This window comes from Janthinobacterium sp. GW823-FHT06H09, assembly GCF_058794735.1.
The window spans coordinates 1-55742 of sequence record NZ_JBXAHC010000018.1 but is presented as its reverse complement, the minus strand read 5'-3'; the positions used below and the strand labels follow the sequence as shown (position 1 = coordinate 55742).

The window sequence follows — 55742 nt, the reverse complement described above, 5'->3', positions numbered from 1 at the left end:
GTGCGGCACGCTCATTGCGAACGCAGCCAGCTGCGGTAGTTGGTATAGCGCTGATGCAGGTATTTGAGCTTCAGCAGGTCGTCGTACAGGGGGCCGTACAGCTTGCGCCCCTTCGTGCGTTCGCCGATCAGCTTTTCGATGCGGTTCAGGCGCGCCAGGGTTTCACGTTCGCTGACGCCGTCGAGGCCCAGGTCGAATTCGGCCGACAGCACGCCCACGGGATCGTCGCGGTCCAGGTCCAGGCGGTTGAATTCATCGTTGGACAGGTCGAACAGGCGGCGCAGCCAGCCCAATCTGTCGCTGCGGTAGGCGGCGTTTTCCGGCAGCGCGAAAAACGGCGCGTCCGGGTCCGGCTGCAGCTTGTTATGCAGGACGAAGGGCAGCACCTGGCGCAAGTCTTCCAGCGCCACCTCGCCATTGCCGCGGAAATACGCCATGGCCTTGGCGTAGATCATGAGCGCCATCAGGGTGCGCACGGAGATGCCGTTCAGGGTCTGGCAACCGAGGTCCTTCAGGCGGTCGCGCCCATTGTCGGCCGCCTGCGCGGCGCCCCGGTCAGCACCGGCCAAACGGGCCGTATCCTTGGTCATGTATTCGAACTGGCCGCCGGCCGTCTCGAACAGCTCGAACTGGCTGGCAAAAAATTCCAGGCGGCGGCGCACGGCGTCGGGTATGCCCACCTGGCGGATCGCCTCGCCGATCTGATCGACCTCGCCTTCCGTGAAGATGATATCGGGCGGCACCAGCTCTTCGGGACGCACGTTTTCTTCCACGCGCAGCAGCAGCTCGTTCAGGAAGCGCGGGTTGAAGGCCAGCGCCTGCACCGTCACGTCGACCCGGTCGCGCAGCGCCTCGATCACCTGGTAGGTGCCGCCGCCCTGGTCGTCGTTGGCCGTCAGATACCAGGCCGCTTCCGGGCACTCGTAAATATGGTTCAGCACTTCCGCGTAATTGTCGCCCATGACGGTGAGCAGCGCGCTTTGCGTGCGCGTGGGGATACGGTTGTATTCATCGACGATTTTCACGCGCATGCCCAGCCAGGCGCGCCAGGCGATGCGGATATCGTCCATGCTTTGCGCGTTGACCAGGTCGGCCGGCAGCGGATTGCCCAGCAAATCGGCCACCGTCATCTGCGGGTGGCCATGCTGCATCGCGCGCTTGACTTCTTTGACGGTAGAACCGGCCAGCACGCCCATCAGCAGCGCGCTGGCCGTCTTGCCCCGTCCCGGACCGCCCACAAACAGGCATTTGCGGCGCGTGGCGAACGTCAGCAGCGGCAGCAAAATAAAACTCGAATAGCTTTGCGCCGACGGCAAATTCAATGTACGGCGGCTGTCGCCCACGGAATACGTCTGCGACGGGCCGTCGTTGTACTCGATGTCGTAGTGGGGGCTGATGATGGCATGGTTGACGATCCAGAAATACGCCTGGCGCAGCTTTTCATCGAAAGGCCGCGCTTGCGCCTCGCCTTCCGCGCCCAGCGCGATGGGGCCCTGGTACAAATCCGCCACGTCGAACTGCCGCGCGGCGGGCGCGGCCTTGGGCTTGGTGGGGGCTTGGGACAAGCGCTGGAACAAATTGAATGCAGACATAGAAATCATCAAAAAGGCATCGAATCAACCCCTAAAGCCAAGGACCGGGGTCGGACCCTCAGGGTCCGACCCCAGCATTTCGCTGGGGTTACGGAAATGAAATTATTGCATATCAAGTGCCATCGGCCTTGTTCAAATCAACAACGGTTTCCTCCAGCTTGCGCCAGCGCCACCAGCCCAGCGCCACGCAGGCCAGCAGCAAGGCCAGCAAGCCCGCCACTTCATGGCGGATTTCATACAGCGACGCGCCCATCTGGTTGAGCGCAACAAAGCCCTGGATGCCAGCCGTGGACGGCAGCAGCCAGCGCAGCCATTGCAGCACGACGGGCATGGACGAGACGGGCCAGGTCAGGCCCGCGAGGAACAGCACCGGCATCGAGGTGGCGATCATCAGCTGCGTGCCCCGTTCGCGCGTGCGGAACAGCATGCCCAGCAGCATGCCGAACGCCGCCTCCGCCAGCGAAAACAGCACCAGCAGCAAGAGCATGCCGCCGAAGTTGCCGCCACGCGGGTAATCCTGGAACCAGAAGACAAAGCCAAAGAAATAGCAGCAGTTGAGGAAGGCCACGCAGGCAAACGCCAGCAGCATGCCCATATACCCACCCGCCGTGCGCCGGCCGGCCACGGGGAAGGTCTTGCGCTGGTACCAAGTGCCGAACAGCATGGTCATGCCGATCAGCAAGGTCTGCTGCACGATCAAGGTCGCCACGCCTGGCACGACATACGCGCCATAGCCTTCCTTGACGTTAAACAGGGGCACGGCGTCAAACGCGATGGGCGAGCGTTGCTGGTTAGCCTGCACGGTCGATGGCGTGCCCGCCCCCAGGCGTTTGAGTTCGATACCGGCCGACACCGTGCCCACCACTTCGGCCAGGCCGTTCAAGGCCACCTTGTTGAGCATCAAGTACAGGCCATTGCCCGCCACCTGCGCATGGGCGGCGCGGCCGGCCAGCACGTCCGTCTGCAAACCGTCGGGAAGGATCAGCACGCCCATGACCTTGTCGCGCCACAGCAAATCCTGCGCGACGGACAAGTCCGGCGTGACGGCCACGACTTGCAGCGAGGGGTGAGCCATGGCGAAGCGCGTGAGCTGGCGCGACATGGCGCTGCGGTCCTGGTCGACGACGGCCACGGGCACGCGCTGGACGATTTCCGTCGAGTATGGCAGCGGATAAAAGAAGGAATAGATGATGCCGCCGATAAACAGCAAGGTCAGCGCCCCCTTGTCCGTCAGCATGGCGCGCCAGGTGGCGATAAAAGCCGGCCAGATCATGCGCGCCCCCAGGCCGCAGGCATATTCGCGCGGCGCGCCAGCAGGAATACGCCCACGGCGCCGCAGCCGATGGCAAAGCCGGCCAAGATCAGCATTTCCTGCACGCCATAGCGCCACGGTGCGCCGGCCAGCCAGTATTTCGTTTGCAATTGCAGATAATGCGTGAGCGGCAAGGCTTCCGCCCAGGCGCGCGCCGGTGCCGGCATGGCCATCAGGGGAAAGGCCTGGCCTGCGAACGCGAAGGCCGGTGCGGTAATAAATGCCGCGCCCGACAGGGCCAGGCGCAGGGACAGGGTGGCGCCGATCAGCAAGGTGGCCATGCCGCAATACGCGAGCACCAGCAGCAGCATGCTCAGCAGCAAGGCCGGCAAGCTGCCCGCCACGGCCCAGCCACGCGCCAGGCTGAAGAACAGCAGATACAGCAGCGCCAGCGCGCAGTAGGCGATCACGGGAAACAGCAGCTTGGCGCCGACGGCACGCAGCCAGCTGCCCTTGGCCGAGGCCAGCCATTGCGGCACCGTGCCGTCGCGCAACTCGCGTCCGATGGACGTGACGACGGCAACGACGATGAAGATCTGCAGCATGGCCGGCATCAGGGCCAACGTTAAAAATGCTTCATAGCTGATGTTCTCGTTATATAAACTGTTCAGTGTCGTGCGGATCGGTTCGAACTGGGCCGCCGCCTGCACGCCCGACATGCCCTTTTTTGCGCGCGCCGTCATCTCGATGCCGGCCGACAAGGTCGTGCTGACCGTGCGCACGTCGCGCAGCAAGGCGCCCGCATGCGAGGAAAACTGCGCGTTGTACAGCCATTGCACGGTGGCTTGCCTGCCGCCCAGCAGTTTCTGTTCGAAATCGTTCGGGATCAGCAGGTAGCCGAACGCCGTACGCTCGCGCAAGCGATGCTGGGCTTCGTCGCTGGACGCCACTTTCGCCGCCACCGCGATGCCGGGCGAAGCGTCGAGCCAGCGCGTGAGCTGGCGCGACAAGGTCGAGTTGTCGTTATCGATGACGACGATGGGCAAGTCGCGCGCGATGCCGGCGGAAAACACCAGCCACAGCATGCCGCACAACACGACGGGAATCCAGCTGAGCATGCCGAAGTCCCAGAAATCGCCGCGCAGCCGCGCCCACTCGCGCGCCAGCGCAGAAACCGGCCCCTTATCCGCTTCGTTCATCGCGTATCAGAGCGGTGGAAACACGACCGACATGCCCGGACGCAAGCCCTCGACCTTGATGGCGGGGCGCAGCCGGATTTCAAACGTGCGCAAGTCCGTGCCGCCCGGGCGCGCCGCGCGCCACGTGGCGAAATCGGGCAGCACGGCCACGGAACTGACCTTGAAGCTCACTTGCTGCTTCAAGGCCGGCACATTGGCCGTATGCGTGCTGCCCATGGCAAACGCGGCCATTTCATCTTCGCGCACCTGCAGCACGGCCCACGCGTCATCGAGGTTCACCAGCGTGATCACGGGGAAGCCTTGCGGCGCCAGTTCACCGGGCTGTATCTGGATCTTGCTGACCTGCCCGGCCACGGGCGCGGCGATCTTCGTTTCCGCCAGGGCGACCTGCGCTTCCGTCAGCACGGCGCCCACCTGGCGCGCCTGGGCGGCGGCGGCCGTCTTGTCTTCCGGACGGGCGCCCTTTTGCGCCATGTCATATTGCGCGCGGGCCGCTTGCGCCAGCTGGTCGGCGGCGCGCCATTGCGCTTGCGCCTCGTCGCGTTTCTGCTGCGCGATCACGCCTTGCTCGTACATATTGTTGACGCGGGTGTACGTGGTCTTGGCGATGGTGGCGCCCGTTTGCGCCCGCTCCCAGTTGGCTTTCGCGGCGGCGATTTCTTCCGGACGCGCACCCGCTTGCGCCTTTTGCGCCACGGCATCGGCTGCCTGCGTGGCGGCCGTCGCTTGCGCGATCTTCGCGTCCACTTCCGGACTCGTCAGCTGGAACAGCAATTCCCCTTTCGGCACCGTCTGGCCAAGCTTAACGTACAGCTCGCCCACCCTGCCCGGCACTTTCGACGAGACATTGACTTCCTGCGCATCCATCTGTCCCTGCAAAGGCAGGCGCTGCGGCTGGAACGCCTGGTACAAGCCCCAGCCCACGAAGCCGAGGACGAGGATGGCGGCGACTATGGCCAATGGTTTTTTGGAGGTGCTCATTATTATTTGTCCACAGGTAATTGGATATCGGCCGCGGCGGCCAGGCTGCCCAGGCGCTGCGTCTCGCCCGTCGCTTCCAGCAATTGCGCCAGGCCCATCACATAGTTATAGGCAGTCTGCGCGCGCTGGGTCTCGACCTTGGCCAGGTTCAGGCGCGCGTCGACCACTTCCAGCGACGTCACTTGTCCTTGCTGGAAGGCGACCGTTTGCAAACGGATATTTTCGCGCGCCAGCTCCACCGACGACGCCGTGGACAGGTACTGGATGCGGGCGTTTTCCAGCGCGCGCCAATTCTTTTCGATCAGGGTGGGAATGTCGCGCTCGGCCTGGCGCGCCACCACTTCCACGCGTTCCTGGTCCAGCTTGGCGGCGGCGATCATCTTGCCCGTGTTGATGCGGTGCACGAGCGGCACGGCCACGACGAGGCCGATGGCCCAGTTCGACCGCACGAGTTTTTCGTTGCCGCGATTCAAGTTGTAGTTACCGATGGCAAAGACGGTGGGCGCATATTCCTTGCCGTGCAGCTTCAAGGCTTGCTCGGCTTGCACGCGCTTGCTGTCGATCTTTTTCCAGTTCGCATTTTCGCGCATGCCCGTGCTGATGAACGATTGCAAGGTACCCACCGGCAGGCTGTTGACGAACAGGGGCGTGCTGGGCCGCACTTGCGTGTTGACGGCGAGCAAACGGTCGAGCGCCACCTGGGCGATTTCCTCATCGCTGCGCGCCTGCGCCTCGTCGCTGCGGGCGCTGTCCAGGGCCACGTCGGCACGCAGGCGTTCCGCGCGCGAAATCAGGCCGCCCTTTTCCAGCTTGGCCGCGTCGCGCTGGTGCTGCGTCACGCCGGCCGTCACTTCGGCCCGCACGGCCACCACCCGCTTCGCCAGCAATAATTGAAAATAGCGCTGCGCCACCAGGGTCGCCAGCTGTTCTTCCGCTTCCGTACGCTCCGCCTGCGCGGCCAGGGTCAGGCTCGAAGCGAGGCCCTTGACGGCGTCCAGGCGCCCGCCCGTGTAGATGGGCCACATGCCCAGCAAGCCGAACGAGGTCAGGTCCGTCACCACTTCGCGGCTCAGGGAATTGGGAATCTGTGGCTTGGGCAAGCCGGGAATCGATGGCAGCACGGACTCGATGCCGCCCACCACGCCGGACAAGCCGCTCGTATCGATGTTCAAGTCCGTCGACAGGCGGCCACGAAACGCCGTCAAGTCCACGGAAGGGCCGTCGATATTCGACAGCGCCTCTGCCTTGAGGGTTTTTGCGCGCACGTCGAGCGCGGCGCCCTGCACGGCGCCCGAAGCGGCTGCCGCTTGCTGCAGCGCTTCGCTGAATGTCAGAGGTTCCGCCAGGGCCGGCATGGCCGCGCCCAGCGCGCTCGCCAGCAATAATGATAAATGTCCTTGCAATCTGCCCATGTAGCGTCCAGTCAATGAATGAGGGGAAAGCACGGGGTTGCCATGTTTATACTTTCACAATAGCAATTATATCCACGGATGTCCATTCCAGCCTGCACTATTGGTTACGCAAGCTGACAGACAAAAACGGGCGCCTCATGCGGGGCGCCCGTTTTTGTCAGACTACACGGCGAGCGGCTTACTTCTTCGTCTTCTTGCCGCCCTTTTCCTTTTCCTTTTCAAACACGGCAAAGAACTCGGACGCCATGCTGCGGATGGCGCGGCCGATATTCGCGTAGTCGTATTCGTTCAGGTTGGCCAGCGAGACGCGGCCGGACGGATGCGTGGTGCCGAAGCCGCGGCCCGGCAGCAGGATGACGCCCGTTTCCTCGGCCAGGCGGAACAGCGCTTCGTTCGGCTTGAGTTTTTTCAGCAGCCACTGCGAAAACTCCACGCCATGCATCTGCGCGGCCAAGGATTCCATGTCCAGCAGATGGTAGTAGCGCACGGAATTGGCGTCGTGCACCATCGGCAAGCCCAGTTCGCGGTACAGCGCTTCCTTGCGGCGCAGCACGATGCGTTTCATCGACTGCTTGTACTTTTGCTCTTCATCCATCAGCGAGAACAAGGAGAACAGGGTCATCTGCGCCTGCACGGGCGTGGACAGGCCGGCCGTGTGGTTCAGCGCCACCGTGCGGCTGTCGGCCACCAGGCGGTCGATGAATTTCAGCTGGCGCGGTTCCGTCGTGATGGAGTGATAGCGCGCATCGAGCTGCTTCTTGATGGTTTCAGGCAACTTCGCAATCTTGTCGTCGAGCACATTGTTTTCATGCGTGGCCACCACACCCATGCGCCAGCCCGTCGCGCCGAAGTATTTCGAGAACGAATATACGAGGATGGTGTTGAACGGGCAGATGGCGAACAGCGAGACGAAATTGTCGGCGAACGTGCCGTACACGTCATCGGTCAAAATGATCAGGTCCGGGCGCTTCTTGATGATCTTGGCGATGTATTCCAGGGTCTCGTCGTCGATCTTGACGGATGGCGGATTGCTGGGGTTGACGAGGAAGAAAGCCTTCACTTTCGGGTCGAGCAGCTTGTCCAGCTCCTTCTTGGTGAATTGCCAGTTGTTCGATTGCGGCGCATCGATGTGCACGGTGTTCAGCTTGTAATCGTTCAGCTGCGGAATCTCGATGTAGGGCGTGAAGATCGGCATGCCCAGGGCGATCGTGTCGCCTTCCTGGATGATGTGGTTCGATTTCAGGCTGGCGAACAGATACGTCATGGCCGCCGTGCCGCCTTCGACCGCGTACATGTCGAAGTTGCCGACGAATGGATGGTCGCCGATCATTTCGCGGTGGATATACTGGCCGACGATTTTCTCGGACAGGCGCAGCATGCGGTCCGGCACGGGATAGTTGCAGCCGAGGATGGCTTCGCACATCTCATAGATGAAGTCGCCCGCGCTCAGGCCCAGCTGGTCGCGCACGTACGACACGGCCGCCTCGATGAAATGCGCGCCCGGGTTGCCTTCGTGCTTGCGCACGAAGATTTCAAAGCGCGCCTCGATGCCCTCGCGCGTGGGAAAGCCGCCCACGTCGTCCATGTACACATACGAGCGCTCCGCTTCCGTCATGGCGAACTGGCCGAACTGGAAGAAGCCGTGGCGTGGCGTGGTCGCCAGGAAATTCGGGTTGCCGCGGCCCGCATTGAGCATCAGGCGGTTGCTTTGCTTGGCCGTCTGGATCAGCGCATCCTTCAATTCGAAGGGGCTCAACAGGGCGAGTTTGCTTGGGTTACTGAAATCCATTTTTGCTACTCCTTATCAGACTGATAATTTTGAGGGTTCTTGCAAAGGTGCTTGCACATACATGCAGACTCAGACGAAGGCCACAATCAGCGGCCCCAGCAAGGTCAGGAAAACGTTGGCCAGGGCATATGTGATGGCAAACGGTACGGTGGGAATCGAGTTTTGTGCCGCGTTCAGCACTTCGCCGAACGCGGGATTGGCGCTGCGCGAGCCGGACAAGGCGCCCGCAAACACGGCCACGTTGTCATAGCGCAAGACGTAACGGCCGATCAGCATGGTCAGTATCATCGGCAGGATGGTCACCACGACGCCCACGCCGAACAGGGTCAGGCCGTGTTCGCGCACGGTTTGCACGGCTTGCAGGCCGGACGTGAGGCCGACGACGGCAACGAAGCCGGCCAGGCCCAGATCCTTGAGGATTTGCACGGCGCCGCTGGGCATGTAGCCGAAGGTCTGGCGCTTGGCGCGGAACCAGCCGAACACGAGACCCGACAGCAGCACGCCGCCGCCGCTGCCCAGTGTCAGCGGAATCGAACCGATGCGCGCCACCAGCAAGCCCACCAGCAGGCCGACGACGAGGCCGGCGCCCATGTAGACGAAATCCGTCTTGGCGCTCGGCACGATCATGTAGCCCACTTCGGCCGCCACGCGCTTGACGTCCTGCTCGGCGCCATAGATGGTCACCACGTCGCCCGTCTGCACGACGGTTTCCGGCTGCATGGGCAGGATCTTGCCCATGCGGCTCAGCTGCACGACAAAGATGCCGTGACGCACGCCCGGCGCCGTCGCGCTGCGGATTTCACCCACCGTCTTGTTGTGGTAAGCCTTGTTGGTCAGCACCATGTCGCGGCGCTGCATCACCAGTTCCATGCCTTCGACGGCCAGCAATTCCTTGCCCAGCTGGGAAGACACGCTGAGCATGGCTTCGCGGCGGCCCACCAGCAGCACGATATCGTCGGCGGCCAGCACCAGGTCCGGGCTGACGTCGATGATCTGGCCATTGCGTTTCACGCGCTCGATGGTGATGGCCGTGTTCGGATGAGCGCTTTCGATCTCTTCCACGGTGCGGCCGGCACCGGGACCCACGTCGTAGATGCGGCCGATCAAGTCGGGCGCGGCCGGCGTCTGGCCAGGTCCCAGCACCTGCACGCCCGCCTGCAGCGCCGTTTCCGCCTTGATCGCATCTTCGCGGATGGTGCGACCCATGAGTTTCGGCAAGATATTGACGCAGACGATGATGGCGCCAAACGAGCCGAACACATAGGTCACGGCATAGCCGACAGCCACGTTGCCCTGCAGGCGCGCCACCTCGTCGGCCGCCAGGCCCAGCTTGGTGATCGCGTCGCCCGCCGTGCCGATGATGGCCGACTGCGTCAAGCCGCCCGCCGCCACGCCGGCCGCCAGGCCCTTGTCCAGGCCGAACACCTTGGCCATGATGACCACCGTCAGCAGCGCCGTCACGGCCAGCACGACGGCCAGGATGATTTCGCGCACGGACTGACGCCCCAGCGAATTGAAGAATTGCGGTCCGCTTTCATAACCGACCGCGTAAATGAACAGGGCAAACAGCACCGACTTGACGCCGGGATCGATGGCCACGCCTACCTGGCTGACGAGGACCGCCACCAGCAGTGAACCGGCGACCCCGCCCAGCTGAAACGAGCCGAACTTGATCTTGCCGATGTAGTAGCCCACTGCCAGGGAGAGAAACAAGGCAATTTCGGGCGACTTCTTGAATAACTCATGCAACCATTCCATGCGGACCGCCTTTCGTGTTGAAGGAATTCTTTACTGCCTGTGCTCTTGCAAGCTGCTCATGCATGAACGGACCCGGCCAGGGCCACGATGAGCGGCCCCAGCAGAGGCAGCACCACGTTCGAGATGGCATAGGTAATCGTGTAGCCCAGCAAGGGCGTGGAATTGCCGGCCGCGTTCTGCACGGCCGACAAGGCTGGCGTGCTGCACTGCTGGCCGGCGATGGCGCCCAAGAGCACAGGCGCTTCCAGCTTGAGGAAAAAGTGGCCCACCAGCAACGACAGCGAGGCGGGGATGACGGCGATCAAGACGCCCATCAGCGGCAGCGACAAGCCGTACTGGCGCACCAGCTCGATTGCCTGCGGTCCCGACGCCAGGCCCACGCAGGCAATGAAGGTGGCCAGGCCGATATCCTTCATCATGTCGAGCGCGCTGGGGTGGATGCCCGGCATGCCAGGTTTTCGCGCCTGGTACCAGCCGAATACGAGCCCCGTCAGCAAGGCCCCGCCGCCCGTGCCCAGCGAAAACGGAATGCCGCCCAGCCTGGCGGTAAAGCCGCCGATATACACACCGAGCACGATGCCGATGCTGGCGTAGACGATATTGCTGCGGTCGCCCGTGGGCACGCGCTTGCCGATGGCGGCCAGCGCCGTGTTCAGTTCGCGTCCTTCCGTCGTGCCGTACAGGCGCAGCACGTCGTCGCGCTGCAGGGCCAGGTCGGGCAAGGGCGGCATGCTGTGCTCGCCGCGGATGACGGCCGCCACATGCACGCCGGTGGGCAAGGCCAGCTGGCGCAAGGGCTGGCCGACCAGCGCGGCTTGCTGCAGCACCACTTCGACGGCGGAGACGGCCATGTTCAAGCCCGTCGTGTCGGCAAATTCCTCGCCCAGGATGGCTTCGGCCGCCACCAGTGCGGGACGGTGGCCGATCACCAGCACTTCGTCGTTATTGCGCAGGCGCAGTGCCGGCTCCAACGGCAAGACCTTGCCATGCCGGCGCACGCGCGTGATGCTGGCGCGGCCCGCAAAAATATGCTGCAAGGCATCGAGGCGGCGTCCCGCTCCCCGGCTCATGCGGTAAGCGCGGCCGACCATTTCCGGCGTCGCCTGCAAATCGTCGGCGCCCGCCTGCGCGCCGCCCATTTTTTCCCATAATTTGTCCGCTTCCTCGCGCAGATTGACGCGCAACAACAGCGGAAAAATCTGGCTGGTGACGATGACGATGGCGATCAGGCCAAAGATATACGTGATGGAATACGCGGTGACCACATTGGCTTGCAGCTCGGCGATGCGGGCCGCCGGCAGCGCCAGCTTCGAGATCGCGTCCGTGGCCGTGCCGACGACGGCCGATTCCGTCGCCGCGCCCGCCATCATGCCGGCCGCCGTGCCCTGGTCCAGGCCCAGGAAACGCGTGGCCAGCAGCACCAGCGCCAGCACCACCACCACTTCGATCAGGCACAGTATGCCCAAGCGCAAACCCTTGGCATTCAGGTTGGCAAAGAACTGGGGACCGCCCGCGTAGCCGAGGGCAAAGATAAACAGCATGAAGAAAACGTTTTTCACGCTGGCGTCCAGGGTAATGCCCAGCTGGCCGATCAGCAGCGCGGCGATCAGGGTGCCGCACACGCCGCCGAGCTGGATCGGGCCGAAGCGTATCTGCCCTACCGCGTAGCCCAGCGCCAGCGCCAGGAACAGGGCCAATTCCGGCACCTGGTGCAATACCGACGCGATCGAATCGAGCATGGGCAAACCTTCGAAAAGATAACGGATGGTTACAAGGGAGCACAGCGTTCGGTGGCTGGCGGCGGCTTGCCGTTGAACGGGCGCACGGGTCCGCACGACAGCCGCCATGGCGGCTATCGCTGGGAAAGTATTGCAAAGTGTTGCAAGATGGAATGATGTTCGGCGAAAATTTTATAAGTGTCAACAGGTGTTCTGTTGAACTCGCTTTGCGTTTCCTCAAACATCCTGCGCACGATTGAAGCAGTCGTTTGACATAGCTCAACTAAACCATTAGTAATGATTTTGACGATACCAAAGTGCCTTGCGCGCCAGCGGCGTCTCCTCCGGCAGGTCAGGATTGACGAGCTCCAGCACGTAACGCCGGGACAGATTCAGGCCCTGCGCGAGACGGCCGAAATGGCGCTGGAACAGCTACGCAAAGCTGCCATCGGCCAGCATGGTTTCCAGTCCCAGTTCAATGTGGCGCGCCAGTTCCGGCCTGTGCTTGCCGACAAAAAAATACAGTGCGGCCGGGTAGCGGATGACCAGGTGGGTGTCTAGCGCCAGCGGCAATTGCGCGTGGCTGGCCAGCTCGCTTTGGGCCTCGATCACGGAGCGGGGAAAGTAGTCGATGCGCCCCGCCGCCAGCTGCTGGAACAGGCCTTCGTAGGTGCTCGAGGTATCGAGGCGCAAGCCGTTCGCCTGCAGGATGGCGCAGTCGGGCCAGTCGCGCATCTGGCCGGCAGACAGCCGCGCCAGGGCGGCGACGCTGCGCACGCCGCGCAGCAGCTGCGTCTGGCGGGCATGGATCAGGGCCACGCGCCAGCCGATCAGGCCGCGGTCGATCGGTATGCGCACCGGCAGCAATTGCGTTTCGCGCGCCCGGCTCGTCATGGCCCAGACGACATCGACGCTGCCTGACGCCATGGCGATTTCCTGCATGGCGCGCGTCTGCACCATGCGCAGTGCGGAGCGGCGCAAGGCATATGCCTGGCCCGACCGCGACAGCGCCATTTGCAGCAAGGCCGTCACATAACCTTGCTGCGGATCATCGAGCGCCTGGTGGCGCGGATACACGAGCTGCAGCGGCGACGACGTGCCGGCGGCGACAGCGCCCAACGGCCACAGGGCGGCAAGCTTGAGCAGGGGGCGGCGCTGCATGGCCCCTCCTTTCCAGCGCTTTCATCAGCGTTCTTATCAGAATGACAGTATCGCGCAGCGGGGCACGCTTGTCGACTGGATTATGGAAACTGTGTACAAAACAACAGCAATTCAGGCGGGAGTGGAGCGGTGCAAATTAATCCAGATCAATAAAACCGCAAATAGAAAATAAATCTTGCGTGCTGCTCTGGACGGCATGCGCGCCCCTCGCCTACGCTGTTTTTTTATCTGAAAAACAAGAGGACCACATGCAGACAGCGCGCTTGAATATTATTGGAATGGATCACGAAGGCTGCGCCGACAGATTGACGGGCGCACTTGAGGCCGTCACAGGCGTGGCCACCGTCTGCGTCTCGCTGGCGCGCCACGGCGCCACGGTGCAATTCGACGAACGCCTGGCCACGCAGGAACGTTTGCTGACCGCCGTCAACGACGCCGGCTTCATGGGCGAGGCGTCCGATGAAGAACAATTGCCATCGTGCAGCGGCGCCTGCGGCCACTGCCGCCACTGAGCGCCCGCCTCCCCTTTTCCGCTCAGCCTCCCCGCGCGCCCCGGTCGCGCAAATGCGCCAGCACGCGACGCGGTCCCAGCGACTGCAGGTCGAACGGCGGCAATTCGATGGCATCGAGCGTATTCTTGAACAGCAAGCCCAGCTCCGTATCGCCTTCCAGGCTCAAACGGCGGCTGAAGAACAAGGTGTCCGGATCTTCCTGGCGCCGCGCCAGCAGCATCAAGTCATGCACGCTGGCGGCGATGCACAGGTCCGGCACGTCGACATAGCGTTCGGCCACGAACACCGTGCCCTGCCACTCAAAATCGAAGGCGATACCGGCGTCCAGCAAGCGCAAGCGCAGGCTGCGCCCCTCCAGGCTGCAGCGCACGTCGTCGGGCAATTGCGGCGCCAGCAAGCGGTTCAAGCCTTGCACGAACAGCCAGGAGGCGGGATACGGCGGCAGCTTGGACAGCAATTCGGCCAGCGGTTCGGGCAGCCGGTACGACACGGCGGGCTTGCTCATGGCAGGCTTGGCCGGGACCGGGACCGGCAATCTTTCCAGTTGATCTTGCATATTCTTCCTTTCGATGCGTTCAATGGGCGGCGTGCTGTTCCATGCCGGGCTGGCCGTGCCAATAGCCGTCGCAGGCGCCGGCCGGCTGGCAGGCCGCCAGCTGGGCCTGGGCGCCGATGCCGCTGACCTGCCCCCGGCGGGCGCGGTCGAAGATGGCGATCACCTGTTCCGTATGCATGGCTTGCGGACTGATGCGCGCCACCGACACGCCCATGTCGCGCATGGCGTCGAGTTCGCGCACCAGGTTGTAGACGAGCGCCGACTGCGTCTGCGTGCCATTGAGTACGAGGAAGGGCACTTCGTCGCGCGTGCGCAGCAGCAGCCCGTCCGGCTCTTCCAGGCAGCTGTAGCCGCAGTCGTCCTTCGGCAGGTTGCGGTTGCGCGCCGTGAAGCAGCGCGCGGAAAACGCCAGCGGCATGCGTCCGTAGGCAAACACTTCCGTCTCCAGCCCTTCCGGTTTCTGGCGCTGCATCTCGGCCAGCGCCGTCTGTCCCATTTCCAGCGGCATCACCCAGCGCCGCGCACCGAGGCGCGCCATCAGTTGCAGGCTGGGGCCATTGAACAGGTTCAAATGGGGGCCGGCGACGAAGGATGCGCCCTTTTCCATGCAATGCACGGCGCCCATGTCGTTGGCCTCGACGCCGTAGCGGCCATTGCCCGTGATGCGGCGCAGGGTGGCCAGTTCGGCGCCCGCCTCGATCAGCGCCTGCGTCGACAGCACCACTTCCTTGCCGGCGGCGGCCAGCATGTCGGCGATATCGAGCCAGTCGGCCAGGCGCAGCTCATGCCGGCGCGAACAGACGGTTTCGCCCAGGTACACGATATCGACGGCGGTGCCGGCGATCTGCTGGTAAAACTCGAAGACGGTGGCGCGCGGCCAGTAGTACAGCAAGGGACCCAAAGAGAGTTTTAGCATGCCTTTTCCAATATTTTTTTAAGTGACAAAACCGTAGCGAGCGGCTCGCGGCGGGGCCGAGAAGCGCAACCGTGCTCCAGCACGGTGAGCATCGCAGGCCGCGCCCCGGGACGCGCAGCAGGTTTTGCTATTTCCAGGAGCGGTGATAGGCGCCAAGCGTGTGCTGCTGGCCTTCAGCCAGCTTGTCCATGGCCGCCATCCAGCCCGGCTTGACGGCGTAGCGCGTATTGCCTTCGCGGCAGGCGTCGATCGCTTCGCGCCACACGCGCGTCACCTGCGCCACATACGCAGGGCTGCGCTGGCGCCCTTCGATCTTCACGGCGCGCACGCCCATGGCGATCAGCTGCGGCAGCAGCGCCAGCGTGTTCAGGCTGGCCGGCTCCTCGATGGCGTAATACTCTTCGTCGTTGACTTCGAAACGCCCCTTGCACAGGGTCGGATAGCTGGCGTTTTCGCCCGGTGCGTAGCGGTCGATCAGCACGCCGTTCAGGCGCGATTCGAGGCCGTTCGGCGTTTCCAGCCAGCGCACGGATTTCGCCGGCGAGCACACGCCGTGCGTGTTCGGCGCCTCGCCCGTCGCATACGACGACAGCGCGCAGCGCCCTTCGACCATCACGCACAGGCTGCCAAAGCCGAAGACCTCGATCTCGACGTCCGTCTTGCTGATCAGTTGCTCGACCTGCGCCATCGACAGCACGCGCGGCAGCACGGCGCGGGCGATGCCGAAGTGTTCCTGGTAAAAATTGATCGCTTCGTAGTTGGTGGCCGAGCCTTGCACGGACAGGTGCAGGCGCAGCTGCGGGTGATGCTCGCTTGCATACGCCATCAAGCCCGGATCGGCCACGATCATGGCGTCGATGCCGGCTTGCGCGGCGCGGTCGATGGCGCTGCGCCACACGGCCCAGTTGTGCGGCTGCGGATAGGTATTCAGCGCCAGCAGCACCTTGCGTCCATATTGGTGGGCGTAGCGCACGCCCTCGGCGATGGCCTTTTCGTCGAAATTGAGGCCGGCGAAATTGCGTGCATTGGTGGCATCGCGAAAACCCAGGTACACGGTGTCGGCGCCATTGTCGACGGCCGCTTTCAAGGCGGGCAGGCTGCCGGCGGGGCAGACCAGTTCCAGCGGTCCGGCCACGCGGGTGGCGGTAGTTGATTCAAGCATCATGATATTCACAGTCCTGTATCGGCTCAGGGTGCAGACTATAGCCCCGCCCATACCGCCCAGTCCTTGACACAGGTGAAGGAATGCATGCATGGCTGGCGCGCGTTCAACTTGCTTGACCTGGCTGTAAAATGCCCCACTTTTTCCCTATCCGATTGCCCGCCATGACCCGCAAACCGCTGCTGATTTTCCTGCTCACCCTGTTCCTCACCGCGCTGCAGGTGCAGTGGGCCGGCCCGCCCGATGGCTATGATGCAGGGACCCTCTCCGTGCTGTCGCCGGAAGTGCTGGGCGCGTATCCGGGCGTGCTGCTGCTGTTCCTGCTGGCCGTGTTCGCGCGCCGCAAGATGCCGCTGCTGCGTCAGGCCGCCATCTGCACGGGCCTGCTGGCCGTCTACTGGCTGCTGGCGAACTACGTCACCTTCGACGCGCGCGTGGCCAGCTGGAGCACCTACACGCCGCTGGAAATATGGACGCACGTTCTGCCCGCCTCCGTCGCCAGCGTGGCCGCCTGCGGCGCCGCGTTCTTTTGCGCGAGCTGGCTGATCCTGCGCGAAACGCGCTGGAACAAAAGCGGCTGACGTGGATTTTTCACCTGCATCAAGGATTCGTCACGCAACTGCACGCGCCCTTTGACGCCACTATATTTAGTGATTAATCTCCATAAAAACACCGCATGTTGTGTTTATTGGAGGTTTCATGACGACAAATGCAGTTTCCCCCACACGCGGCCAGGTCGATGTCGCCGCATCCATCAATGAATACCTGGACCGGCGCGACTGGCGTGTCAACGCCAACGCCAACCAGGGTTACTCGCTGGGCGGCCTGATACTCAATGTATCGGGCAAGGTCATCGCCAACTACTGGCTGGACCAGGTGTATCCGCCGGAAGTGGGCGCGGCGCACCGCGAAGCGGCGCTGCACATCCACGACCTCGACATGCTGGCCGGCTATTGCGCCGGCTGGTCGCTGCGCACCCTGCTGCATGAAGGCTTGAACGGCGTGCCGGGCAAGATCGAATCGGGCCCGCCCAAGCACATGTCGAGCGCCATCGGCCAGATCGTCAATTTTCTCGGCACCCTGCAAAACGAGTGGGCCGGCGCGCAGGCGTTCAGCTCCTTCGATACCTATATGGCGCCCTACATCCGCAAGGACAGCCTGCGCTATGAAGACGTGCGCCAGTACATGCAGGAGCTGATCTTCAACCTCAACGTGCCATCGCGCTGGGGCACGCAGACGCCGTTCACCAACCTCACTTTCGACTGGGTCTGCCCGGACGACCTGCGCGAGCAGATTCCCGTCATCGCCGGCCGGGAAATGGACTTCAGCTATGGCGAGCTGCAGGCGGAGATGGACATGATCAACCGCGCCTACATCGAGATCATGATGGCGGGCGACGCCAAGGGCAGGGTCTTCACCTTCCCCATCCCCACCTATAACATCACCGAGGATTTCGACTGGCATAGCGAAAACGCGGAACGCCTGTTCGAAATGACGGCCCGCTACGGCCTGCCCTACTTCCAGAACTTCATCAATTCGGAACTCAAGCCGAACATGATCCGCTCCATGTGCTGCCGCTTGCAGCTGGACTTGCGCGAACTGCTGAAAAGGGGCAATGGCCTGTTCGGTTCCGCCGAGCAGACGGGCTCCCTGGGCGTGGTGACGATCAACTGCGCACGCCTGGGCCACCTGTGGCGCGGCGACGAAGCGGCCTTGATGGCGGACCTGGACCGCCTGCTGGAACTGGGCAAGACCAGCCTGGAAATCAAGCGCCGCACCATCGAGGAACTGATGCAGCAAGGCCTGTTCCCCTACACGAAACGCTACCTGGGCACCCTGCGCAACCACTTTTCCACCCTGGGCGTGAACGGCATCAACGAGATGATCCGCAATTTCAGCGGCGACGCCTGGGACATCACGTCCGCCGAGGGCCATGCGCTGGCGATCCGCCTGCTCGACCACGTGCGCGCCCGCATGGTGGCCTTCCAGGAAGAGACGGGCCATATGTACAACCTGGAAGCGACGCCGGCCGAAGGCACGACGTACCGCTTCGCCCGCGAAGACCGCAAGCGCTATCCCGCCATCCTGCAGGCCGGCACCGTCGACAATCCGTATTACACGAACTCGTCGCAGCTGCCCGTCGGCCACACGGACGACCCGTTCGAAGCGCTGGAATTGCAGGACGCGCTGCAGCGCAAATACACGGGCGGCACGGTGCTGCATTTGTACATGACGGAAGCGCTGTCGGACGCGAACGCCTGCCGCGAGCTGGTCAAACGCGCCCTGAGCCGCTTCTCGCTGCCCTACATCACCGTCACGCCCACGTTTTCCATCTGCCCGCGCCACGGCTACCTGGCCGGGAAACATGAATTCTGCCCCACCTGCGACGCGGAGCTGATCGCCCGCAAGCAGGCCCACATTGCTCCATCACTTGAGGAAACGCCATGAATGCACGTCCCGACTTCACTCCCGCCATCACCCTGCTCGACAGCGAACGCCAGCGCTGCGAAATCTGGACGCGCGTGATGGGCTATCACCGCCCCGTCGCCTCGTTCAACATCGGCAAGCAGGGCGAATTCCACGAGCGCCAGTATTTTACGGAAGCGAGCGCCCGGGTTGGCCAGCCGGCCTGCCATGGCTGAGTTGAAAGTGGGCGGCCTGACGCCCTTTTCCGCCACCGACTACCCGGGCAAGCTGGCTGCCGTGGTGTTCGTGCAGGGCTGCCCCTGGCGTTGCGGCTATTGCCACAATCCGCATTTGCAGGCGCGCACGCCCGAAGGCGCCATGCCGTGGCAGGACGTACTGACCTGGCTGCGGCGCCGCGTGGGCCTCGTCGACGCCGTCGTCTTCAGCGGCGGCGAGGCATGCATGGACCCGGCGCTGGCGCGCGCCATGCTGGACGTCAGGGCGCTGGGTTTCGGCATCGGCCTGCACACGGCCTGCATCTATCCGCAGCGCCTGCAGGAAGTGCTGCCCCTGGTCGACTGGGTCGGCTTCGACATCAAGGCGCCGTTTGCCGACTATCGTCATGTGACCCGCGTGGCCGGCAGCGGCGACCCGGCGCGCGCCTGCCTGGACGCCATCCTCGCCAGCGGCGTCGCCTACGAATGCCGCACCACCACCCACCCGGACCTGCTGCCGGACGCACAGCTGCTGTCCCTGGCCGCCGCCCTGGCCGCGAAAGGCGTCGATAACTACGTGCTGCAGCAGTTCCGCGCCGAAGGCTGCGCGGACGCGGCGCTGTCCGGCCGCCCCCTGTACGGCTATCCGGCGGCGGCTACTGTGGCGCAAATCGGCGCCATGTTTCCCCGTTTTACATTCCGTAATCATGGCAGTTGATCGTGCAGCCACATAATTATTGAAAGTCCCGCAAAATTCCCCGTTCTGCAACGCTGAAATGTCTTGCGTGCTGTAATGTATCAACTGTGCCGCGCACCATGCGCAGCCCGTCAGATTCCTCACACCGCATTACAGATAAGCGTCATCCATGAACGATTTCACCGCAGTCAGCCCAGGCATCCCTTCCACCCACGCCGACATCCTGTACGGCCCGCCGCGACCGGATCTGCTGCGCGAGGAAGTGCTGGCCGACCTGCTGGAAGCGACGGCGCGCCGCTGCCCGCAGCACATCGCCCTGATCGACGGCGCGCGCCGCATCACGTATGCCGAACTTGATGCGCAGGCGGGCCTGGCGGCGTCGCGCCTGGTGGCGGCCGGCGTCAAGCCCGGCGACATCGTGGGCCTGTGGCTGCCGCGCGGCGCCCCTCTGCTGCTGATGCAGGCGGCCATCGCCAAGGCGGGCGCCGCCTGGCTGCCCGTCGATGAAGACACGCCCGTCGAACGCCTGCAGGTGTGCCTCGACGACGCCAATGGCGCTGGCGTCATCAGCTGCGCGCAGTTCGCGCCGCGCCTGGAGCAGGCTGGCGTCCAGCGTCCCGTGTGGACGGCGGAAAGCCTGCTGGCCCCCGCCGCGCCGGGCGAACTGCTGCCCGCGCGCGGCACAGTCTTGCCCGAACACCCGGCATACGTGATCTACACGTCCGGCTCCACGGGCAAGCCCAAGGGCATATTGATCAATCAGCGCAGCATCTGCCACTTCCTGCGCAGCGAAAACGCCGTGCTGGAAGTGACGCAAAGCGACACCGTCTACCAGGGCTTTTCCGTTGCCTTCGACATGTCGTTCGAGGAAATCTGGATCGCCTACCTGGTGGGCGCCACCCTGTGGCTGGGTCCCAAGGAGATCTCGGGCGACCCGGAAGCCTTGCCGCGCGCGCTGGTCGCCAACCACGTCACCGTTCTCCATGCCGTGCCTACCCTGCTGGCCCTCTTCGCCGAGGAAGTACCGAGCCTGCGCCTGATCAACCTGGGCGGCGAGATGTGCCCCGAGTCCCTGGTCGAGCGCTGGTCGCGCCCGGGCCGCGCCATGTTCAACACCTATGGTCCCACGGAAGCGACCGTTTCGTGCAGCCTGGCGCGGCTGCGCCCCGGCGAACCCGTCACCATCGGCACGCCGCTGCCCAACTACGGCTTGCTGGTGCTGCAGGTGGCCGAGCACGGAGAAAACCGCCCATTGACATTGCTGGCGCGCGGCGAAACGGGGGAACTGTGCATCATCGGCCCCGGCCTGGCCGAGGGCTACCTGGGCCGGCCCGATCTGACGGTGGAAAAATTCCTGCCCAACCCGTGGGCGAGCAGCGACGATGACGCGCGCCTGTACCGCACGGGCGACCTGGCCCGCATCGATGCGGACGGCCAGGTGCTGTGCCTGGGCCGCGCAGATGACCAGGTGAAGATACGCGGCTTCCGCGTGGAGCTGGGCGAGATCGAAACCGTGCTGGCGCAGCAGCCGGGCGTGGGCACGGTGGCCGTCCTGTTGCGCAAGGATGACGGCATCGACCAGCTGGTGGCCTACATCGTCGGCAGCGACGAGGCGCCCGGCGACGCCCTGGCGGCGAAAACCCTGCGCGCGGCCCTGAACCTGCACCTGCCGCCCTACATGGTGCCGGGCCGCTTTGAATTGCTGCCGCTGATGCCGCGCCTGACCTCGGGAAAAATCGACAGAAAAGCCTTGAAAGCCATGCCCCTGTCTGCCCCGCCGGCCGGCGAGGCGGGGATCTCGGACGTGCCGGAAACGCCGGCCGAAGCGGCCCTGTTCGCGGCCCTGGCCAAGCTGTTCCCGGGCCAGGCCATCTTGCGCCAGCTGGACTTCTTCAGCGACCTCGGCGGCCACTCCTTCCTGGCCGCCCGCCTGGCGTCCGCCCTGCGCGCCGATCCGGCCTACGCCCACATGACGGTACGCGACATTTACCAGAACCGGCAGATCGGCAAGATCGCCGCCGTGCTGAACGAAGCGCCCGCGCTGGCCACGCCGGAAGCGGATTGGACGCCGCCATCGGCCTGGAAGCGCTGGATCTGCGGCGCGGCCCAGGCGGCGGCCGTGCCGGGCCTCGTCACCCTGCGCATGGCACAGTGGATGGCGCCCTTCTTCACCTACCACTTCTTCACGGGCGACACGGGCGACACCGTGCCGCGCGCCATCGCCGCCTCGATCGGCGTGTTCTTGCTCGCGACCCTGGCCGAATTTGCCATCGCGATTGCCGGCAAGTGGCTGATCGCCGGACGCCTGAAACCGGGCAGCTATCCGCTGTGGGGCGTCACCTATTACCGCTGGTGGCTGGCCGACCGCCTGGTCGAATCGGCGCCCGCGTATCTGCTCAGCGGCTCATCCCTGAACAGCTGGTGGCTGCGCGCGCTGGGCGCGAAAGTGGGCAAGGAAGTCGTCATCGGCTCGATGACCCTGCGCGCGCCCGACTTGCTGTCCATCGGCGACAACGTCAGCGTGGGCAATGCCGTCAACTTTGAAAACGCCCGCGTGGAACGGGGCCGTTTGCTGCTGGGGCAGATCAGCATCGGCGACGATGCCTGCATCAGCTCTTACGCTATCCTGGAAGGCAATACGCAAGTAGGCGCCTTCGGTCACCTCGAGGGCCAGTCGGCACTGGCCGACGGCGCTTCGGTGCCGGCCGGGCGCGTCTGGACGGGGTCGCCCGCGCGCGACATCGGCCCCTATGACCGGGCCAGCCAGCCGCCGCGCCCCGCCGTCTCGCGCCTGCGCCTGACGGGCGAAACCGTGTTCTTCTGCTTCGGCATGGTCCTCATCGCCGTGCTGTTCTTCATGCCCGTCTTCCCCAGCTTCGTGCTGATCGACTGGTTCGACGAGCGCGAAATGATGCCGTGGCTGCAGGGGCGCGACGTGACGACCCAGCTGGCCCGCTACTTCCTGCTGGCCTTTCCCGCCAGCGCCGTGCTGATCGTGCTCACGGCCCTGCTGTCGGCCGCCATCCGCTGGGGCGCGCTGCCGCGCCTGAAGCCGGGCAGCTCGCCCGTGCACAGCAATATCTATTGCGCCAAGTGGCTGGTCAGCCATATCCAGGAATCGAGCCTGAACGTCCTGCACGGCATCTACGCCACCGTGTACGCGCCGTACTGGTACCGCCTGCTGGGCGCCAAGGTCGGCAAGGGCGCCGAGATTTCCACGGCGCTGGGCGTGGTTCCCGACATGCTGACACTGGGCGACGACACCTTCATCGCCGACGCCGTCATGCTGGGCGACGAGCAGATCGACGGCGGCTGGATGACCATGCGCCCCACCGTCGTCTCGCACCGCAGCTTCGTCGGCAACGGCAGCTATATCCCGGACGGCACCGTGCTGCCCGAACATGTGCTGATCGGCGTGCACACGCACGCGCCGCGCAATGAGCAGATGCACAGCGGCGATACCTGGCTCGGTTCCCCGCCCATGCATTTGCCCGCGCGCGAACAGGTCAGCGGCTTTGCCGAGCACCTGACGTTCAAGCCGTCGCTGCTGCGCCGCCTGGGCCGCAGCCTGATCGAAGCGTTCCGCATCGTCGCGCCGCACGCCGTGGTGATCGCCGTCGGCTATACGCTGGTGCTGGACGTGATGCCCATCGCGGGCGCCGGGCGCTGGGGCGAAGTGGTGAGCGACCTGGCGATCGCCGGCATCGCCTACGGCATCGGCAATTTTTTGGTCGTCGTGCTGTTCAAGTGGCTGCTGCTGGGACGTTACCGCAAACACGCGGCGCCCATGTGGACGCCGTTCGTGTGGATTTCGGAAGGCGTGACCAACCTGTATGAAGGCATCGCCGTGCCCAACTTCATGCGCTACCTGCGCGGCACGCCGTGGCTGCCGCTGGCCTTCCGCCTGTTCGGCTGCAAGATCGGCCGCGGCGTCTACATGGACACGACGGACATCACGGAATTCGACTGCGTGCACATCGGCGACTACAGCGAATTGAATGCGCTGACCTGCCCGCAAACGCATCTATTTGAAGACCGCGTGATGAAGATCGACCACGTGGAGATCGGCCAGCGCGTCTACATGGGGCCGCGCAGCTCCGTGCTGTACAGCGCCAAGGTGGGCGACAATGCGCGCCTGGGACCGTTGACCCTGGTGATGAAGGGCGAGCACATCCCCGCCGGCAGCAACTGGGCGGGCTGCCCGGCCGCGCCTTTGCGTAGCTGATTGCAGCTGATGGATTTTACGGTGCTTTGGGCGGGCGACGGCGTGCTGGTGATCGGCATCGTGCCGCCGCCGTCACGTATCGAAGCGCGCGCGCGCCTGCGCCAGGCCGTGCGCGAGGCGGCGGCGCAGTGGCAAAACCTGGACATCGGGGCGATTTCAGTGGAATCGACGCCGGGCGCCCCTCCCCGTTTGCTGCTGGCAGGACGCGCGGCGGGCCTGTCGTTCAGCCATGACGAGAGACTGTCGCTGGCCGCCATCGGCCTGCATGATCTCGTCGGCATCGACGTGATGCGCGTGCAGGAGATTGCCGACTGGTTCCATCTGGCGCGCGACTATCTGGGGCCGCAAGTGGCAGCTAAGCTGGCCGACTGCCCTGCCGACCAGCGCCCGCGGCGCCTGGCGCAGGCGTGGACGGCGCGCGAGGCGGCGCTCAAGTGCGCGGGCAAGCAGTTGGCGGAGTGGGATGGGGCCGCACCGGCCTGCCGCCTGAAAACGCTGGCGTTGTCGGCACCGTATGTGGCGACGCTGGCATATTAGTCCTCCTTGTCCTCGGCCGCGCCGCCGATCTGGACGAAAATCAGTTTTACGATAATACTGACGAGCAGTCCCAGCACCCCGATCAATTCCAGCATGGTCTTTCCTTTGCAGTGACAGCAGACCAGGCCACTGTAGCGCGAACGCCGGGGCCAGGCCAATATCAAATCAGGCAGTCTCCGATCTCGAAAAGGCATACGATTGATTTCCATCAGACAGTTCCGCTACTTTGTCGAAGTCGTCGATGCGGGCAGCTACTCGCGCGCGGCGGAAAAGCTGTACATCGCGCAGTCGGCCCTGAGCCGGCAAATCAAGGAGCTCGAGGGCGAGGTGCAAGCCCTGCTGCTCACGCGCGACGCGCGCCATATCGAGCTGACGCCCGCGGGACAGCTGTTTTATGAACGCGCCAGGCGCATCCTCGACGACATCGACGAAACCGTGCGCCAGACGCGCCACGTGGGACAAGGCGCGCAAGGCATCATCCGCCTGCTGCATTCGAGTTCCGTCACCCTCACGCCCGCCATCGGCGCCGTGCTGAACCGGCTGCTGGCGCAATTCCCCGGCATTTCGCTCGACGTGTCGAAAGGCTCGTCGGAAAACCAGGCGTTTGATATCGAAGAAGGCCGCGCCGACCTGGGCCTCGTGCGCCTGCCCACCCTGCGCAAGCACGCCAACATCGTCGTGCGCGAACTGTTTGCGGAAAAACTGGTGGTGGCCGTGTCGGCGATGTCGCCGCTGGCCGCGCTGGAGCGCACGACGATCGCCGCCCTGCGCGACGAAGCGTTCGTCTCTATCCCGCACAAGGACCGGGGTGGCCTCAGCTACCTGGTGGCGGGCCTGTGCCTGGCACAGGGCTTCTTCCCGAAGGCGGCGCGCGCCCTGTCGCGCAAGACGTCGCAGCTGAACCTGATCGAGGCCAATATGGGCATCGCCATCGTCCCCGACAGCATGCGCCTGGTGGCGCCGCCCGGCGTGCGTTTTATCGCCCTGCCGGACGAGGAATCGCACTCCGTCGTGGGCCTGATCTCGCCGCGCGCAGCCAGCGGCATGGTGGCCGCGTTTACGGAAGCGTTCGTGCGCGAGATGAACGCAGTAACGACCGTGGATTAGCCTTCCGCATACAGCGCCGCATCCACGTCGCGCACGGCCGCCATCAGCAAGGCCAGCTTCATGACATCGAGCTGGCCGTCCGTGCGCACGCGCGAGCACAGGTCGATGCCGTAGGGGCGTACCTGGCGCAGCGCCTCCATCACGTTATTCGCATCGAGGCCGCCGGCCAGGAAGACGGGACGGGGGCTGGCGCGCACGAAGCGCGCACTGACGGACCAGTCATGCGTGCGGCCCGTGCCACCCAGCTCCGGCACAGCCGCGCCGGGGCGTCCCGAATCGAGCAAAAAAGCGTGGACATGGGGCGCGTAGGCGGGGATCAGCGCCAACGCCTCCGGTCCCTCCACGTGGATCACCTGCACGCGCCGCACGTGCGGCAGCAAGCGCGCCAGCTGCGCCACTTCGCCGGGGTCGATATGGCCGACGATCTGCACGGTGGAAGGCTGCGTGGCGCGCACGTGTTCGGCGATGGCTGCCGCCGTCGTCTCGGACGTCAACAGGAAGGTGGCCACGGGCGGCGGCGTCCAGGCGGCGATCTGCGCGATGCGCACGTCGAGAATCGGGCCGGGGCCGGACGGCATGGCGGCCACCAGGCCCAGCGCGTCGGCGCCGGCGGCAATGGCCAGTTGCGCTTCGTCGATGGAAGCGATGCAGCAGATCTTGATGCGGGTTCTCATGGCCTTGCGTACTCCGTCGGGATGATCAACATTACAACACAGGGCGGCGCGCGCGCCAAGACACGCGGTCAAGGCCGTGCACGATTGTGTGCCAAAATGGGCCATTATCCACTCCACGAGGAAGCCATGGCCGACTACAAAAACCCCAGCTACGTGGCGCGCTCCATGCACCCGCGTTTCGATGAACTGACCTCGCCCGGCGAAGCCGTGCCGTATTCGGGCATCTACCGCTGCGACGGCTGCGCGCATGAAATCGTCTCGACGGAAGGCCACGTCATGCCGCCGCAAAACCACCACCAGCACAGCAGCGAGCAAGGCGCCATCCGCTGGCGCCTGATCGTCAGCCCGCGCTGATTGACATGCGCCAGGCGGCGGACGATACTTGATTGATCCCGGATCGCCATTGGAACGTCACTGGAACACCAGCATGCGCATCGTCGATTTTGAAGTCCGCAAGGAGTGCCCGCCGCAGCTGTGCGACTGCGAGCGCGAGCGATTGCTCGACGATCCGCAGGCGGACCTGTCCATCCTGCGCCTGAACCTGACGGAAGAAAAGCGCCTGCTGGCGCACATCGAGGGTATCGCCACATATGCGCAACTGCAGAAGCTGCAGCGGCTGTTGAAGAGCAACCTGGGCGTGGAATTGCAGATCGTGCCCGGCAGCGGCGAAGTGCGCACCGTGCGCGGCTTCCAGATCCGCCTGCTGGAGCGGCCCGGCCTGTGCCGCAAGACGCGCGCCGCCATTCCCGCCGCCGTGCGCCGCTGCCTGGTCGCGCATCCCGAGATCGCGTTTGCGATATTGAATGAAAATGATTTGTTCGGTGGGGTGTGAGCCGAGTAGGTCGGATTAGCGGGCACCGCGTAATCCGACATCATTGTTGGCGTATGGGCGAATGTCGGATTACGCTCCGCTAATCCGACCTACGCCGTCACGCTGGCACGAATGGCAATGACCTTGCCTTTCGCTTCGCGCGCCCTTAACTGCCCGCAGCCGCCCTCCACGTCCTGACCGGCCGAATCGCGCAATTTGGTCAGCACGCCGCGCGCGTGCAGGGCGGCGGCGATGGCGCGCGCCTTGTCCCAGCTGGGACGCCTGAACGGCAAGTCATCGATGGTGTTATACGGGATCATGTTGAGCACCGCGTACTTGCCCTGCAAGAGCGCGACGATGCCGTCCATTTCGTCGTCGCCATCGTTGACGCCTTCCATCAGCGTCCACTGATACTGCACCGGATAGCCGGTCAGGCGCGCATACGCTTCGCCGAAGTCCACCAGCTCGCGCGGTGTGAGCCTGGGTGCGCGCGGCAGCAGCTGTTCGCGCAGCGCCGGCTTCGTCGTGTGCAGCGACAGGGCCAGCGCCGGCTTGACCCGCCCCTGCGGCAGGCGTTCGAAGGCGCGCGGGTCGCCCACGGTGGAGAACACGAGGTTCTTGTGGCCGATATTGCCCTCCGTGCCCAGCAGCTCGATCGCTTCCATCACATTGTTCAGGTTATGCGCCGGTTCGCCCATGCCCATGAAGACGACTTTTTTCACCGGGCGCAAGGTGCGCGCCAGCACCACCTGGGCGACGATCTCGCCGCTGGTCACTTGCCGGATCAAGCCGTCACGGCCCGTCATGCAGAACTGGCAGCCGACGGCGCAGCCCACCTGGCTCGACACGCACAGGCCGTCGCGCGGCAGCAGCACGCTTTCCACCGTCTGGCCGTCGTGCAGCCCCACCAGCAGGCGCGCGGAACCGTCGGCACCCGGATGGGTGCTGAGCAGTTTCAGCATGCCCTGCAGTTCGAGGTCGAGCGCAGGCAAGGCGTCGCGCACGGGCAGCGGCAAAAAGTCTTCGGCGCGGCGCCGGCCCTGGTCGTGCGGCTGGCCCTGTATCCAGTCGCGCAGCACGCGCTGTTCGTGCAGGGGCTTGGCGCCCAGGGCGCGCAGGCGCTGGCGGAGATGGTCGATTTGCATGGGGTCTGAAATAAAAAACGGCGCGCCGGCAACAATGCGAGGCGCGCCGCGAATGGCAAGGAAAAGTCTTACACTTTCTTGACGAATTCCGTCTTCAAGCTCATGGAACCGAAGCCGTCGATCTTGCAGTCGATGTCGTGGTCGCTGTCGACCAAACGGATGTTCTTGACCTTCGTGCCCATCTTGACGACACCGCCGCCGCCCTTCAATTTCAAGTCCTTGATGACGCTGACCGTGTCGCCGTCCTGCAGGATATTGCCGGCCGAATCGCGGTACACACGGGCGCCCTCTTCCACGGCTTCGCCAGCCGTGGCCGACCATTCATGCGCGCATTCAGGGCAGATCAACTGGCTGCCGTCTTCGTACGTGAATTCGGATTGGCATTGCGGGCATGGTGGTAATGTGCTCATTTTCTTCTCTGTCTGGTGAACAGCGCGTGCTGTAAAAGCCGACATTATACGGCCTACGCCCTGCATCAACGGGCTTTTTTCCCCATCATTATCAAGGCCGGCGAATAATCTCGATGGTGCTGTGGACGATTTCCTCGTGGATGCCGATGCGCGCGCGCAGTTCGGCGGCCGTCAATGCAGCGTCGCGGCTGACGACGGACAAGGCGCAGGAATACAGCTGCTTGCCGACTCGCCACACGTGCAGGTCGACGATGCGCGGCGTGTCGCCGGCGCTTTCCACTTCCACCGCTTCGCGGATTTCATCCACCACGGGGTGGTCCATCTCGCGGTCCAGCAAGACCTTGCCCGTGTCCAGCATCAGCTTTTTCGCCCACAGCGCCACCAGCACGGCGCCCGCGATACCCATCACGGGATCGAGCCACTGCCAGCCGTAAGCCCACGCGCCGGCCAGCGCCACGATGGCCAGCACGGACGTGGCGGCGTCGGCCAGCACGTGGATGTAGGCGGCCTTCATGTTCAGGTCTTCGCCATGGCCATGGTGGTCATGGTGGTCATGATGGTCGTGGCCATGATGGTGGTCATGGTCGTGGTGCCCGCCGAGGATCAGCGCGCACACGAGGTTGACCGCCAGGCCGAAGGCCGCCACCGCCATCGCCTGCGGATAGTGGATGGGCTGCGGCGAGAACAGGCGCTCGACGGAAGCGGCCACCATCAGCACGGCCACGCCCAGCAGCAGGATGGCGCTCGTATAGCCGGCCAGCACCTCGATCTTCCACGTGCCGAAGGCAAAGCGGGGGTCGCGCGCATAGCGGCGCGCCGCCGCATACGCAAACGCGGCCAGGCCGATGGCCAGCGCGTGCGAACTCATATGCCAGCCGTCGGCCAGCAGGGCCATGGAGTTGTACCACCAGCCGGCGACGATTTCCAGCACCATGGTGGCCAAGGTGATCCACATGACGATGCGCGCGCGGCGCTCGGCCTTGTCGCTGGCGGCGCCGAAGACGTGTTCGTGCTGCCAGGCGGAGAGGTCTTCATTGAGGGATTGCGTTTTCATGACGTTCTCCTTATTTGAGGTAGGTGCGCAGGATGCCCGCGATGTCGTCGGCGCCTCTGGCCCGCTCTTCGCCGGAGATATCGGGACTGGCCACGTGCTCGCGCAAATGCTCTTCGATGACTTCGGCCATCAGGCCATTGACGGCGCCGCGCACGGCGGCGATCAGCTGCAGCACTTCGCCGCAGTCGCGGCCCTCTTCCAGTCCCCGCTCCAGGCCTTCCACCTGTCCCTTGATGCGCTTGACGCGATTGAGCAGCCTGGTCTTGTTGTGTGCCGTGTGGCCCATAATTCACTCCGATAAATACTATAGGGGGGTATACTATCAGAGAACGCCGCGGCTACGTCAACAAAGCATACCCGCCTCAGGGAACGGGCGCGATCTTCTGCAGCTTGCTGGCCAGCGAAGCGTCGGACAATTCGCCCAGGTGCGTATCGGCCAGCCGCCCCTGCGCGTCATAAAACAGGGTGGTGGGCAGGGCCGAGGAACCGGCCGCCTTGCCCAGCGCCGCCTCGTCGTCGAGCACCACATTGCGCAGGGTCGCGCCGCTCCTGTCCAGGAAAGCGCTGGCCGCCGCCGCATCCTCGCGCTGGTTCGCGTACACGAAGACGATATCGGCGCGCGCCTGCTGTGCGGCGGCCAGCACGGGCATCTCGCGCCGGCATGGCGGGCACCAGCTGGCCCACAAGTTGACCACCATGGGCTTGCCACCGGCCAGCGCCGCCAGGCTGGTGGAGGTGCCGTCGAGCGCATGCAGGGCCACGGCCGGCAAGGCCGCCGGCTTGTCGTACGCCAGCCCCAGCCCTGCGCTCAACACGCCCCAGGCCAGCGCACCGCAGGCCACGCTGATGGCCAGCGGCCGGCGCATGAGCGCCATGGCTGGACGCCGGCAGCGCCACGCGGCGATGGCCAGCGCGGCCGCGATGCCAGCCGGCGCCAGGAAGCCGCCGTCGCGGATATTGAGGATGGACGCGGGCGCGGCCAGATACTGTTCGTGCCAGCGCAGCACGAACGCCACGCGCGCCCCCAGCAGGCCGGCGATCAGCATGTCGGAAACGAGGGGGCCGGCGTCCGGCAGCCGGCGGTGCTTCCGCAGCCACCACGCCGCGCCGTAGGCGACGCACAGGGAAACGAACAACAGGACCAGGCCCGTGGGCAGGGCCAGGGGACCGATTTGCAGGGACAGCATGGGCGCTCGCTATGACATCGAATGGATGGCCATTCTGCCCCATGCGGATTAAGCAGGCGTTAATCCGGCATCAAAAATCGGCCAGCGCTTCCTTGCGCACGAAATGCATGGCTTGCGGCTGGTCCACCAGCACGCACTGCTTGCCCGTGCGCTTGCAATGGTCATGCACGCGCCAGTAGGCATCGTGGCTGACGCAGCCCGTCTGGCAAATCACCAGGTCGGCCGCCACCAGACCGGCTTCCAGCGCAGCCACGTCGTCGGCGCCGTCATCGCCGCCCGCATGGTGCAGGAAGCGCCCGCCCGCCTGCTCGATGGCCAGCTGCGCCACGTTGGCGCCGGCCGCGTGCTGGCCCGGTGCCAGGCCTGAATAATTGCCCACATACAGCACGGCTTTTTCGCGCACGTCGGCCTGCAAGGATGGCGCCGGCAGCCACTGCAGGCGCAGCAGCTCGCGCATCAGGTCCTGCACGCGCTCGCTGAGCCACTCGACCCGGCGGGCCAGCCTGGCACGCGTCGGCAAGCCCGGCACGCTGGCCGCCAGTTCGGCCAGTTCATCGCGCGCCAGCGCCAGCCTGGAATCGCGGATCACCACCTGCGCCCGCGCGCGCATCAATTCCGACTCCAGCTGCGCGATGCGGGCCGCCTGCGCCGCCAGCTGCGCACTGCAACGCGCCTGCGCCCGCCCATATTCGCCCATCAGTACGCGATGCTCGTGCGCGATCGCGTCCTCGTTGCCATACACACTGCCCATCATGCCCTCCTTCACTACCCGTGGCGCCATGGCGCCAGCCCATTGCATCCCCATAGCGCTGAATTATAAATGAGAATCATTATTATTTGTGTATGCACGTGCACGCAGCAGGGATATGCGAAGGCGACCGGCTTCACGCGGCCGGCGGGCAGGACAGCATGCGTTTCCAGACATCGTCCTGCACTTGCCGCACCTGCCGCAGGGCATCGGGGCCGCGATAAATATCCAGCGTGCTCGGCCACGCGATATCGATGAACAACTGCCGTGCCGGATCGATCAGCAGCGACTGCCCCACATAGTTTCCCTTGATCTCGCCCTTGTTGACGGCCAGCAGGCGCGCGCCGCCCGCAAGCGCCCGCTCGTCCAGCGCTACGCCGCTGCGCTCGGCCACGTCGCGCAGCCAGCGCTCGCGCCAGCGCGCCTGCTCCGCGAACTGTCCCTGCGGCGGCCGGTCCAGCTTGACGACAGCCGCCACGGGACCGCCTGTGCCCGCCTGCAGCGAAAAACCCATGCGTTCCTGCAGTTCGACCGTGTAGGCCTCCCCCTTGACGTCGATCTGGTAGCGCCCCGCCCCGTCCTGTACCAGCAGGTCGGCTTGATGGTAGGCAGGTTTGACGCAATTGGCGTACTCATAGGCGAGCACATCGAGGAACGGTGGTGCGGCCGAGGTCGACGCCGCCATGGCGGGCGACAGGCTGGCCCATAAGACCGCTGCGGCCGCGTATTTCATCTTGCTCATGCTTGCTCCGGTTCACGTAAAAAGACGATGACGGCCGAAAAATACCTGCGGCACGCCATCGAGCCGCTCATGGTAGCTATTTTGAATATTTCTTTCTGGCACAAGATTCAATTGAATCGCGCTTGTTGAATCACTATTTCTAGTATGTAATCTTGCAAACAAGTCATTACATCAACTGCCAGTACGTTTCCCTGATCACACGGAGTCCCAGGCAATGTCCGCATTTTTCCATGTAAACGCATCTTCCTTACGCGTCGATCACGACGGCAGCCAGACAAGATGAACAATCGTCCATTCACTGAGCGGCGCCGCCAGCAATTTCTGGATGAAGAACTGTATGTCAAAACGCGCAGCAATCAATTTGCGCTGATTGCAGGAGGACTGGAAAACAAAAAGGTCGCCGACTCAGCGCAGGAAAATGCTTCCGTCCATCATTTTTTGTATTTAGAAGAACTCTGGATCTGGATGCTCGACTATACGGCGGGCGAGTCCATCGAGGCCTTGGCGCCGCGCATCGCGGGCATCGTGGATAAGTTTGAAGAATGGAATGCGGTCGATCAACTCTATCAGCAGGATGCGGCGCTTGAGTTTCCAGAGTTTGGGCCCTACGAATATGAGGGAGCACCAGAGTTTTCCATCCTGTCCGACTATGAGGACACCTTGCAACTGCTCAGCATTGCCATCCTGCTGCGCGATCACCGTTCGGTGCTGCGCATCATCCACGTGCTGCGCAGCCACCGTGGCCGCGATGGCCTGTTCGAGCAATTGATCGACGGATATGTGGAGGATGGACAAGCACTCGACGCCTGCATCATCGCCAGGCCCTATGACACCCTGCTGCAAGTGTTCTATGAGGAGGATGAGGACGCTACCTTGGCCCTGCTCCAGAAATACCTGAAACAGTGGTATCCGGCCATGCGACATCATCCGCGCTGGTACAACGAGCATCTCAATATCAGCGAGGAAGGCTATGCCGGCTACTACGGCTACTGGGCATTCGAAGCGGGAGCGACGGTTTTCCTGCTCGACCTGGACGATAGCCAGGCCGCGCATCTGGTGTACCCCAGGGATCTGGTCGACTATGCGCGACGGCTACGCAAGGAAGGCCGCTACACCAGCGAAGTTACATGGCCGCAACCATAATCAGCAAGGGGCAAGGATGCAGACGCTGAACGAGCGGAATTTTTTGGCCCGGCGCAGGGAAGCGCGGCTGTCCTATGCCATCTACCTTGAAAGCAAGGAAAGCCAGGATGAGTGCTACGACATGGTGGCAGCCAGCTTGCAACAGCCGGCGCACGTGCTGCAACATATTCCACCAGAAAATTTCATGACGGCCACGCGCCAGCGGGCCTGGGATGGCGTCGACCAGCTAGCCCTCGCCTACAGCGCCGGTCACGCGCTGGATGAGTTGCGCGCCGCGTACTCCACGATACTCGCTTACTGGCTGGCGTTTGCCCGCTATGACATGGCATTTGACGCTCAGGCCGACGAAGCCGAACAGGGATTTCCCCACTTCGCCCTGCCCGGCGACGGCTACGAGCAGGTCAACCGCATGGTCTGCCTAGGCATTTTGCTGGGCTGCGGCAGTTTGCTGCCCCGACTGGCGCCCGTCATCGATTTCAATAACCATGAAAAGGATGGCTTGCTGGAGCGGCTGCTGGCATGCTTCGTCGCCGGCAGGGATGCCGCCTGGCCAAAGTGCACGCGCCATCTGCCCTACGTCAATACACTCAAGATATTCGCGGCAGAAAAAGATGCCCGTCCTGCGCTGATGCACGCTTATCTGCAGCAATGGTATGCAGCCAGCCGCCGCGAGCCCTATTACGACAACCACCGGCGCGACACCTCGTTCTGGGGCTACTGGTCCTGGGAAGCGGCCGCCATCACCTGCGTGCTCGATATCGATGACAGCGGCTATCGCGGCGCGCCCTTCTATCCGGCCGACCTCGTGGCGTTCTGCCGGATGAACGGGATCGCCCCCGGCGCCACTGCGGCAACGCTGGACACGCAGCAACAACGACTGGACGAAGCATGAAAACCAGCACTGCCATCGCCACCGGCATCGCCATCGTTGCCGGACTCTGCTTTGCCATGCCCACGCTGTGGCGTGTCGCCACCAATCCCTTTCCGGGCATTTATTCCATCATCGACCCCGTCACTGGCGAGACCAAGGATGTCCTGAAAGTAAAATCGCTGCTGGGCGAGTACGTGGTACTCGCGCGCTTTGGCGGCCATGGTCCATGGACGGGCCCCATCTATGCCAAAGTCATGGGCAACGGCGACAGCTACGCGTCACCGCCACTGTTTCAGCAAGACCGCATGGTCAGCGCGCTATCGCTGGACGAGATCGGCTACCTCTACCACACGCCGGGCAACAGCGACTCGCGCGTCGGCCCGTCCGATACCGGCTATATCAGCAGTATCGCGAGCTTCGGCATTACCCCCCTGTTCCACCGGCCCCTGCTTGCGGGCGGCAACGAGCGCGGTGAGCGGGGCTTGCACGCGTACACGCCCGGCGCCGGTGAGCGCAAGGTAACGGTCAGTACCTTGAACTACAGTCCGCGCATGATACAGGTGGGCATCAGTTCCGTCGGCGATCCCGACAACGCTGTCGATACCGATCCACTGAGTCCTTACATGAGCAGCGCCGCCAGCTGCTGCTTCTACCTGCCGGCGCAGGCCGCAGCGCCGTTGCAGGTCAAGCTCGAATATCGCTGGCTGCCCAAGGGCAAGCCTGAAGTGCTGGCCGTGACCTTGCCAGCCAACAGCGACGCCGACGAACTGCTGATACTGGTGCAGGCGGATGGCAGCATGAGCGTGGAATTTCGCGCCCCCGGCAAGGACCTGGATCCGACGCCCGAGGGCGTCAGATCCATCAATGGCAAGCCGTATCCGCTGCCACCGGCCGCCGAGCGCAAGGCGCGCCTGGCTGCGGAACTGGCGCGAAGAAAACGCTTCTTGAAAGATATGTACAGGCTGCGGGACAAAGGCACGGGCGAATCTGTCGAGATGGCATATCAGCTGCGCTACCTGATCGACGAGTACGAGAAAACCATCACCTATCTGGAAACGTTTTCCACATGCACAGGTACCTTGGCGACGTGCGACAAACAAGCCACGGCAGCGGCGCGCGCGCCATAGCGCAGCCACGCCCAGGAAACGCCAAGCTGAACGGCGTCCTGACCGCCAGCCAGCCTGTCAGCGGCCCGGTTGCGCGGGCGCTGCCAGCGCGCTGGCAGTGCCGCCCGCATCGAGCTTGAACACCCCCACTTCCCGCACCAGGCTGGCCGCCTGCTCTTCCAGGCTGCCGGCGGCGGCCGCCGCTTCCTCGACCAGGGCGGCATTCTGCTGCGTGACCTCGTCCATCTGCGTGATGGCCTGGTTGACCTGTTCGATGCCCAGGCTCTGTTCCTGGCTGGCGGCGGCGATTTCGCTCATCAAGTCGACCACCTGCTTCACGGATGCCACGATCTTGTCCATCGTGGCGCCCGCCTCGTCCACCAGCTTGCTGCCCGCGTCGACGCGCTCGACCGAATCGCCGATCATGGCCTTGATTTCGCGCGCGGCACTGGCCGAACGTTGCGCCAGGCTGCGCACTTCGCTGGCGACGACGGCGAAGCCGCGTCCCTGCTCGCCCGCCCTGGCAGCCTCTACCGCTGCGTTCAAGGCCAGGATATTCGTCTGGAAAGCGATGCTGTCGATCACGTCGACGATATCGACGATCTTGCGCGAGCTGGCATTGATGGCGCCCATGGTATCGACCACGCGCCCGACCACCTGTCCACCCTGCACGGCAAATTCCGACGCCGACACCACCAGCTGGTTCGCCTGCCGCGCATTGTCGGCATTCTGCTTTACCGTGCTGGTCAGCTCCTTCATCGCGGACGCCGTTTCTTCCAGCGAACTGGCTTGCGCCTCCGTGCGCGACGACAGATCGAAATTGCCGGCCGCGATTTCGCGCGAAGCAATAGTGATGCTTTGCGTGCTGCTGCGCACCTGGCCCACGGTGTGCGACAGGCTGCCATTCATCGCTTCGAGGGCCTGCAGCAATTGACCAGGCTCGTCGGAAAAACGCTTGTCGACACGATTGCTCAAGTCGCCGGCCGCCACCCTCTGCGCGGCCAGCAACGCCTCCTGCAAGGGGCCGGTAATGCTGCGGCTGATCAGCACGGCGCCGGCGATGCTGACGCCCAGTGATGCCAGCAGCAAGCCCGCCAGCAGCACGGTTGCCGAGCGTGCCTTGTCGGCCGATTCGGTCTCGAACGCGGCCGAGCGCTTGCTGGTCATGTCGACCACGCGGTTGATGGCCGCCAGATGGCTGTCGTAGCTGGCGGCCATGGCCGCCATGGCAGTGGCCACGCCCGCCTTGTCCTGCCCCTGCAGCGCCGGGATGAAGCGCGTGAATGCCGTCTCATAGAATGCCACGGCAGGGGCATGCGCCTGCGTCAGCAAGGCTTCGGCGATATCGTGATCGAGATCCTGGGTACGCCAGAACTGATGGCGCGTGTCGTACTCGGCCTTCAAGGTTTTCAGGTGTTCGACCAGCTTGTCTTGCGCACTTCTGTCTTCGGACGCCATCAGCTGGAAGGCGACCAGATACGATTCGAGGATGTATTCCGGCGGCGGCAGCACGTCGGCCACCAGGTCCTTGCCCTGTACGATGCGGTGATATACGGGACCGTTGACCTTCAGTTCGTGCAGCACGCGCAGCGACCAGCCGCCATACACGATCAGGCCCAGCGAAAAGATGGCGACCAACAAGGCCAGCCGGCGCGACAGTTTGACTTGGCGAAGCAGCTGCATGTGCGTACCCCCTCGTTTATCCGGACCATGCCGTCAATGCCGTCGGCATAGGCCGCGCTGGCCAGTATGAAATTTCTGCGCGGCATTTGTGGATTATGCAACTTTTTAAGGGGATTGGGCTGAATGCGGTGAAAAAGAATCTCTTGCTGAGCAAAGGCCGGCGCAGGCGCCCGCAGAGGCCGGCGCATGCGCTTGCCGCTACTGCCTGAGATGAGGGGACGGCGTTGGCCGCTGCGCGGCCAACGGGGCCGCGCGGGGCGCGGCAGATGGGCGATTCGGAGAGCCTGCGCGCCCTTCAGGGCGCTCCGTCTTCGAATCCCACCGTTCCGTCCAGACAAATAAAAAAGCCTCCCGCAGGGGAGGCTTTTTTATTTGATTCTGGCGGAGACGGTGGGATTCGAACCCACGATACAGGTATAAGCCGTATGCATCCTTAGCAGGGATGTGCCTTCGGCCACTCGGCCACGTCTCCTAGCTGATTACTCAACTATGTCTCTGTAGCTAACTGCGCTGCAGCGACGAACGTCATAATATCGATTGCCCCCCCTTTGGTCAAGGGCGTGGGGCAATATTTTTGGATATTTAAGCTTTTTCCAGCTCGAACGCTTTATGCAGCGCGCGCACGGCCAGTTCCATGTACTTTTCATCGATCAGCACGGAGATCTTGATCTCGGAAGTGGAGATCATCATGATGTTGATGCCCTCTTCCGACAAGGTACGGAACATTTGCGATGCGACGCCCACGTGGCTGCGCATGCCCACGCCGACGACGGACAGTTTCGACACTTTCGCGTCGCCCGTGATGCTGGCCGCACCCAGTGCTTCGCGGTTCGCTTCCAGCACGGCCAGCGCGCGCGTGTATTCGCCGCGCGAGACGGTGAAGGTGAAGTCCGTTTTACCGTCGACCGACTGATTCTGTATGATCATGTCGACTTCGATATTCGCGTCCGCCACCGGTCCCAGGATGTGGTAGGCCACGCCTGGACGGTCCGGCACGCCGAGCACGGTGATTTTGGCTTCATCGCGGTTGAAGGCGATGCCGGAGATGACTGCTTGTTCCATGTTTGTATCTTCCTCAAACGAAATCAGGGTGCCTGAATTGGCTTCTATTTCCAGCGGCAACATCGGGTCGGTCAGCGACGACAGCACGCGCGTGGGGACGCGGTAGTTGCCGGCGAATTCCACCGAACGCGTTTGCAGCACTTTGGAGCCCAGCGAAGCCAGTTCCAGCATTTCTTCAAAGGTGATGGTCTTCAGGCGGCGCGCCTCGGAGACCACGCGCGGGTCGGTCGTGTAGACGCCGTCGACGTCCGTGAAGATCAGGCATTCGGACGCCTTCATGGCGGCGGCGATCGCCACGGCCGAGGTGTCGGAACCGCCGCGGCCCAGGGTCGCGATGTTGTCGTGTTCGTCGACGCCCTGGAAACCGGTAATGATGACAATCTTGCCCGCATCGAGGTCGCGTTTGACTTTTTCGTCATCGATCGACTGGATGCGTGCCTTGGTAAAGGCGGAATCGGTCTTGATCGCGACTTGCCAGCCAGCATAGGATACGGCTTGTTTGCCGATCGCCAGCAGTGCCATCGACAATAGGCCGACGGACACCTGTTCGCCTGTCGAGGCGATCATGTCAAGTTCACGGGGATCGGGTTGATCCATGATTTCCTTGGCCAGTCCAATCAGGCGGTTGGTTTCGCCCGACATGGCGGATGGCACCACCACGATTTGATGCCCGGCGTCGTGCCACTTGGCAACGCGCTTGGCGACATTCTTGATACGGTCAGTCGAGCCCATCGACGTACCGCCATATTTGTGGACGATTAAAGCCATAAGAGTGAAGTTTCCGCTCAAGAAGAATAAAAAAGGAGGGCTTTACTCTACATGCCGCAATGCAAAATAACAAGCTAAAAAGCGCATTAGCTCATACCGATTGCGCATATGGAAATAACCAATCCATGCAGTCCAGCCTGCTTGAGCGGCCACCTCGCGACCGCCCCGGGAGTGGCCGTGGCGGCCACCCCTGCGCTCAGCAGGAGAGCCAGCGCAAAGTCACGCGGGGACGGTCCAGCAGACTCAGACAATGGCAGTCGAGGCCGATACCAGCCGCATACAGCAATTGTTGCGCCGCACAGACAAGCGGCAGGCGTTCGCGCTCCCAGGCCGGCACGTCGAACGCCTGGTAATGGTATTTCAAGCTCTTGGTGGGACGGTTCAAGGCCAGCTTCAAGCGCTCGCCGCCCTGGCGAAAATCGATGGTCAGTGTCTGTGCTTGCAACCAGGCAATATCAATACCTTGCCCGCCCTCTTCTACCGCGTCGAAATGCAGCACGCCGCCATACGCGGGAAAGGCCAGGCTGGCTTCGCCCTGCCACGTAAATTGCTGGCCGGCTTTTTCCAGGCCGGCAATGCCGGCATCGTCACGCTCGCGCATGCCGGCCAGATCATCGAGCTTCGGCGTCAGATATAAACGGTCGCGGTGGCGCCGCACGTGGCATTCGGGGTGCGTGACCAGCAGTTGCGCATCGGGCCGCGCTTGCAGCAATTGCGCCAGCATTTCCGCCAGCCATGCCGTCGACGGCATGCGCAAGCCGCGCGTGCCGAACCAGTGGCGCAGCAGGTTGTAGCAACGGTCCGCGCTCAGCGCGCGCAATTTCGCCAGTTCGATGCAGTCGCCATCGAGGCACATTGCCAAATCCTGCGTCGCCAGCTCCGTCAGCAGGCGCTGCGCCGATTGCGCGTGCTGGGCGCTGCGGGCGAAACGTTCCTGGAAACCGGGAAAGGCCTGCGCCAGCACGGGCATCACCTGGTGCCGCAGGGCATTGCGGGCAAAGCGGGGATCGTCGTTCGACTCGTCGTGGATGTGCGCGATCGCATGCTTCGCCACATACGCTTCGAGTTGTTTGCGCGACACGGAAAGCAGCGGGCGCGCCATCACCAGGTCCGGATTGCCCAGCAGCTCGGGCGCGCTGTTGGCGCCATCCATGCCGGACAGGCCTGCCGTGCCGGAGCCGCGCAGCAATTGCAGCAGCACTGTTTCCGCCTGGTCATCCTGGTGGTGGGCCGTCAGCAGCAGGCGCACGCCGTGCGCGGCGCACAGCTCGCCCAGGGCCGCGTAGCGGCGCTTGCGGGCCGCCTCTTCCGTGCCCGTCTTCGCATTCTTTTCCAGGGTGACCTTGCGCGCCTCGAAGGCGATACCCATGCCGGCGCACAACTGCGCGCAGTGGGCCAGCCAGGCATCCGCGTTCAGGCTCAGGCCGTGGTGCACGTGAAACGCGTAAAGAAACACACCCTGCTCTTGCGCCCAGGCATGCGCCAGGTGCAGCAGGGCCGCGGAATCGAGGCCGCCGCTCAGGGCGATGCCGACAGTGCTGCCGGGTGCAGGTGCGCAGGCGTCCAGTGCGCGGGCGAAGATGTCGGGCACGGTGGCGGTTTGTTGCTTTTTCATTCGGACTCCGGGAATGCAAAGAGGGACAGGCGGCTAAACGGATGGTGTCGTTTAGCGGACTGTCCCTGGTAACTCTTGATATTTTGTCGGCTTACGTCTTGGCGACTTACGTCTTGTCGGCTTACGCTGCGCTAAGCCGACCTACGCCGACTTGCGCTGGCTTACTCGCTCGGCGTGGTTTCCTTGAACTTGCCGTAGCTCAGCAGTTTTTCGTGGCGCGCGGCCAGCAGGTCCTTGGTTTTCATGCCCTGGAACTGGCGCAGGGTGTCGGCCAGTGCGCGTTTGAGCAAGGTGGCCATCTGCTTCGGATCGCGGTGGGCGCCGCCCAGCGGTTCGTTGATGATCTTGTCGATCAGGCCCATCGCTTTCAGGCGGTGGGCAGTCAGGCCCAGCGCCTCGGCCGCGTCGGAGGCGCGCTCGGCGCTCTTCCACAGGATCGAGGCGCAGCCTTCCGGCGAGATCACTGCGTAGGTCGAGTATTGCAGCATCAGCACGGCATCGCCCACGGCAATGGCCAGCGCGCCGCCGGAACCGCCTTCACCGATGATGGTGGCGATCAGCGGCACTTTCAGCTCGGCCATCACATACAGGTTGTGGCCGATCGCTTCCGACTGGCCGCGCTCTTCCGCGTCGATGCCGGGGAAGGCGCCTGGCGTGTCGACGAAGGTGAAGATGGGCAGGTTGAACTTTTCCGCCACTTTCATCAGGCGCATGGCCTTGCGGTAGCCTTCCGGTTTCGGCATGCCGAAATTGCGCATGGCGCGCTCTTTCGTGTCGCGGCCCTTCTGGTGGCCGATGACCATGCACGGCTGGCCGTTGAAGCGGGCCAGGCCGCCGACGACGGACAGATCGTCCGCGTAGCTGCGGTCGCCATGCAATTCGTGGAAATCGGTAAAGATTTCATTCACGTAATCCATGGTGTAGGGGCGTTGCGGGTGGCGCGCGATCTGCGCCACTTGCCAAGGGGTCAGCTTGGCGTAGATATCCTTGGTCAGCTGCTGGCTCTTCTTGGCCAGGCGGTCGATCTCTTCCGAGATGTCGACGGCCGAATCGTCTTGCACGAAGCGCAACTCTTCGATCTTGGAATCGAGTTCCGCGATCGGCTGTTCAAAATTGAGGAAAGTCGTTTTAGTCATTGTACCTCCAGGTTTTACCGGCCACGGCGCCAGGGCGCGCGGCGTCATCTATGTTTATTTTACCGTACCGGCTGCTGCGCCGGGGGCTGCATCGGGTGCGGCAGGGGCGGCTGCAGGGTCGAGACTGCGCCACAAATACCACGTCGCGACGGTGCGCCACGGTTCCCAATTGGCGGAAACTTCGCGCGCATCGCTGCGGGAAACGGGTTCGCCGGAGAAATAATTGACGCTGATGCCCTGGATCAAACCGGGGTCGTCGAGCGGCAAGACATTCGGCCGGAGCAGATTAAATATCAGAAACATCTCGGCTGTCCAGCGGCCGATGCCGCGGATCTGCACCAGCTCGGCGATGACGGCTTCGTCATCCATCTGGTCCCACTGGCTCGCGTGCACGCGCTTGGCCTTGAAATGGTCGGCCAGGTCGAGGATGTATTCGGTCTTGCGTTTGGACAAACCGCAGGCGGACAACTGCTCGGCGCCCGCCTTCAATACTTGCGAAGGCGTGCATTTCGGGCAAGCCAGCAGCAGCTTTTTCCAGGCGGCATCGGCCGCCTTGGGCGTGATCTGCTGCCCCACCAGCGAACGGGCCAGGGTGGTAAACGGGTCGCTGTGGCCGACCAGGTGCAGGTCGCCAAATTGCGGGATGAGTTTTTTCATGATGCGGTCGCGCTTCATCAGCTCGATCTTCGCCTCTTCCCAGTAATGCGGCACCTGGATCACCTGCGCAGCGATTACTGGCGCTTCCCCGTTTTCCCTGGACGTCGCCATCATGCGCGGCGCCAGTTGGTCGAGCCGTCAGGCTTGTCTTCAAGAATGATGCCTGCGGCCAGCAAGTCGGCGCGGATTTTGTCGGACTGGGCAAAGTCGCGCGCCTTTTTCGCCGCGCTGCGCGCCGCAATCGCCGCTTCGATGCCGGCCGCCTCGTCCTGTCCATCGGCGGCGCCGACAGTTGCCTGCAGGAATTGCTGCGGCGTGCGTTCCAGCAAGCCGAACACGCCCGCCAGGCCCTTCAATTGACGCGCCAGGGCGGGCGACTTGCTCTTGTTGACTTCCGTTGCCAGGTCGAACAGGGCCGCCACGGCCAGCGGCGTATTGAAATCGTCGTCCATCGCTTCGCGCACGCGCACGGCATGGGCTTCGCTCCAGTCGATGGCGCCCTCTTCCACCGCCACGTCGGCCAGCGCCGTGTACAGGCGGGTCAGCGACAGGCGCGCATCATCGAGGTGCACGTCCGAGTAATTCAGGGGGCTGCGGTAATGCGCGCGCAGGATGAAGAAGCGGATCACTTCGGCATCGAACTTTTGCAGCACTTCGCGGATGGTGAAGAAATTGCCGAGCGACTTGGACATTTTTTCATTGTCCAGGCGCACGAAGCCGTTATGGATCCAGTAATTGACGCTGGTGTGGCCGAACGCGCCTTCGGACTGGGCGATCTCGTTTTCGTGGTGCGGGAATTGCAAGTCCGCGCCGCCGCCATGGATGTCGAATTGTTCACCGAGCAAGGCGCAGGACATGGCCGAGCACTCGATATGCCAGCCCGGGCGGCCCTTGCCCCACTTCGAATCCCATTTGACTTCTTCCGGCTCGGACTCCTTCGACGACTTCCACAGCACGAAGTCGAGCGGATCGCGCTTGCCCGTGTTGACGTCGACGCGCTCGCCCGCGCGCAGGTCGTCGAGCGACTTGCCCGACAGCTTGCCGTAGTGGGGGAAATTGCGCACGGCGTAGTTGACGTCGCCGTCCGCGCCCTGGTAAGCCAGGTCCTTCGCTTCGAGCTGCTCGATCAGGCGCAGCATCTGCGGCACGTATTCGGTGGCGCGCGGCGTGTGGTCGGGCGTCAAAATGCCCAGCGCGGCCGTGTCTTCATCCATGTACTGGGTGAAACGCGTCGTCAGCTGAGAAATCGTCTCGCCGTTTTCCACGGCGCGGCGGATGATCTTGTCGTCGATGTCCGTAATGTTGCGCACATAGGTGACGTCGAAACCGGACGCTTTCAGCCAGCGGTAGATGACGTCGAACGCCATCATCATGCGCGCATGGCCGATATGGCAATAATCGTAGATGGTCATGCCGCACACGTACATGCGTACCTTGCCCGCTTCCATCGGGACGAATACCTGCTTCTCGCGAGCCAGGGTGTTGTAAATCTTTAGATTGCTCATCGTACTTTGCAAGTGAAGCGGCCGCCAGCCTGGCAAAACGACAGACAGGCGCGGACACCGGGGGTGCCGCGCCACTGAACTGCCGTGTGCGCCGAAAACTGTCGACCCGCTATATTGTTGTTCTTGTTTGTTAGAATTGGGGCGTTAGCGGTCAAGTATAACATTGATAAAAACCATACTGGCCCGATATGAATCAGGTTTTTACGATGTTCAACCGAATTTTCAGTTCTTTACAATTAAAGCAAGTTTAGAGAAAAATAACGATCAAGGACGCCTTCATGCAAGAAACCAAATCGAAACGCCTGTCTTTCCTGGCCCGCTTTTGCACCCTGTTTGCCGGCCTGACCCTGGGCAGCGCCGTCGTGGCGGCCGCACCGGCAACCGCCCTCGACCCCACGCCCCATGTGGCCCTGAAAACCAGCATGGGCGAGATCGTGCTGGAGCTGGATCAGGAAAAAGCGCCGAAAAGCGTCGCCAACTTCTTGCAGTATGTCAAAAGCGGTTATTACAAGGGTACCGTGTTTCACCGCGTCATCGACGGCTTCATGATACAGGGCGGCGGCTTCGACAAGAACATGAAGCAGAAAGCCACCAAGGCGCCGATCCAGAATGAAGCGCAGAACGGCTTGCAAAACGTCACCTACAGCATCGCCATGGCGCGCACGGGCGACCCGCATTCGGCCACCGCGCAATTCTTTATCAACGTCAACGACAATGGCGCACTCGACTACCCTGGCCGCGACGGCTTCGGCTACACGGTGTTCGGCAAAGTCATCAAAGGCATGGACGTGGTCGACAAGATCAAGGCCGTGCCCGTTGCCGACAAGGGACCGCACCAGAACGTGCCCGTCACCCCCGTGGTGATCGAATCGGCGACTTTACTCAAGACAGCGCCCGCAAAACTGTAAAATAGCGTTTTTGCGGCGCCGGCCAGCCTGGCGCCGCTGAATCAATTATTCATCCAATTTATTAAGGATCATCATGACCTCCGTCATCATCACCACCAATCTGGGCAAGATCACCGCTGAACTGGACGCCGAAAAAGCGCCGAAAACGGTTGCCAACTTCCTGGCCTACATGAAAGCCGGCCACTACGACAACACGATCTTCCACCGCGTCATCGACGGCTTCATGATCCAGGGCGGCGGTTTCGAGCCAGGCATGAAACAGAAGCCTGCCGACACCACCGTGGAAAACGAAGCCAAGAACGGCCTGAAAAACGATACCTACACCCTGGCCATGGCCCGCACGTCGGACCCGCACTCGGCATCGGCCCAGTTCTTCATCAACATCAAGAACAACAGCTTCCTCGACTACCCAGGCCAGGACGGCTGGGGTTACGCCGTGTTCGGTAAAGTTACCGACGGCAAGGAAGTCGTCGACGCCATCCGCGCCGTGAAAACCTCGCGCGCCGGCATGTTCGCCGATGTGCCAGTGACCGACGTCATCATCGAGAAGGTAGAAGCCGCGTAATTCGGCTCAGGCATCATGAATCACAGGCATTGCCGCGTTGGCGCCTCTCCATCTACATCACTTTTTGGGAGCGTTGAACGATGACAATGCCTGCCGCACTCTTTATTTCCGACCTGCATCTGCAGAGCTCGCACCCGCGCACCAGCGCGGCGTTTCTTTCTTTCCTGGAACATCATGCGCAATATGCGCAAGCGCTGTATCTATTAGGCGACCTGTTCGAATACTGGGCCGGCGACGATGACCTGGAAGACCCGTTCAATGCGCGCATGACGGCCGCCATCCGCGCCGTCAGCGATGCTGGCGTGCACGTCTACTGGATCGCCGGCAACCGCGACTTTCTTGTCGGCTCCGGCTTTGCCGCCGCCGCCGGCGCTACGCTGCTCAGCGAACCGCACGTGGCCACGATTGCCGGCCGGCGCATCGTCTTGCTGCATGGCGACGCCGAATGCACGAAAGACGTCAGCTACATGGAGTTTCGCGCCATGGTGCGCCAGCCCGCCTGGCAAAAACAGTTCCTGTCCATGCCGCTGGCGCAGCGCAAGGCCATCATCGATGGTTTGCGCCAGAGCAGCCGCGAGCACAATGGCGAAAAATCCATGGAGATCATGGATGTCACCCCCGATGCTGTCGCGCAAGTGTTTGCCGAACATGCGAGCACCGTCATGATCCACGGCCATACGCACCGCCCCGCCCTGCACCAGGTCGACAATACCTTGCGCTATGTCCTGCCCGACTGGGAATGCGACGTGGAGCCGCCGCGCGGCGGCTGGATCGCCATCGATACGCGCGGCAACATCACGCGCCACGACCTGAACGGCGAGATCGTCGACTAGGCCTGCGCCGACGGCCGCACGGGTGTTTGTCCGATAGCCGCGCCCGCCTGGCCTTGCTGTAATGGCGCCATGCATACCGTTTACATCGGCACGGCCGGCTGGAGCATCTCCAGCGCCGCCGCCAGCCACTTTCCTCTCGATGGCAGCCACCTGCAGCGCTATGCCCAGGTACTGCACTGCGTGGAAATCAACAGCTCCTTCTACCGTCCGCACCAGCCCTCCACGTACGCGCGCTGGGCCGCCAGCGTGCCCGAGCATTTCCGCTTCAGCGTGAAATTACCGCGAAGCATCACGCACGAACGGCGCTTGCGCGACTGTGCGGCCGAACTGGACCGTTTTGCGGGAGAAGTCATGCAACTGGGGAATAAACTGGGCTGCGTGCTGGTGCAGCTGCCGCCCAGCCTGCGTTTCGAGGCCGACGTGGCCAGCGCATTTTTCCATGCGCTGCGCCAGCGCTTCGACGGCATGCTCGCCTGCGAAGCGCGCCACCCCAGCTGGTTCGAGGCGGGCGCGACCGAACTATTGACGCTGCAAGGCATCACGCGCGTGCGGGCCGATCCGCCTGCGGGACAGCCGGGGCCGCACATACCGACGACCAGCGTGGCCTACCTGCGCCTGCACGGCAGCCCAAAGATTTATTACTCGGACTACCCGGCCGACTACCTGGCGGCGCTGGCCGCCGACTTGCACACATCGGCGCAGGCGGGCAGCTGGTGCATCTTCGATAACACGGCGGCCGGCGCAGCCCTGTTCAATGCGCTGGACCTGCATGCGCGGCTGGCCTGAAAATACGTGTTGATTTTTTGAGACTTAGTGTTATAGTTAACTACAACACCGATCAACTACATCACGGAGCTTCGATGCCTACAGCATTTTTCACGCGCCGCACGGCCCCGCCCTTGTGGGAGCGCATCCCATGAGCGCGGAATGGAATGACAATAGCCCCATCTACCGCCAGCTCAAGGCCAGGGTGGTGGGCATGATGCTCGATGGCGTGCTGCAGTCCGGCGACGCCCTGCCTTCGGTGCGCCAGGTGGCGGCCGATTATCAATTGAATCCCATCACGGTTTCGCGCGCCTATCAGGAACTGGTCGACGATGCCCTGGTGGAAAAACGCAGAGGACTCGGTATGTATGTCTTGGAAGGCGCCCGCGACAAATTGCTGGCCAGTGAACGCGAGCGCTTCATGCGCGAAGAATGGCCGGCGATGCTGGAACGCATCACGCAACTGGACCTTAACCTCGAGCAACTACTGCAGGCGAGCCGCGACAGTGGCGCACACGGAGAGAGCGCATGAATGCATTGAACAAGGACAGCGTCATCAGCGCCCGCGGCCTGCGCAAGCAGTATGGCAAACAGGTCGCCATCGACGGCATCAGCTTCGATATCGCGCCGGGGCGCATCGTCGGCTTGATCGGGCCGAACGGTTCGGGCAAGACCACCACGCTGAAAGCCATCCTGGGCCTGACGGGCTTCGAAGGCCAGCTGTCGGTGCTGGGACGCGATCCGCGCCTGCAGCGCGACGCGCTGATGGACGACGTGTGCTTCATCGCCGACGTGGCCATCCTGCCGGGCTGGCTGCGCGTGGCCGACGCCATCGATTTCGTTGCCGGCGTGCATCCACGTTTCGACCGCAGCAAGGCCGAGCGCTATCTGGCCCACACCAAGCTGGCGCCGAAGATGAAGGTCAAGTCCATGTCGAAAGGCATGGTGGTGCAGCTGCATCTGGCGCTGGTGATGGCCATCGACGCCAAACTGCTGGTGCTCGACGAGCCGACCCTGGGGCTGGACATTCTGTACCGCAAGCAGTTCTACCAGAACTTGCTGCAAGACTATTTCGATGAAAACAAGACCATCGTCATCACCACGCACCAGATCGAGGAAGTGGAACACATCCTGAGCGACCTGATGTTTATTCGCGACGGCAAGATCGTGCTGGCCTCGAGCATGGAAGACGTGGGTGAGCGCTACATCGAGGTGATGGTGGGTCCGCAGCACGTCAATCCGGCGCGCGCACTGCAGCCGATCAGCGAACGCAGCGTGTTCGGCAAGTCGGTGATGCTGTTCGACGGCGTCGCCCGCACCCAGCTGGCGGCCCTCGGCGAAGTCCGCACACCCAGCCTGGCTGACCTGTTTGTCGCGACCATGAAAGGATCGTACCAATGAGTATTTCCCCTGCAAACAAGATGCAATGGCTGATCCGGCGTGAATTGTGGGAACACAAGGGCATGCTGGTTTGGACGCCCGCCCTGATCGGCGTCGTCATGACCGTGCTGGGCGCCCTGGTGACGATAGGCACCATCGCCAAGACCAAGATGCGCACGGCGCTGATCGTCAATGGCGAAGAAGTGTCCTGGAGCACCGTCTTCAATACCCGCACCTTCGGCCCGCGCCGCACGGAAATCATCGACGCCGTCGCCAACAACTACACGTACGCGGCCGCGCCCCTGTTCCTGGCACTGGGCTTTCTCGTGTTTTTCTATTGCCTGAGCGCCCTGCATGAAGACCGCCGCGACCGCAGCGTGCTGTTCTGGAAGTCGCTGCCCATCTCGGATGCCCAGACGGTGCTGTCGAAAGCGGCCATCGCCCTGCTCGTCGCGCCGCTGATCGTGGCCGCCGCCGCCAGCGTGACCTCGCTGCTCCTGGTGCTGATCCTGAGCGGCGTGCTGGCGGTCAACGGCATCCATGTGTTCGCCGAACTGCTCGCCACGCCCGGCCTGTATCTGGGACCGCTGCGCGTATTCGGCTTGCTGCCCGTGTATTGCCTGTGGGCCTTGCCGACGGTCGGATGGCTGCTGATGGTCTCGAGCTGGGCCAAGTCGAAAGTCTTCCTGTGGGCCGTCGGCGTGCCGCTGCTGCTGCTCATCCTGGCCGTCTGGGCCGGCAAGCTGACGCAGACGGAAAGCGGCGTCGACTGGATACAGATGAACGTCATCGGACGCGCCCTGCTGGGCACCCTCCCCGGCAGCTGGTATCTGTTCGAGCCGGACCTGCTGCCGCAGATGCACGCGCTGGCAGAGGGGGGATCGCACGCGACGCGCACTGATGTGTTCAGCAACTCCTGGTCCAGCCTGGCCTCGCCAGCCGTGTGGCTGGGTGCGGCGGCAGGCGCGGCGCTGATTTACGCCGCCATCCGCCTGCGCCGCTGGCGCGAGGAAGGCTGAGCCCCCTCTTACATGGGCGGATTTGGGCGGCGCCCTGCACGCGTAACGCGTATGCCGGCCCGGCATACGCGCAGCGGACCGGCGGGGATCAGGCCCGCGTCAACCGGCCGATCACGCTGGCCACCTTGGCCGTGATCATGTCGACCGCGGGACCGTTGGCGCCGTGCGGCAAGATCACATCGGCATTGCGCTTGGTCGGTTCGATGAATTGCTTGTGCATCGGGCGTACCGTTTCCAGATACTGCTCGATGACGCTTTCCACGGAACGGCCGCGTTCCGTGATATCGCGTTGCATGCGGCGGATGAAGCGCACGTCGGAAGCCGTGTCGACAAAGATCTTCAGTGACATCATGTTGCGCAAGTCTTCGTCATACAGGGCAAACAGGCCTTCGATCACGATCACCGGCGCCGGCTTGACGGGAATGGTCCTGTTGGAGCGGTTGTGCAGCGTGAAGTCGTACTCCGGCATCTCGATCGCTTCGCCATTGCGCAAGGCCTGGATGTGCTGCACCAGCAATGGCCACTCGAACGCCTGCGGATGGTCGTAATTCTGCTGGCGCCGGACTTCAGGGGAGAGATGGGTTTGGTCGCAGTAATAGTCGTCCTGCATCACGACCGAGACCATGTCGGCGCCGAACGACGCCAGCACCTGCTGTGATACGGTTGACTTGCCACTGCCGCTTCCGCCAGCGACACCAATAACAAACGGTTGGAAGGAAATATTATTCATGCCGAATGATACCGGAAACGCGGGCGGACTGACAGGGAGCGGCTCCTGTCACGCGTCATGCACGAGCCGCACATACAGCTCGGCCACCCGCTCGGCCGTGATGCCGTCGCGCTGTTCCACCGCCAGCGGATGGCCGGTCGGCTCCAGCTCGAGGTACGGACGCATGCCGTCGTCGCGCAGGTGCACGCGGGTTTTCAGGTTCAGGGTAGCCGGATACACGGGCAGCTGCGTGCTGAGCCAGCCGAAGAAGGGGCCGATGTGCGTGCGCCTGGCGTCATTGAAACAGGCATCCCACGCATCGAAGCTCTCGCTGCTCAACGACACCCACACGCCCCAGCTGAATGGTTCATCCGAGCCATGCACGGGGATGTCGATGGTGGCGCGCACGAAGCAGTGTTTTTCGTCGACGATGCAGGCGTCGCTGTCGAGCTGGCAGCGCGTTTCGCGCTCGGCGGGCGCCATCTGCTCAACCAGCCACGGCGCGTCGGCGCCGAAGCTGGGCATGCCCGTGTGAGTCTCGCCGCAGGCGCGGCACAGGAAGGAAAAACGCATGCGTGAAGGCTGCTTATTCGAATTGCTTGCGGAACGCCTCGAACTGCGCCGCCAGGCCATCGAAGTCGCTGCGCAATTGCAGCACTTCCTGTTCCAGCTGGGCCACCCTGCTGCCCTGCTGCGGCGCGCTGACGGCACCAGCGTAACCTGCCGCCGTCTCGATCTGCGCCAGCGCTTCCTCGCCGCCCAGCAAATGGCCGTAGCGCGGCTCCTTGGCGCCGGGTGCGACGGCCAGCTTGGCCACCAGCGGCGGATATTTGTCGATCAAAAACTGCAGGCCGGATTCCACCTCGGCGACGGACTTGAATTCATGTACGCGGCCGCTGCGGCTGCGGATTTCGCCCGCCGTCTGCAAGCCGCGCAGCATCAGGATCGTCAGGATGGCCAGCTTGTCCTGTTCCAGCGACCACTTGATGCGCATACGGTGTTCGTACTTGGCGACCCGCGCGCCGGCCTGCGTGATGCCGTTGACGAACTTGCGCTGCATCAGGCGCTGCAGCACGTCGTAGACGGTTTCTTCGGACAGGGCCATGACGGGGTCGCGGCTCGACAGCTGGTTGCAGCCGTTCGTCAGCGCGTTGAGCGAGAGCGGGTAGCTGTCCGGCGTCAACGCTTCCTTTTCAGCCAGCACAGCCAGCACGCGGATCTCGAAGGGGTCGAGCAGATTCGGATTGTCATTGCTTTTTTCGCCTGCCGTCACATCAGTATTCATGCCTGTATCCTTAATCAACCAGCTTGTTCATTTGCTCGGAATCGAATTTATCACACTCGGGCACGCCCTGGCAGCAGATGCCCGCCGCCTTCAGGGTGGCGAGTATGGTTTCGATGCGCTGCTCCTGCGCCACGGCGTGCGTGATCAGGCCTTGCAGGGCTTTCGACAGCGGATCGTCGCCGTTGGGCGTGACGCCGTACGCGGCAAACAAATGCGCCGTGCTGCCTTCGCGCAAGGCGCTGACATCCTTTTGCACGATGTGCGCGGGGTTGCCGACGGCCGTCGCGCCGGACGGCACGGGTTTCAATAGCACCGCGTTCGAGCCCACCTTGGCGTATTCGCCCACCGTGAAGCTCCCCAGCACCTGCGCGCCGGCGCCGACGATGACGCCGCGCTCCAGGGTCGGATGACGCTTGGCGCCGCTGTGCAGCGAAGTGCCGCCCAAGGTGACCCCCTGGTAAATGGTGCAGTCGTCGCCGACGACGGCCGTCTCGCCGATCACCACGCCGAAACCATGGTCGATGAAGACGCGCCGGCCGATGACGGCGCCCGGATGGATCTCGATGCCCGTGATGATGCGGGCGATATACGAAATGAAGCGCCCCACCCACTTCATGTGCCGCGTCCAGCACCAGTGCGCCCAGCCGTGCATGACGATGGCGTGCAGGCCCGGATAACAGGTCAGCACCTCCCAGCCATTGCGGGCGGCGGGGTCACGTTCGATGATGCTGTTGATGTCTTCGCGCAGGTGGTGGAACATAATGAAAATGGATAAGGTGGAACGCAAATGGTAGCGTATTCGGCGACGTGCTGCCGGAGAGGCAGATAAACAACCGCCGCCTCAAGGGCGGCGGCTGATCAAGTACACTCAACCCAAAGGTGAAAGTGCCGGGGTCGTACCCTGAGGGTACGACCCCAGGATTTGCTTTTGGGGTAAAAATAAATCAGGCAAATGGCACGCTAAAGACTTGCCCGCTTATTTCGGTTCCAGCGCGATGCGCTGGCGGCGGGCTTCGTAGAGGCACACACCGGAAGCCACGGACACGTTCAGGCTCTCGACGGAGCCGAACATCGGGATGCTGACGAGGATGTCGCATGTATCGCGCGTCAAGCGGCGCATGCCTTCGCCTTCGGAACCCATGACGAGGGCCGTCGGGCCCGTGAAATCGGCTTCGTACAAGCCTTTTTCGCCGTCGTCCGAGGTACCGATCAGCCAGATGCCGCGGTCCTTCAGTTCGCGCATGGTGCGCGCCAGGTTCGTCACGGTGATGTACGGGACGGTTTCGGCGGCGCCGCTGGCAACCTTGGCGGCCGTGGCATTCAAGCCCACGGCGCGGTCCTTCGGCACGATGACGGCATGCGCGCCGACACCGTCGGCCACGCGCAGGCAGGCGCCCAGGTTGTGCGGGTCGGTGATGCCGTCGAGAATCAACAGCAGCGGCGGGCCATCGATGGCGTCCAGCAACTCGTCGAGATTGCGCGCCAGCGACAGCTGCGACGCAAACGCGATCACGCCCTGATGGCGGCGCGTGCCGACGATCTTGTCCAGACGCGACGAATCGACGGGCATGACGCGCACGTTGGCCGCTTTCGCGGCGGCGATCATGTCCTTCATGCGGCCGTCGACGCGGCTGGCATCGACGAAAATTTCTTCCACGGACGACGCTTCATGACGCAGACGCGAAGTGACGGCGTGGAAGCCGAAAATCATTTTATTCTTCATTTGTTATCGTTTCTTTTATCGCTTGTTCTTGCTTGATTTTGATACAGTTTTTGCTGCTCGTGGTGCCGCCGCAGCGGGTGCCGCGGCTGGTTTCTTGCTGCGCTTCGGCGCGGCGGTCTTGGGGGCTGCTGCTTGCGGCGCTGCCTTGGCTTGCGCCTTGGCGGCAGGTTTGGCGCCATTGGCACGGCCGCCGGAACCATTGCCGGATTTGCCGCCGTTGTTGCCGCTGGCCTTGATTTCATGGCGCTGCTCGGTCGCGGGACCGGGCTTGACCATCGACTTCTTTTCGCCCTTGCGCTTGCCGCCAGACTGCTTGGCCGGCGCTTCGTCACCCGCCAGTTCCGCATCGGTAACCAGACGCAGGTCGATCTTGCGCGTTTCCAGGTCGACACGCGCCACTTGCACCGTCAAACGGTCGGTCAGCTGGTAGCGCTTGCCCGTGCGTTCGCCGCGCAATTCATGGCGCGCATCGTCGTACTGGAAGTAATCGGTACCGAGCTCGGTGACGTGCACCAGGCCTTCGACAAACAGGGTGTCGAGTTGCACGAACACGCCGAAGGTGGTCACGCCGGTGATGGTGCCGGTGAATTCTTCGCCCAATTTGTCTTGCATGAAGTAGCACTTGAGCCAGGCTTCCACGTCGCGCGACGCTTCATCGGCGCGGCGCTCGTTGGCCGAGCAATGCACGCCCAGCGCGTCCCAGATGGTCAGGTCCGTCTTCTTCGGCTTGCCGTCGGCCTTGTCCTTCGCCTGCTGCTTGCGCGTGGCGTTCGACACGTTGGTGTTCAGCACGACCTTATCGGACAGTTTCGGCTCGTATTTCTTGCCTTGCAGAATCGCCTTGATGGCGCGGTGCGTCAGCAGGTCGGGATAGCGGCGGATCGGGCTGGTGAAGTGGGCATACGCCTCGTAGGCCAGGCCGAAGTGACCGATATTGTCCGGGCTGTAGACGGCTTGCTGCATCGAACGCAGCAGCATCGTTTGCAGCAGGGCCGCATCGGGACGCTGCTTGATCTGCTGCATCAGGGTCTGGTAATCGGATGCCGACGGCGTGTCGCCGCCCGTCAGGTTCAAGCCAACCTGTTTCAGGAAAGTACGCACTTGCGTGAGCTTTTCCTTGGTCGGGCTGGCGTGGATGCGGTAGGTGCCTGGATGCTTGTTACGCAGCAACAAATCGGCTGCGCAGACGTTGGCCGCCAGCATGCACTCTTCGATGATCTTGTGCGCTTCGTTGCGCGTGCGGGGGATGATCTTTTCGATCTTGCCCGCGCTATTGCAGACGATATACGTTTCCGTCGTCTCGAAATCGATGGCGCCCCGCTCCGTGCGTGCTTTCAGCAAGGCGCGGTAGACGGCTTCCAGGTTCTGCAGGTGCGGCAGGATGTCCGCGCGGCGTGCCGCTTCGGGTCCCTTGGTGTTGCCCAGCACGGCGGCGACTTCGTCATACGTGAGGCGCGCGGCCGAATGGATCACGGCCGGGTAGAACTGGTAGGCCTTCAGTTCGCCCTTGTCGCTGACGACGGCGTCGCAGACGAGGGTCAAACGGTCGACGGCCGGGTTCAGCGAACACAGGCCATTCGACAGTTTTTCCGGCAGCATCGGGATCACGCGGCGCGGGAAGTAGACGGACGTGCTGCGTTCGAGCGCGTCGATATCGAGCGCGTCGTTCGGTTTCACGTAATGGCTGACGTCGGCAATCGCCACGATCAGGCGGAAGCAGTTGGCGCGGCCGATCTTGACGGGTTCGCAATACACGGCATCGTCGAAATCGCGCGCGTCTTCGCCGTCGATGGTGACGAGCGGCACGTCGCGCAGGTCGACGCGGTCTTTCAGATCGGCGGCGCGCACTTCGAACGGCAGCTTTTCAGCTTGCTTGAGGGCGGCGGCGGAAAAGATGTGCGGCACATTGAATTTGCGCACGGCAATCTCGATTTCCATGCCGGGGTCATCGAGCGCCCCGAGCACTTCGACGATCTTGCCGACCGGCTGCTTGAAGCGCATCGGTTGCTCGGTCAGCTCGACGCTGACGATCTGGCCGGCCTTCGCCTTGCCCACCGAACCGGTGACGAGAATGTCCTGGCCGATGCGCTGGTCTTCCGGCGCCACGACCCAGGTGCCGTTTTCCTGGATCAGGCGGCCGATGACGTGGGTATTGGCGCGCTGCGTGACTTCAACGATCGTGCCTTCCGGGCGGCCGCGGCGGTCCGTGCCGACGATGCGGGCCATGACCTTGTCGCCATGCAGTACTTTCTGCATTTCTTTCTCTGGCAGGAACAGGTCGGCGCTGGCGTCGTCGGGAATGACAAAGCCGAAGCCGTCACGGTGGCTCATGACGCGACCGGCGACGAGCGCGCTCTGGTCGGCCAGGCTGAAAACACCGCTGGCGTCAGACTTGAGCTGGCCGTCGCGCTCCATCGCCTTCAGGCGACGGACCAGGACATCCATGGAATCGGCATGCACTTGCAGCGTTTTCCCGAGAGACTGCGGGTCGAGAGGCGCGTTGACGCTGCGGAATATGCCGAGAATGTCCTCCCGGCTGGGGATGGTGTGGGTATTTTGGCTCAAAAGTATTTCTATAGTTGTTATTGACAGTGATCAAACGGAAGACAAAGACCGATGACATCACCGTCAATATTGACACGGTGATGTGCGGTAGTGTACCGGAGGACGCCTTGGTTTGCCTAACGCACAGCGTAGCGGAAACCGAACAAGTGCCCCGCCGATGAAAAAAAGGAGAAAAGCTGCGCAATGCATTTGACTTCGGCAAATATTGCTCTATAATCTCGGTCTCTTGCAGCAACAAACCTTCACGGGAATGCAGTTGCAGGAAAGCGGTACAGGGTTGATGTGCAGTATGGAGCGAAAGCTCATCTGGCGCAAAACTCTTCAAGTCGCTATAATAGCAGAATTGCTGTAAAGTTATTTTGCAACAAGTACTCGAGCAGTAAAGTAATAAGTTACAGCAACATCAGTGCCCACGTGGCGGAATTGGTAGACGCGCATGGTTCAGGTCCATGTGCCTTCGGGTGTAGGGGTTCGAGTC

The 55742-nt window shown here is 63.2% G+C and carries 53 protein-coding genes and 1 tRNA gene (1 of these 54 running past the window's edge); 20 read left to right on the top strand and 34 right to left on the bottom strand.

The window, feature by feature from the left end; translation table 11 throughout:
* The 10 genes from AC1Q6X_RS24440 to AC1Q6X_RS24395 all read right to left on the bottom strand — a co-directional run.
* A protein-coding gene (locus AC1Q6X_RS24440) for a hypothetical protein (protein WP_492498652.1) crosses the window boundary here: on the bottom strand, nt 1-9 show its beginning. It extends 459 nt beyond the left edge of the window; the window shows 9 of its 468 coding nt (coding positions 1-9); its start codon is at nt 7-9; the stop codon falls past the left edge of the window.
* 2 nt (nt 10-11) lie between these two features.
* The gene (locus AC1Q6X_RS24435) at nt 12-1592 is read right to left on the bottom strand and encodes an AAA family ATPase (protein ID WP_070289768.1); all 1581 of its coding nucleotides are present in this window, start codon (nt 1590-1592) and stop codon (nt 12-14) included.
* Between the two features lie 112 nt (nt 1593-1704).
* Entirely contained in the window at nt 1705-2865 is a 1161-nt protein-coding gene (locus tag AC1Q6X_RS24430) for an ABC transporter permease (RefSeq protein WP_492498651.1), read from the bottom strand.
* Entirely contained in the window at nt 2862-4043 is a 1182-nt protein-coding gene (locus AC1Q6X_RS24425; protein WP_492498650.1) for an ABC transporter permease, read from the bottom strand. Before AC1Q6X_RS24425 ends, AC1Q6X_RS24430 begins: the two co-directional genes overlap by 4 nt.
* Before the next feature lie 6 nt (nt 4044-4049).
* On the bottom strand, nt 4050-5024 hold the full coding sequence (locus tag AC1Q6X_RS24420) for an HlyD family secretion protein (protein WP_492498649.1): 975 nt from the start codon (nt 5022-5024) through the stop codon (nt 4050-4052).
* Nucleotides 5025-5026: 2 nt separating this feature from the next.
* Complete coding sequence (locus AC1Q6X_RS24415; protein WP_230506248.1) at nt 5027-6436, bottom strand: TolC family protein; 1410 nt, start codon at nt 6434-6436, stop codon at nt 5027-5029.
* 178 nt (nt 6437-6614) lie between these two features.
* On the bottom strand, nt 6615-8225 hold the full coding sequence (locus AC1Q6X_RS24410) for a bifunctional aspartate transaminase/aspartate 4-decarboxylase (RefSeq protein WP_492498648.1): 1611 nt from the start codon (nt 8223-8225) through the stop codon (nt 6615-6617).
* A gap of 69 nt (nt 8226-8294) precedes the next feature.
* The gene (aspT, locus tag AC1Q6X_RS24405) at nt 8295-9983 is read right to left on the bottom strand and encodes an aspartate-alanine antiporter (protein WP_070218293.1); all 1689 of its coding nucleotides are present in this window, start codon (nt 9981-9983) and stop codon (nt 8295-8297) included.
* A gap of 56 nt (nt 9984-10039) precedes the next feature.
* The gene (gene aspT / locus AC1Q6X_RS24400) at nt 10040-11722 is read right to left on the bottom strand and encodes an aspartate-alanine antiporter (protein ID WP_492498647.1); all 1683 of its coding nucleotides are present in this window, start codon (nt 11720-11722) and stop codon (nt 10040-10042) included.
* 411 nt (nt 11723-12133) lie between these two features.
* On the bottom strand, nt 12134-12862 hold the full coding sequence (locus AC1Q6X_RS24395) for a hypothetical protein (RefSeq protein ID WP_492498646.1): 729 nt from the start codon (nt 12860-12862) through the stop codon (nt 12134-12136).
* A 248-nt stretch (nt 12863-13110) separates the two neighbouring features.
* Here AC1Q6X_RS24395 and AC1Q6X_RS24390 point away from each other — a divergent pair, with 248 nt between their 5' ends.
* Nucleotides 13111-13374 (top strand): heavy-metal-associated domain-containing protein, encoded by a 264-nt coding sequence (locus AC1Q6X_RS24390; protein WP_070218296.1) that lies wholly within the window; start codon nt 13111-13113, stop codon nt 13372-13374.
* Nucleotides 13375-13396: 22 nt separating this feature from the next.
* Here AC1Q6X_RS24390 and ubiT read toward each other — a convergent pair whose 3' ends face one another.
* The 3 genes from ubiT to ubiU all read right to left on the bottom strand — a co-directional run bounded on the left by ubiT (nt 13397) and on the right by ubiU (nt 16011).
* The gene (gene ubiT / locus AC1Q6X_RS24385; RefSeq protein WP_070218324.1) at nt 13397-13879 is read right to left on the bottom strand and encodes a ubiquinone anaerobic biosynthesis accessory factor UbiT; all 483 of its coding nucleotides are present in this window, start codon (nt 13877-13879) and stop codon (nt 13397-13399) included.
* Between the two features lie 70 nt (nt 13880-13949).
* Nucleotides 13950-14846, bottom strand: coding sequence for a ubiquinone anaerobic biosynthesis protein UbiV (gene ubiV / locus AC1Q6X_RS24380; RefSeq protein WP_070218297.1), 897 nt, complete (start codon nt 14844-14846; stop codon nt 13950-13952).
* A gap of 127 nt (nt 14847-14973) precedes the next feature.
* Nucleotides 14974-16011, bottom strand: a complete 1038-nt coding sequence (gene ubiU / locus AC1Q6X_RS24375; RefSeq protein ID WP_492498645.1) for a ubiquinone anaerobic biosynthesis protein UbiU — start codon at nt 16009-16011, stop codon at nt 14974-14976.
* A 161-nt stretch (nt 16012-16172) separates the two neighbouring features.
* Between ubiU and AC1Q6X_RS24370 the strand changes: the two genes are divergently transcribed.
* The 7 genes from AC1Q6X_RS24370 (at nt 16173) to AC1Q6X_RS24340 (ending at nt 25195) form a co-directional block, all read left to right on the top strand.
* A complete protein-coding gene (locus AC1Q6X_RS24370; protein ID WP_070218298.1) occupies nt 16173-16589 on the top strand; it encodes a hypothetical protein in 417 nt (138 codons plus the stop codon).
* Between the two features lie 118 nt (nt 16590-16707).
* Nucleotides 16708-18456, top strand: coding sequence for a ribonucleoside triphosphate reductase (locus tag AC1Q6X_RS24365; RefSeq protein WP_070311931.1), 1749 nt, complete (start codon nt 16708-16710; stop codon nt 18454-18456).
* Entirely contained in the window at nt 18453-18650 is a 198-nt protein-coding gene (nrdD, locus tag AC1Q6X_RS24360; protein ID WP_070218300.1) for an anaerobic ribonucleoside-triphosphate reductase, read from the top strand. The genes AC1Q6X_RS24365 and nrdD overlap by 4 nt, the downstream gene beginning before the upstream one ends.
* Nucleotides 18643-19347 carry an anaerobic ribonucleoside-triphosphate reductase activating protein gene (locus AC1Q6X_RS24355; RefSeq protein ID WP_492498644.1) on the top strand — a complete coding sequence of 235 codons (705 nt, stop codon included), beginning with the start codon at nt 18643-18645 and terminating at the stop codon, nt 19345-19347. Before nrdD ends, AC1Q6X_RS24355 begins: the two co-directional genes overlap by 8 nt.
* Before the next feature lie 148 nt (nt 19348-19495).
* Entirely contained in the window at nt 19496-23551 is a 4056-nt protein-coding gene (locus AC1Q6X_RS24350) for a Pls/PosA family non-ribosomal peptide synthetase (RefSeq protein ID WP_492498643.1), read from the top strand.
* A gap of 9 nt (nt 23552-23560) precedes the next feature.
* Nucleotides 23561-24088: a 4'-phosphopantetheinyl transferase family protein gene (locus AC1Q6X_RS24345; RefSeq protein WP_492498642.1), complete on the top strand. Its 528-nt coding sequence runs from the start codon at nt 23561-23563 to the stop codon at nt 24086-24088.
* 198 nt (nt 24089-24286) lie between these two features.
* Nucleotides 24287-25195: a LysR family transcriptional regulator gene (locus AC1Q6X_RS24340; RefSeq protein WP_492498641.1), complete on the top strand. Its 909-nt coding sequence runs from the start codon at nt 24287-24289 to the stop codon at nt 25193-25195.
* Here AC1Q6X_RS24340 and AC1Q6X_RS24335 read toward each other — a convergent pair.
* A complete protein-coding gene (locus AC1Q6X_RS24335) occupies nt 25192-25869 on the bottom strand; it encodes a phosphoribosylanthranilate isomerase (RefSeq protein ID WP_492498640.1) in 678 nt (225 codons plus the stop codon). The two genes, AC1Q6X_RS24340 and AC1Q6X_RS24335, sit on opposite strands and share 4 nt — an antisense overlap.
* A gap of 126 nt (nt 25870-25995) precedes the next feature.
* On the opposite strand from AC1Q6X_RS24335, the gene AC1Q6X_RS24330 reads away from it, so the two are divergent.
* Entirely contained in the window at nt 25996-26223 is a 228-nt protein-coding gene (locus AC1Q6X_RS24330; protein WP_070218305.1) for a hypothetical protein, read from the top strand.
* A 73-nt stretch (nt 26224-26296) separates the two neighbouring features.
* Complete coding sequence (locus AC1Q6X_RS24325) at nt 26297-26701, top strand: hypothetical protein (protein WP_492498679.1); 405 nt, start codon at nt 26297-26299, stop codon at nt 26699-26701.
* An 89-nt stretch (nt 26702-26790) separates the two neighbouring features.
* On the opposite strand, the gene AC1Q6X_RS24320 is transcribed toward AC1Q6X_RS24325, so the two are convergent.
* From AC1Q6X_RS24320 to AC1Q6X_RS24290, 7 genes are all read right to left on the bottom strand, one after another.
* Nucleotides 26791-27825: an RNA methyltransferase gene (locus AC1Q6X_RS24320; protein WP_121669056.1), complete on the bottom strand. Its 1035-nt coding sequence runs from the start codon at nt 27823-27825 to the stop codon at nt 26791-26793.
* 68 nt (nt 27826-27893) lie between these two features.
* Nucleotides 27894-28235, bottom strand: a complete 342-nt coding sequence (locus AC1Q6X_RS24315; protein WP_070218308.1) for a zinc ribbon domain-containing protein YjdM — start codon at nt 28233-28235, stop codon at nt 27894-27896.
* Between the two features lie 91 nt (nt 28236-28326).
* Complete coding sequence (gene dmeF, locus AC1Q6X_RS24310) at nt 28327-29289, bottom strand: CDF family Co(II)/Ni(II) efflux transporter DmeF (RefSeq protein WP_492498639.1); 963 nt, start codon at nt 29287-29289, stop codon at nt 28327-28329.
* 10 nt (nt 29290-29299) lie between these two features.
* Nucleotides 29300-29575 carry a metal/formaldehyde-sensitive transcriptional repressor gene (locus AC1Q6X_RS24305; protein ID WP_086138316.1) on the bottom strand — a complete coding sequence of 92 codons (276 nt, stop codon included), beginning with the start codon at nt 29573-29575 and terminating at the stop codon, nt 29300-29302.
* A 76-nt stretch (nt 29576-29651) separates the two neighbouring features.
* Entirely contained in the window at nt 29652-30476 is an 825-nt protein-coding gene (locus AC1Q6X_RS24300) for a TlpA family protein disulfide reductase (RefSeq protein ID WP_492498638.1), read from the bottom strand.
* Between the two features lie 70 nt (nt 30477-30546).
* Nucleotides 30547-31086: a DUF2325 domain-containing protein gene (locus tag AC1Q6X_RS24295; protein ID WP_492498678.1), complete on the bottom strand. Its 540-nt coding sequence runs from the start codon at nt 31084-31086 to the stop codon at nt 30547-30549.
* A 274-nt stretch (nt 31087-31360) separates the two neighbouring features.
* A complete protein-coding gene (locus AC1Q6X_RS24290; protein ID WP_492498637.1) occupies nt 31361-31966 on the bottom strand; it encodes a hypothetical protein in 606 nt (201 codons plus the stop codon).
* Nucleotides 31967-32245: 279 nt separating this feature from the next.
* Between AC1Q6X_RS24290 and AC1Q6X_RS24285 the strand changes: the two genes are divergently transcribed.
* From AC1Q6X_RS24285 to AC1Q6X_RS24275, 3 genes are read left to right on the top strand one after another with little or no spacing between them, the layout of a single operon-like run.
* On the top strand, nt 32246-33109 hold the full coding sequence (locus AC1Q6X_RS24285; protein ID WP_492498636.1) for a PoNe immunity protein domain-containing protein: 864 nt from the start codon (nt 32246-32248) through the stop codon (nt 33107-33109).
* 16 nt (nt 33110-33125) lie between these two features.
* Complete coding sequence (locus AC1Q6X_RS24280; RefSeq protein WP_492498635.1) at nt 33126-34001, top strand: PoNe immunity protein domain-containing protein; 876 nt, start codon at nt 33126-33128, stop codon at nt 33999-34001.
* Entirely contained in the window at nt 33998-35107 is a 1110-nt protein-coding gene (locus AC1Q6X_RS24275) for a hypothetical protein (protein ID WP_492498634.1), read from the top strand. Before AC1Q6X_RS24280 ends, AC1Q6X_RS24275 begins: the two co-directional genes overlap by 4 nt.
* A 57-nt stretch (nt 35108-35164) precedes the next feature.
* Here AC1Q6X_RS24275 and AC1Q6X_RS24270 read toward each other — a convergent pair whose 3' ends face one another.
* The 7 genes from AC1Q6X_RS24270 to cysS form a co-directional block, all read right to left on the bottom strand.
* Complete coding sequence (locus AC1Q6X_RS24270; RefSeq protein WP_492498633.1) at nt 35165-36769, bottom strand: methyl-accepting chemotaxis protein; 1605 nt, start codon at nt 36767-36769, stop codon at nt 35165-35167.
* Between the two features lie 379 nt (nt 36770-37148).
* Nucleotides 37149-37241 (bottom strand) — tRNA-Ser (locus tag AC1Q6X_RS24265).
* 110 nt (nt 37242-37351) lie between these two features.
* Entirely contained in the window at nt 37352-38599 is a 1248-nt protein-coding gene (locus tag AC1Q6X_RS24260; protein WP_070221317.1) for an aspartate kinase, read from the bottom strand.
* A 196-nt stretch (nt 38600-38795) separates the two neighbouring features.
* Nucleotides 38796-40214: a tRNA lysidine(34) synthetase TilS gene (tilS, locus tag AC1Q6X_RS24255; RefSeq protein ID WP_492498632.1), complete on the bottom strand. Its 1419-nt coding sequence runs from the start codon at nt 40212-40214 to the stop codon at nt 38796-38798.
* A 161-nt stretch (nt 40215-40375) separates the two neighbouring features.
* Nucleotides 40376-41350, bottom strand: coding sequence for an acetyl-CoA carboxylase carboxyltransferase subunit alpha (locus AC1Q6X_RS24250; RefSeq protein WP_034784047.1), 975 nt, complete (start codon nt 41348-41350; stop codon nt 40376-40378).
* 54 nt (nt 41351-41404) lie between these two features.
* Nucleotides 41405-42118, bottom strand: coding sequence for a DNA-3-methyladenine glycosylase family protein (locus AC1Q6X_RS24245; RefSeq protein WP_492498677.1), 714 nt, complete (start codon nt 42116-42118; stop codon nt 41405-41407).
* Entirely contained in the window at nt 42118-43512 is a 1395-nt protein-coding gene (cysS, locus tag AC1Q6X_RS24240) for a cysteine--tRNA ligase (RefSeq protein ID WP_492498631.1), read from the bottom strand. The genes AC1Q6X_RS24245 and cysS overlap by 1 nt, the downstream gene beginning before the upstream one ends.
* A gap of 278 nt (nt 43513-43790) precedes the next feature.
* On the opposite strand from cysS, the gene AC1Q6X_RS24235 reads away from it, so the two are divergent.
* The 7 genes from AC1Q6X_RS24235 to AC1Q6X_RS24205 all read left to right on the top strand — a co-directional run bounded on the left by AC1Q6X_RS24235 (nt 43791) and on the right by AC1Q6X_RS24205 (nt 48982).
* Nucleotides 43791-44420, top strand: coding sequence for a peptidylprolyl isomerase (locus AC1Q6X_RS24235; protein ID WP_409026715.1), 630 nt, complete (start codon nt 43791-43793; stop codon nt 44418-44420).
* 73 nt (nt 44421-44493) lie between these two features.
* A complete protein-coding gene (locus tag AC1Q6X_RS24230) occupies nt 44494-44985 on the top strand; it encodes a peptidylprolyl isomerase (protein WP_071326571.1) in 492 nt (163 codons plus the stop codon).
* Between the two features lie 86 nt (nt 44986-45071).
* A complete protein-coding gene (locus AC1Q6X_RS24225) occupies nt 45072-45818 on the top strand; it encodes a UDP-2,3-diacylglucosamine diphosphatase (RefSeq protein ID WP_492498630.1) in 747 nt (248 codons plus the stop codon).
* A gap of 69 nt (nt 45819-45887) precedes the next feature.
* Nucleotides 45888-46604 carry a DUF72 domain-containing protein gene (locus AC1Q6X_RS24220; protein WP_492498629.1) on the top strand — a complete coding sequence of 239 codons (717 nt, stop codon included), beginning with the start codon at nt 45888-45890 and terminating at the stop codon, nt 46602-46604.
* A 130-nt stretch (nt 46605-46734) separates the two neighbouring features.
* A complete protein-coding gene (locus tag AC1Q6X_RS24215) occupies nt 46735-47115 on the top strand; it encodes a GntR family transcriptional regulator (protein WP_086138305.1) in 381 nt (126 codons plus the stop codon).
* A complete protein-coding gene (locus tag AC1Q6X_RS24210; RefSeq protein WP_070289841.1) occupies nt 47112-47984 on the top strand; it encodes an ABC transporter ATP-binding protein in 873 nt (290 codons plus the stop codon). The genes AC1Q6X_RS24215 and AC1Q6X_RS24210 overlap by 4 nt, the downstream gene beginning before the upstream one ends.
* A complete protein-coding gene (locus tag AC1Q6X_RS24205) occupies nt 47981-48982 on the top strand; it encodes a hypothetical protein (RefSeq protein ID WP_492498628.1) in 1002 nt (333 codons plus the stop codon). The genes AC1Q6X_RS24210 and AC1Q6X_RS24205 overlap by 4 nt, the downstream gene beginning before the upstream one ends.
* Nucleotides 48983-49070: 88 nt before the next feature.
* Here AC1Q6X_RS24205 and udk read toward each other — a convergent pair whose 3' ends face one another.
* From udk to rnr, 6 genes are all read right to left on the bottom strand, one after another.
* Nucleotides 49071-49712: a uridine kinase gene (gene udk, locus AC1Q6X_RS24200; RefSeq protein ID WP_070221308.1), complete on the bottom strand. Its 642-nt coding sequence runs from the start codon at nt 49710-49712 to the stop codon at nt 49071-49073.
* 48 nt (nt 49713-49760) lie between these two features.
* Nucleotides 49761-50264, bottom strand: coding sequence for a DUF2199 domain-containing protein (locus AC1Q6X_RS24195; RefSeq protein WP_230506227.1), 504 nt, complete (start codon nt 50262-50264; stop codon nt 49761-49763).
* Nucleotides 50265-50277: 13 nt separating this feature from the next.
* Entirely contained in the window at nt 50278-50976 is a 699-nt protein-coding gene (locus tag AC1Q6X_RS24190; protein WP_070221306.1) for a YceH family protein, read from the bottom strand.
* A 10-nt stretch (nt 50977-50986) separates the two neighbouring features.
* Nucleotides 50987-51736: a serine O-acetyltransferase gene (gene cysE / locus AC1Q6X_RS24185; protein ID WP_034784004.1), complete on the bottom strand. Its 750-nt coding sequence runs from the start codon at nt 51734-51736 to the stop codon at nt 50987-50989.
* A gap of 216 nt (nt 51737-51952) precedes the next feature.
* Nucleotides 51953-52699: a 23S rRNA (guanosine(2251)-2'-O)-methyltransferase RlmB gene (gene rlmB / locus AC1Q6X_RS24180; RefSeq protein WP_070289845.1), complete on the bottom strand. Its 747-nt coding sequence runs from the start codon at nt 52697-52699 to the stop codon at nt 51953-51955.
* Between the two features lie 15 nt (nt 52700-52714).
* Nucleotides 52715-55264 (bottom strand): ribonuclease R, encoded by a 2550-nt coding sequence (gene rnr / locus AC1Q6X_RS24175; RefSeq protein WP_492498627.1) that lies wholly within the window; start codon nt 55262-55264, stop codon nt 52715-52717.
* Nucleotides 55265-55742 lie beyond the last annotated feature (478 nt).

What these genes read in the sequence shown, in the direction of transcription:
- AC1Q6X_RS24420 (WP_492498649.1), bottom strand. Translation starts at nt 5,024, where the DNA reads ATGAGCACCTCCAAAAAACCATTGGCCATAGTCGCCGCCATCCTCGTC.
- AC1Q6X_RS24190 (WP_070221306.1), bottom strand. Translation starts at nt 50,976, where the DNA reads ATGAATACTGATGTGACGGCAGGCGAAAAAAGCAATGACAATCCGAAT.
- AC1Q6X_RS24205 (WP_492498628.1), top strand. Translation starts at nt 47,981, where the DNA reads ATGAGTATTTCCCCTGCAAACAAGATGCAATGGCTGATCCGGCGTGAA.
- AC1Q6X_RS24325 (WP_492498679.1), top strand. Translation starts at nt 26,297, where the DNA reads ATGCGCATCGTCGATTTTGAAGTCCGCAAGGAGTGCCCGCCGCAGCTG.
- AC1Q6X_RS24235 (WP_409026715.1), top strand. Translation starts at nt 43,791, where the DNA reads ATGCAAGAAACCAAATCGAAACGCCTGTCTTTCCTGGCCCGCTTTTGC.
- aspT (WP_070218293.1), bottom strand. Translation starts at nt 9,983, where the DNA reads ATGGAATGGTTGCATGAGTTATTCAAGAAGTCGCCCGAAATTGCCTTG.
- ubiV (WP_070218297.1), bottom strand. Translation starts at nt 14,846, where the DNA reads ATGCTAAAACTCTCTTTGGGTCCCTTGCTGTACTACTGGCCGCGCGCC.
- AC1Q6X_RS24295 (WP_492498678.1), bottom strand. Translation starts at nt 31,086, where the DNA reads ATGCGCGCGCGGGCGCAGGTGGTGATCCGCGATTCCAGGCTGGCGCTG.
- ubiU (WP_492498645.1), bottom strand. Translation starts at nt 16,011, where the DNA reads ATGATGCTTGAATCAACTACCGCCACCCGCGTGGCCGGACCGCTGGAA.
- AC1Q6X_RS24335 (WP_492498640.1), bottom strand. Translation starts at nt 25,869, where the DNA reads ATGAGAACCCGCATCAAGATCTGCTGCATCGCTTCCATCGACGAAGCG.
- tilS (WP_492498632.1), bottom strand. Translation starts at nt 40,214, where the DNA reads ATGAAAAAGCAACAAACCGCCACCGTGCCCGACATCTTCGCCCGCGCA.
- ubiT (WP_070218324.1), bottom strand. Translation starts at nt 13,879, where the DNA reads ATGAGCAAGCCCGCCGTGTCGTACCGGCTGCCCGAACCGCTGGCCGAA.
- AC1Q6X_RS24365 (WP_070311931.1), top strand. Translation starts at nt 16,708, where the DNA reads ATGACGACAAATGCAGTTTCCCCCACACGCGGCCAGGTCGATGTCGCC.
- AC1Q6X_RS24215 (WP_086138305.1), top strand. Translation starts at nt 46,735, where the DNA reads ATGAGCGCGGAATGGAATGACAATAGCCCCATCTACCGCCAGCTCAAG.
- nrdD (WP_070218300.1), top strand. Translation starts at nt 18,453, where the DNA reads ATGAATGCACGTCCCGACTTCACTCCCGCCATCACCCTGCTCGACAGC.
- cysS (WP_492498631.1), bottom strand. Translation starts at nt 43,512, where the DNA reads ATGAGCAATCTAAAGATTTACAACACCCTGGCTCGCGAGAAGCAGGTA.
- cysE (WP_034784004.1), bottom strand. Translation starts at nt 51,736, where the DNA reads ATGTTCCACCACCTGCGCGAAGACATCAACAGCATCATCGAACGTGAC.
- AC1Q6X_RS24410 (WP_492498648.1), bottom strand. Translation starts at nt 8,225, where the DNA reads ATGGATTTCAGTAACCCAAGCAAACTCGCCCTGTTGAGCCCCTTCGAA.
- AC1Q6X_RS24430 (WP_492498651.1), bottom strand. Translation starts at nt 2,865, where the DNA reads ATGATCTGGCCGGCTTTTATCGCCACCTGGCGCGCCATGCTGACGGAC.
- AC1Q6X_RS24390 (WP_070218296.1), top strand. Translation starts at nt 13,111, where the DNA reads ATGCAGACAGCGCGCTTGAATATTATTGGAATGGATCACGAAGGCTGC.
- udk (WP_070221308.1), bottom strand. Translation starts at nt 49,712, where the DNA reads ATGAATAATATTTCCTTCCAACCGTTTGTTATTGGTGTCGCTGGCGGA.
- AC1Q6X_RS24345 (WP_492498642.1), top strand. Translation starts at nt 23,561, where the DNA reads ATGGATTTTACGGTGCTTTGGGCGGGCGACGGCGTGCTGGTGATCGGC.
- AC1Q6X_RS24260 (WP_070221317.1), bottom strand. Translation starts at nt 38,599, where the DNA reads ATGGCTTTAATCGTCCACAAATATGGCGGTACGTCGATGGGCTCGACT.
- rlmB (WP_070289845.1), bottom strand. Translation starts at nt 52,699, where the DNA reads ATGAAGAATAAAATGATTTTCGGCTTCCACGCCGTCACTTCGCGTCTG.
- AC1Q6X_RS24195 (WP_230506227.1), bottom strand. Translation starts at nt 50,264, where the DNA reads ATGCGTTTTTCCTTCCTGTGCCGCGCCTGCGGCGAGACTCACACGGGC.
- AC1Q6X_RS24220 (WP_492498629.1), top strand. Translation starts at nt 45,888, where the DNA reads ATGCATACCGTTTACATCGGCACGGCCGGCTGGAGCATCTCCAGCGCC.
- AC1Q6X_RS24350 (WP_492498643.1), top strand. Translation starts at nt 19,496, where the DNA reads ATGAACGATTTCACCGCAGTCAGCCCAGGCATCCCTTCCACCCACGCC.
- AC1Q6X_RS24355 (WP_492498644.1), top strand. Translation starts at nt 18,643, where the DNA reads ATGGCTGAGTTGAAAGTGGGCGGCCTGACGCCCTTTTCCGCCACCGAC.
- dmeF (WP_492498639.1), bottom strand. Translation starts at nt 29,289, where the DNA reads ATGAAAACGCAATCCCTCAATGAAGACCTCTCCGCCTGGCAGCACGAA.
- AC1Q6X_RS24315 (WP_070218308.1), bottom strand. Translation starts at nt 28,235, where the DNA reads ATGAGCACATTACCACCATGCCCGCAATGCCAATCCGAATTCACGTAC.
- AC1Q6X_RS24435 (WP_070289768.1), bottom strand. Translation starts at nt 1,592, where the DNA reads ATGTCTGCATTCAATTTGTTCCAGCGCTTGTCCCAAGCCCCCACCAAG.
- AC1Q6X_RS24425 (WP_492498650.1), bottom strand. Translation starts at nt 4,043, where the DNA reads ATGAACGAAGCGGATAAGGGGCCGGTTTCTGCGCTGGCGCGCGAGTGG.
- AC1Q6X_RS24300 (WP_492498638.1), bottom strand. Translation starts at nt 30,476, where the DNA reads ATGCTGTCCCTGCAAATCGGTCCCCTGGCCCTGCCCACGGGCCTGGTC.
- AC1Q6X_RS24230 (WP_071326571.1), top strand. Translation starts at nt 44,494, where the DNA reads ATGACCTCCGTCATCATCACCACCAATCTGGGCAAGATCACCGCTGAA.
- AC1Q6X_RS24210 (WP_070289841.1), top strand. Translation starts at nt 47,112, where the DNA reads ATGAATGCATTGAACAAGGACAGCGTCATCAGCGCCCGCGGCCTGCGC.
- AC1Q6X_RS24370 (WP_070218298.1), top strand. Translation starts at nt 16,173, where the DNA reads ATGACCCGCAAACCGCTGCTGATTTTCCTGCTCACCCTGTTCCTCACC.
- AC1Q6X_RS24275 (WP_492498634.1), top strand. Translation starts at nt 33,998, where the DNA reads ATGAAAACCAGCACTGCCATCGCCACCGGCATCGCCATCGTTGCCGGA.
- AC1Q6X_RS24280 (WP_492498635.1), top strand. Translation starts at nt 33,126, where the DNA reads ATGCAGACGCTGAACGAGCGGAATTTTTTGGCCCGGCGCAGGGAAGCG.
- AC1Q6X_RS24395 (WP_492498646.1), bottom strand. Translation starts at nt 12,862, where the DNA reads ATGCAGCGCCGCCCCCTGCTCAAGCTTGCCGCCCTGTGGCCGTTGGGC.
- AC1Q6X_RS24290 (WP_492498637.1), bottom strand. Translation starts at nt 31,966, where the DNA reads ATGAGCAAGATGAAATACGCGGCCGCAGCGGTCTTATGGGCCAGCCTG.
- AC1Q6X_RS24320 (WP_121669056.1), bottom strand. Translation starts at nt 27,825, where the DNA reads ATGCAAATCGACCATCTCCGCCAGCGCCTGCGCGCCCTGGGCGCCAAG.
- AC1Q6X_RS24250 (WP_034784047.1), bottom strand. Translation starts at nt 41,350, where the DNA reads ATGACTAAAACGACTTTCCTCAATTTTGAACAGCCGATCGCGGAACTC.
- AC1Q6X_RS24285 (WP_492498636.1), top strand. Translation starts at nt 32,246, where the DNA reads ATGAACAATCGTCCATTCACTGAGCGGCGCCGCCAGCAATTTCTGGAT.
- AC1Q6X_RS24415 (WP_230506248.1), bottom strand. Translation starts at nt 6,436, where the DNA reads ATGGGCAGATTGCAAGGACATTTATCATTATTGCTGGCGAGCGCGCTG.
- aspT (WP_492498647.1), bottom strand. Translation starts at nt 11,722, where the DNA reads ATGCTCGATTCGATCGCGTCGGTATTGCACCAGGTGCCGGAATTGGCC.
- AC1Q6X_RS24225 (WP_492498630.1), top strand. Translation starts at nt 45,072, where the DNA reads ATGCCTGCCGCACTCTTTATTTCCGACCTGCATCTGCAGAGCTCGCAC.
- AC1Q6X_RS24305 (WP_086138316.1), bottom strand. Translation starts at nt 29,575, where the DNA reads ATGGGCCACACGGCACACAACAAGACCAGGCTGCTCAATCGCGTCAAG.
- AC1Q6X_RS24270 (WP_492498633.1), bottom strand. Translation starts at nt 36,769, where the DNA reads ATGCAGCTGCTTCGCCAAGTCAAACTGTCGCGCCGGCTGGCCTTGTTG.
- AC1Q6X_RS24245 (WP_492498677.1), bottom strand. Translation starts at nt 42,118, where the DNA reads ATGGCGACGTCCAGGGAAAACGGGGAAGCGCCAGTAATCGCTGCGCAG.
- AC1Q6X_RS24330 (WP_070218305.1), top strand. Translation starts at nt 25,996, where the DNA reads ATGGCCGACTACAAAAACCCCAGCTACGTGGCGCGCTCCATGCACCCG.